Source organism: Symbiopectobacterium purcellii (genome assembly GCF_019797845.1).
GTDB classification, from domain to species: Bacteria; Pseudomonadota; Gammaproteobacteria; order Enterobacterales; family Enterobacteriaceae; genus Symbiopectobacterium; species Symbiopectobacterium purcellii.
The window spans coordinates 2,302,254-2,359,924 of record NZ_CP081864.1 but is presented as its reverse complement, the minus strand read 5'-3'; the positions used below and the strand labels follow the sequence as shown (position 1 = coordinate 2,359,924).

Here is a 57,671-nt window from a genome sequence, read left to right as displayed (position 1 = left end):
AATATTCTTCAACAAAACCTGAAGATGAGTATAGCTTACCAAATGTTTCTGGAACTTCGATAACACCAACAGTTATCGCTGTACCATCCATCATATCTGTGATAACCCCTGTAACTAGACTCCCTTTTTTTGAAACATCTAATTTGTATTGATGCCCAGTTTTCCATGGCACGATTATCTGGCATTGTACTCCTGAACCTTCATGGTTGAAGTAACCACAATTACCGGTTTTCCACCCTTTTGCATTCCAAATGGAGTCATTAAAAGCATGAGTTCCTTTGCCTCTATTTTGTAAGCCAATATACCCTGAATCTCCTCGCTTAAAATAAAACTGATTCGCCCAGTAGTAATTGGAATTTCTCCCTCCATCGGTGCTTATCTTCTGGAAGAAAGATAATTTATTAAATTCTGAATTTGTGGGCCATGTATGTTCAACTGCAACAATCCCTCCGGCGAGAACAGCATAACTGGACTGACTGATCAAAAAAAGAATGGGCGCTAATGACATTTTTCTAATGCTATACTGCATGTGGTTTACTCCTTAATTAACGTTGGTTTATTGCGGGGTTTAATTTATAAAAAACAATGATTTTAATACTTTCATTTTTCGGCTTTGTTAATTAAATCATATCATTGTGAATTATGATTGATGGGCTATTCATTCATATATAACTACAAGGGTTTCTGTGTGTTTTATATAATAACAAAACATTCAATGAATGAACCATTTCCTGTTAAATAAGAATTATCCGTAGTGATTACAACAATGCTAGAGGTATACAACTTTTAAACTAAAGGATTAACCAAATGACCATTGTCAGAGAATAACTTATCAAGATGAATACGTTGCGCTTTATGAGCATTGATGTTCTGAATATGCGGCGTGAGAAATGCATTATTTCAAAAGATCAGATCGTTAAAGTGTTTGATACTACACAGTAACGTATGTTCGCGCTGTAAAGGAACGGGAAAAATATGCTAGCCCACAATAGTTCTACACCGAATGTGATGGATGTTGGGCACACCAAATACGGTTGCAAACCGTCCAGCAGTATTTTCTGGGTTTTCAGTATGGGATTGATGTTACAGCGATTCATGTGTTCAATGAAAGATCGCATTGATGTTATCCCGGTGGATTATTGCGCTGAAGCCATCATTATGCTCCTTAACAGCGACCTGCCTAATGGAGAGATTGTTCATATATCCGCGGGGGAAGAACATTGTGTGCAGTTCAAAGAAATTGATAATGCAATCGCTGATGCTATGCAGCGGCAGCCAGTTGGCGATAAATACGCTAAGGTCAGTTATGATGTATTGTTAACAATGCGTCGAGACTTGAAGAAAATCTTTGGTCCCTGTAATGAACGGATTATGCTCAAAGCCATGTATCTATATGGCCAATTTGCCGAGTTAAATGTCCGCTTTGATAATCATAAATTATTAAGTTTAGGTATGCCAAAACCACCAAGGTTTACTGATTACATTGGCTTGTGTGTGAATAGCACTCGTCATTTATCTATACCGCAACAGATGATGGTTGATTTTAAATAAAAGAGAATAACGACCAGTCATGCAAGACATAAAAATACAGCGTTAATCAGCGCTACCAACATCCGTGCTATCCAAATCAGCCCAGCGGTCATCGCTGGGCTGATTTGGGTTTAAAAGCAGGGAACGCTGTTGTGGAGCAACGATAAGGACTTGCCCACAACGATAGCCACAACAATCATGATCATTGTGATTTTACTCATTGTACTTCTCCTTATTTCCTTGGCAGAGTCATTTATATACAGTGACTTTTCGCCTTGAGGCCGTGTTTTAAAACGCCGATGAACCCAAAGATACTGCTCAGGTGCACGCAATATTTCGCGCTCGATGACCTTGTTGATGTAGGTTGCTGCCGCAGACTCATCGTCTTTCGGGTAATCGACCAATTCTGGCTCGATAATTAGCGTATAGCCCGTAAGATCTGGTTTTCTGATCAGCGTGATGGTCAACATAGGCGCACCGGACAGACGGGAAAGGACGTAAGTTCCGTTGGTTGTTGCCACATCGCTGACGGCGAAGAAGGGCGCAAAGGTGCTGCCTTTCGGGCCGTAATCCTGATCGGGAGCAAACCAGACGGCTTCTCCCTGGCGCAAAGCGGCGACCATGGCCTTTAGATTTCGGCGATCGATCATCGCTTTGTTGGAGCGCATTCTGCCTTTAGTCTGCACCCACTCTAACAGGCGATTATTGTGTGGGCGATACATCGCCATCATCGGCTGGCACTGGCCCATGGCACGACCACCCAACTCCAACGACATAAAATGCACACCAACCACCATTACACCGCGTTTGTTCTCTTGAGCACGTTGGAGGTTTTGCAAACCCTGGACGTCAAATAATTTACGAATGCGCTCGTTGGGCCAAAACCAGGCAATCCCGGTTTCAACCAGTGCCATCCCCAGCGACGCGAAATTTCCGGCAATAAGCCTTTCTTGCTCTTGGTCGTTTAACGTAGGGAAGCAAAGTTTAAGATTCCTGCGCGCGATGGTTTCTCTTCGTTTAAGAAATGGCCGAGACAACCGACCAAAGAGGGCACCCAGACGAATCAGAACCGGGTAGGGCAGTTGGACCAAAAGGAAAAGTACCGTAACACCAAACCAGGTTAGCCAGTAGCGGGAGTGAAAAAAGGCAGGACAAAAACGAACGCTCGAACTCATGATTTTCCTATACGCACTACATAAAAAAAGGGGGATGTATCGCATAAAGAAACAGACTTTCTGTAAGCGGCACACTGGGACGAAAACCCTGATACCTGGGGGGATGTCCTCACTCCAGCAAGCTGCCTGACCTGAAGGATTCAGGAAACGGCGCACTCCTCATTCATACTCGCTCTATGATAGAGGTAAAGTATTCTGCTTATCCAGCGATTTCATTCATCAATTTGCCAATTTGCATGTTCTTTACGAATCTCTTCGATGGCGTTCTGATTTTATTGATGTTGTGCCCTACAAGGTCAGGTAGCGTAATCGGGCGATGGTGGGCAGTCGTGTGGCACAACGCGCTATAAAATTTGATCTCCATAGCTTTTTCACAAAATATCGTTGCTTCTAAAATGAAACAATGTTTCTTTTTTTTGGGGCGTGTGGTATTTTATGACTCTAGGACTGGATATGATTACGTTGTTCTAACGCAGTAGCCTCACAGTAAGCGCCGCGCTTCTGGTTGATCGGTATCAGATGACGGAAGTATGAAGGGGCGATTACAGAGATGCGATGATGTGAATCATATCGCTCTTAATCTCTTCGCTAAATCGATATGGGAATGGTTAAATGAGTAATTATCAGCAGCAGTTTTCTCTTGAAGGTAAAGTGGCTCTGGTCACAGGGGCCTCTTACGGTATTGGTTTTGCCATTGCCAGTGCATTGGGCGAAGCTGGGGCGACAATCGTTTTTAACGATATCAAACAAGATGCGATCGAAAAAGGCCTGGCTGCTTACAAAGACGCTGGTCTGAAAGCGCACGGTTATGTCTTTGACGTAACTGATGAAGCGGCGGTAAACGCAACGGTTAAGAAAATCGAAGAAGAAGTCTGTGTGATTGATATTCTGGTCAACAATGCCGGTATCATTCAACGCACTCCGATGCTTGAAATGGAAGTGTCTGATTTCCGTAAAGTGATTGATGTTGACTTGAACGCGCCTTTCATTGTTTCCAAGGCTGTTTTACCGTCGATGATCAAAAAAGGTCACGGCAAAATCATCAACATCTGTTCTATGATGAGCGAATTGGGTCGCGAAACTGTCGCTGGATATGCTGCGGCAAAAGGCGGCCTGAAAATGCTGACCAAAAATATCTGTTCTGAATTTGGTGAAGCCAACATTCAATGTAACGGCATTGGCCCTGGCTACATCGCTACCCCGCAAACTGCACCGCTGCGTGAAATTCAGGCTGATGGCTCTCGTCATCCGTTTGACCAGTTCATCATCGCAAAAACGCCAGCTGCTCGCTGGGGCACGACCGACGATCTGAAGGGGCCTGCTGTATTCCTGGCGTCCAACGCGTCTGATTTCGTGAATGGCCACATTCTGTACGTTGACGGCGGCATCCTGGCTTACATCGGTAAGCAGCCGTAATTGTTCGTTCACCAGGCTTTTGCTTGGTGAGCAACAGCGTTAACCAACAAACGGGAGCTAAGCTCCCGTTTGCCATTTTGTTACCCAGCCTGCCTGTCACTTAAAAAACGCCTATGGCCCGATTAGGCCAGTCGGCGGCATAAAAATTTTCCTTTTATCACCCCATCGAAAAAACGGCCTTTCGAAACCACTGCTTCGGAAATGTATTTTTTATAAATTCTTTCCGGAACATCTTGGTATTGATAAATCTCACCGTTATGAAAGGCGATTTCTAATATGCGTTTATCGGGATCGTAACCGATCGCGCGAATCCTGGAGGATGTGACTGAATGCCGCAACACCACGTATGTCCTCTATACCTGTCAGCAAAGACAAACTATACGGCATTTAGGAACGTGGCATCCAGCGTTACCTGCATATCACGTGATAGGAAAATTGACTGCTCACTTTGTGATCTGCTGCAATGTTTTTCTGTCTTGCTTACAACGTGTTTTGCACAGGGTGTTGTATATTTTTAATACAGCATGGTGCTGACCACAAGGGAGGATCTGTTGTTATGATTAATTTTGAAAAGATGATTCTCGAATACAGTGACAAGTATGCAGATTTTGCTGCATCGACAGTCGCCTTTATGGAAAGCCAGAAGCGCGAAATATGCGCAGATACAATCGCTCAGAAAATCCCACCGGAAAAAAGAGCCTATTTTGAAGCTCGGTTGAAGCATTACCGCAGTATCTATAAAGCGCAAACGCTGGTTGAGTGATGTGAGGATTGCAGCGGCACTCTGCTTTCCTTGATGCCTTACATCGCTCTCTTTACCAAGGAATCACCATTCATGGATGAAGCAGTTCGTGGTTTGTCAGCAAGTATCCCCCTCGCAATATAGGCATTATCATCCCCATCGGTATGTGATCGCTATCACCGTTGAATTGGGCGTTTAATAGTAGTTAATCGCAATGAGGGTCAGTAACGTTATCGCTCACTGAGCGGAGGAGTTATTTTATGAGTGTTAAAATTTTTTTTTGCAGCAAACAGCCAGAATATCATGCTAATAATCATCTGAATAGTACTGCAAAAACGGAGAGGCCGGTAATCTCCGATAACAGAAAGCTATGGGCGAATCACCTAAAATCAGCAGGGCAAATCAATGATAAGCCGACATTTCCCATCGCAGCGGGTAAGAAAAAAACGTTTATAGGCGCACTGGTACGGTTTATTAAATGTATGCTGCCAGCAACGTGTTCGAATGTTGAACGTCACCGTGACGTCGTGACATCCTCCCGTACAACAGAAACGCTGGATGCTTTAGAACGGCATTTTATCAGCGCTGCCACTAGCGCAATGTTGGCATTGGGGCGTGATCCTTCGTCATTGCTGGATCAAGCTCAGCAGAAACTGCACGTGGAAAACAGAGCCCTCACCAAGCAGGATTTACAGAGAGCGAAAACCATAAAGCCACTATTGATAGACGGGTTGACGAGAGAGTTTATCAATCTAGGATTTCCGAAAAAAGAAGCAAAAGCACAAGCCAAACAAGCTTTTGCGGCGGGTTTGCGCGAGGTGCTAAATACCCAGAAATGGGAAACTATCGATACGCGTTTTCAACATAACAATGTGGACTATCAGTGTACACTCACGCCTGCGGGGCAGATGAAGCAGGGGGAGAATTGTATTTTTCATACACGCTACAATGATGGGGGGATCGCTTCTTCTTCCTCGCAAGAAACCGCCCATTCTACGAATTTATGGCTATCAGAATTCAGTGCCCTCGGTGAAAAGGGAACGCCACAAAAACTGTTTACTGGGATCCGTCACGGCATCTTGTCTCCTTACGGTTTGGCGAAAAATTCAGATGCGCGCTTCTTCGGTGCTCAAACGCGCGCTATGGAAGTGGTTACTGCCGCGCTGTTCGCTCGCCCTGAATTGTTGCGCGATGCTGAGCAAGGAAAAACGGTGGCGCTGAATCTGGCATCAACATCATTGGTTACTGGCGGGGTCGGGGCTGAAAAAGAAATGATGGATGACCAGATGCAGGCATGGGCGCAACTGAGCCAGCAGCAACCGTTGCAGGTTCCGTTAAGGGATGCACAGGGCCATATTTATCACGCCTCGGTTGATCTCAACGTTGCGGCATTCAACTTCGGTGTTAACGAGTTTGCACTCATCGGACATATGGGGTGGAAACAGGCTGATGGTTACAACCAAGCGGGGTTAAAAACGCTGCTCGGCGATGATTTAAGCGTAGCTGCGCCACCAAAAGGATGGGTGGGTGACTATTTGTCTCAACATCCGACGGCAGAGAACGCACAAAAAGTCAGAACGCTAAGCCAGCAGTTAAAAGCCATTTGGGCCGACAAAACGCACCATAGCGATGGCGGTGAACCCTATAAAGCGGCTTTGCGCGTTGCCCTGCTCGCCAATGAAATTGGAGTAATGCCCTGCTGGAACTGCAAGAGCGGTAAAGACAGAACCGGTATGCTGGATGCGGAAATTAAACGTGAAACAGTGAGAATGCATCAGCATGATACGGGTGTGATGAAGCAAGCCCTAAATGTCAGCATACCGGGAAGTGCGCTAAACGGCGCGGAACAACAACTTTTACAGACCATTTTGCTGCACGGTGGTAATAAGGAAGTGCAACAGTATAACACCGGCGCGCCTGGGAATAAGGTGGCTAAATCGTTGCCAAAATTTCTGTCATTGTCCACAAGTCAAAGAATCGGCGACGAGCATGCCTTTAATAATACGCGAGGATTATCTGAGTTCGTTTAGCAATGCTGAAATGTTGCGTTAATATGGTTAAAATGCGGCAAATAAGAAGTAATAATATTGCCATTTATAAGGTGTTTTGTGTGAAATATTAATGGGTTCGGCAGACTGTAAAAACGTGAATAAATCTTGATCTAAATCACAATCGACGAACCCGCTTTTTGGTGTTATGAAAATCCCGTCGTCTGGGAAATGGCTCCATTAATATAAACTGATTCGAGCAAGGTATAACGTTACGTTATGCTGCGGAGGAAATATGTCGGTTATTCGCACATGCCTTAACCTGTTTGGTGGTGATACGGTAATTGTACGGTGTTCTAATACGTTTGATATTCATATGAGTGATTCTACACCGGAATTACATGCCATACCGGAGGTGGTGCAAAGCAACAGTATTAGCATTAGTGCTGAAGATGAGGTTTATTTCACCGTGCCTTATACTGGTGAGTGGAACTTAACCATTAATGCAAAAAATGATACGCCAGAGCATTCTATTAGTTATTTTCCCGCATAATAACGACGTTACTCAGGGATGAGATAAATAAAATAGCGAATATCTTCTTTCTATGGCGCAATATATCGGCTAACGCTGATAGTGACGTAGCGCCTAAGAATAGGCTAAGCGCATTTTTAATGTCAGCGTTTCTGTTTGGTGTTGATTGTTACATTACGGTGCTGGTTTTACCCCAACGCAGCTATCTCATTCTGCCTACCTTCACATCCGCATAGAGTCGCAAACGCATCTTCTCGATGCTGACAATAGCCTTGTCCCCTATACCAAGGTAAGACAATACCTTGAGCCACTGGTAGTGCTGTGATGCTAATCACGCCTCATGGTTATCACTGTTGCCAAGGGCATGCGATGTTTCTTAATTTTAAAGCCTCCTGCAACGAAGCAAACAAAACGCAGCCATACTCTTCACACTCGAACAGATTTTTACGCATTTCTGCTACGCTTGAAGACAAGGTTTTGACAACAAAAGTGTAGTGATGGGTTAGATAACCAGTGAGTAGAGTGTGGCTTGAATACTGGGCGGTACAGAATTACCCGTACCCGTGCGCATTGAACGTGCGCCATTCATCTGTCTCTGTTACTCAGGCACGGCGTCATTATCTTAACGTTATGAACATCAGTAGCGTAGAGGACATTGTATGAGCCAGGCACCAAGACTAAAAGATGAGGCAAAACGCTTGGCTGCCTTGAGCGAATATGGCATCGACCAGGAGCTGTGCGATCCTGGTTTGAATAATTTGCTCAATTTGGCGGCAAATGTATTTAATGTCCCCATCGTACTGGTGTCCCTGATTGAAGAACAGCGTCAGCTATTGGCTGCTGGCTTAGGTATCTCGGTTTGCGAAACGTCCCGTGAAGCCTCTTTCTGCGCGCATGCCATTTTGCGGCGCAAGATCATGGTTATTCCTGATGCCAGGCTCGATGCGCGCTTTAAAGACAATCCCATGGTCATCGGAACACCTCATATCCGTTTCTATGCGGGGATACCGTTACGCACGCTATCAGGTTATGCTATTGGGACATTGTGCATCATTGACCTTAAACCCCGGCGTACGCTGAGCGCCCGAGACGAACATAACATGCAGGATTTAGCCGCACTGGTAATGGACAGACTGGAAATGCGGCGACTTGAATTGGCGCGAAACGCCAGTCAGGTTCGCTTTGAGAATATTGCCAACACCTCACCAGACTCAATTATCTGTTTGAATTATAAGGGAATTATCACATTTTGGAATGCGTCAGCGGAGAAAATGCTCGAATATTCCCGGGCGCAAATTACTGGCAATAACATCGATACGATTGTTCCCAAGGCTTTTATCGAAAAATTCAACGCCGTGGTGAGTGATAAGGAAGCCCTCATCAAAGGTGTCACCGTCGAACTGAACGTTCAAAGCCGCAGTGGTGCTCTGATTCCGGTAGAGCTCTCTGTTTCCATGTGGGCAGATGACTTTACCGTGAGCTACGGTGCTATTCTGCGTGATATCACCGAGCGGCGACGCAACGAAGAGCGCTTGTTTTTGTTGGCGCACATGGACCCGCTGACAGGGTTGGCAAACCGAACGCTATTGACCTCCAGTCTTGAACAGGCACTGAAAGATGAACCGGCCATTTGTGTCATGATGGTCGATCTGGACGGATTCAAAGATGTGAACGACAGCCTTGGGCACGCTCGGGGTGATGAAATACTGGTCAGCGTCGCGAAAAAGATACAATCTAGCGTCCGCGCAGGGGATCTGGTGGCGCGGATGGGGGGCGACGAATTTGCGGTGTTGCTGCCCGGCGTAAGTGATTTCAAACTCGCCGCCGAGACGGCGGAGCGCATTATCCAGGAAATTTCGCAGGCGATGATCGTGGAAGAACACCAGATCAACATCAGCGCCAGCGTGGGCATAGTGCTTTATCCTATGCATGGCATTACGGCACAGGATTTGCTGACCAGCGCCGATTTGGCACTCTATCAGGCAAAAGCGGAGGGGCGCAATTGCCACCGTTTCTTCACGCGCGAAATGCGTGAGACCTTTCAAGCCAAGCATGCATTTCAATTGGAGTTTATTCGCGCCTACGAACAGAGTGAGTTTGAGGTTTTTTATCAACCTCAAGTCAACCTGATCACCAATGAGATTATCGGTGCCGAGGCATTATTACGCTGGCGGCATCCACAAAAAGGGTTGCTGGGACCCGGTGCATTTTTGGCGGCACTGGAACGTGGCCCATGGGCTGAACGTATCGGCGATTGGGTGGTTGAAACTGCCTGTCGTCAAGCGGCAGAGTGGTGTGGTGCAGGGGCCAAAAATTTCCGTATCAGTATTAACTTGTTCAGCGCCCAGTTTCGTTCTGGCACCCTGGCGCAAAAGATAGAGCAGGTGCTGGCGCGCACCGGGCTTGATGCGGGTTCGCTGGAGTTGGAAATTACAGAAAACATCATCTTGCTAACGTGCATCACCGTGTGCGATTGCTTTATGGCGATGGCCTGCACATCCGCAGATTGGAGCCGGGCACGGAAATTGTTTTTTATATTCCTCGCGTGGCCGACTCTGCGCGTATGGTGCCGGAAAATAATGTGATGGCCACGCTGGTCGCAGGAGATAAGCGGTGAAAGCCATTATTGTTGAAGATGAGTTCCTGGCACAGGAAGAACTCAATTATATGATTCGCCAGCACAGCGACATTGAGATCGTGGCGACGTTTGACGATGGCATGGATGTGCTGAAATACCTGCAACAAAACGATGTTGATGCCATTTTTCTTGATATCAACATTCCATCCCTCAATGGGGTCTTTCTCGCGCAAAATATCAGCAAGTTTGCACAAAAGCCGTACATCATCTTTATCACCGCGTATAAGGAACATGCGGTTGAAGCCTTTGAAGTGGATGCGTTTGACTATATTCTCAAACCGTATCATGAGGCGCGTATCGTCACCATGTTGCAAAAGCTGGAAAATGCCTGGCAGCTACGGCAATCCGTTCCGACGCCGGAAAACATCAGCGCCGCTAATGCGCCTCGCATTGGGCAACATACCATCAACTTGATGAAAGATGAGCGTATTATTGTCACCGATATCAATCAAATCTATTACGCAGCGGCACAGGAAAAAGTGACGTTGGTCTATACCCGGCGTGAAACCTTCATCATGCCAATGAACATTACAGAGTTTTGCAGCCGGTTACCGGAAGAGGTGTTCTTTCGCTGCCACCGTTCTTACTGCGTCAACCTGACGAAAATTCGCGAAATCGTTCCCTGGTTCAACAATACCTACATCCTGCGGTTGCACGAGTTGGAATTTGAGGTGCCCGTGAGTCGCAGTAAGGTAAAAACCTTCCGTGCATTGATGCGCCTGTAACGGCATTTCATTCCGCTCTGACGGCATCTCATTCCTGATTCGATCTTTTCACGTCACGCCGCTTGTAGACTGGCCGCAACACGTAAGCGGGTGGTCTAAGGTGCAGGTGCCATTGTCCATTTTGCTTACCTTCTTTGATGTTCCTTCAGGGAACCGTTTTACTAAGAGGTCGGCCTATGAATGCCAAACCAACACGTCGCGGCCAGATCGTACTCGGTACGATCATCGCGCAAATGGGGCTGGGGACTATTTATACCTGGAGCCTGTTTAACCAACCGCTGGTCGATATTTTCGGATGGTCGCTCAGCGCTGTGGCAACGACATTCTCCATCACCAGTTTCAGCCTGGCGTTTGCGACACTGTTTGCGGGCAAATTGCAGGAGCGCATTGGCATTCGGCGTTTAACGCTATGCGCTGGTATCGTGCTGGGCCTGGGATTAATGGCCAGTTCAGGAGTGACCTCCTTAATGGGGATGTACTTGCTGATGGGCGTTGTGGTTGGTTTTGCCGATGGCACGGCGTATATCACTACGCTGTCCAACCTGATCAAATGGTTCCCTGAACGCAAAGGGTTGATTGCCGGTATTTCCGTGGGGGCATTCGGTACCGGAAGCCTGGTATTTAAATACATCAACAGCTTTTTGATCTCAGAAGTGGGCGCATCCCATGCCTTTTTCTATTGGGGGCTGATGGCGATGGTTATGATCGGACTGGGTAGTACCTTGCTGAAAGAGCCGCCAACGCATGCCGCCAATGGAAAAACCGCAATTACGTACGGTACGCGGGATTTTACCCTCGGCGAAATGCTGGGGACCAAAGAGGCCTATCTGCTGTTCGTGATTTTCTTTACGGCGTGCATGAGTGGCTTGTACCTGATTGGCGTGGTAAAAGATATCGGCGTGGAAATGGCGGGAATGGACAGACAAATGGCGGCAAATGCCGTGTCAGCCATCGCTATTTTCAACACGGTAGGGCGTATTGTGCTGGGAGCCATGTCGGATAAAGTCGGTCGCCTGCGCGTTGTTAGCGGGACGCTTCTGGTGACTGCACTGGCAGTGACGGTTATGGCCTTCTTGCCATTGTCACCCGTGCTGTTTTTCATCTGTGTCAGCGCCATTGCCTTCTGTTTTGGCGGCAATATCACCGTGTTCCCGGCCATTGTCGGCGACTTCTTCGGTCTGAAACATCACAGTAAAAACTATGGCGTGATTTATCAGGGATTTGGTATCGGTGCGCTGTCCGGTTCTTTCATTGCGGCACGGCTGGGCGGTTTTCATGCTACCTTTATCGCGATCGCGATACTGTCAGCTCTGTCACTACTGATTGCGCTCTGGATAAAACCGCCGAAGCATACCCGCTCGCAACCTGATATGCCTGCGACAGTGGCGCATGCCCGCGGATAATACGCTGTACTAACGACATAAATCCCTTATTATGCAGAGCCCCTGGGTTTTTACCCGGGGGCTTTTTTATGGCGCGGTTTCACGGGTATGATTCCGGCGTGATGACAGGCTGAACGGTTGTACGGCGTGTCGCGACGGGGCAGGTTATTACAAAATGTAAAGTTATGTCGTTTTAGCGATAGGAAGATTAAGAATGCTTGAAAACGGCGTGATAACCCATACCATCGTGTTGTGAACGATGTTAATCCCTTTAAAGAGGAAATCAGACTGTTATGATGCGTATTGCGCTTTTCCTGATCACCAACCTGGCGGTGATGTTGGTCTTCGGGCTGGTTCTCAGCCTGACGGGAATTCGGTCCAGCAGTGTCCAGGGGCTTATGATCATGGCTGGCCTGTTTGGCTTTGGTGGTGCGTTCGTTTCGCTGCTGATGTCCAAATGGATGGCTCTACGCTCGGTGGGCGGTGAAGTGATCGAACAACCGCGTAATGAAACGGAGCGTTGGTTGCTTGACACCGTGCTGGTACAATCGCAGCAGGCTGGCATTGCGATGCCACAGGTTGCTATTTATCACGCACCTGATATCAACGCCTTCGCGACGGGTGCACGCCGTGATGCGTCGCTGGTGGCCGTCAGCACCGGTTTGCTGCAAAACATGAGCCGTGATGAAGCTGAGGCGGTTATTGCCCACGAAATCAGTCACGTGGCGAACGGTGATATGGTGACCATGACGCTGATTCAAGGCATAGTGAACACCTTTGTTATCTTCATCTCGCGCCTGATTGCACAGGTGGCATCCGGTTTCCTTTCAGGCAACCGCGACGAAGGTGAAAGCAGCAACGGTAACCCGCTGGTCTATTTTGCCGTGGCAACGGTACTGGAGCTGGTGTTTGGTATTCTTGCTAGCATCATTACCATGTGGTTCTCGCGCTACCGTGAGTTCCATGCGGATGCCGGGTCGGCGAAGTTAGTGGGCCGCGAGAAGATGATCGCCGCGTTGCAGCGTCTGAAAACCAGCTACGAACCGCAGGAAGAAGGTAGCATGATGGCGTTTTGTATCAACGGCAAATCAAAATCTTTCAGCGAGTTATTTATGTCACACCCGCCGTTGGATAAGCGCATCGAGGCGCTGCGTAGCGGTGCTTATCTGAAATAAAACTTCCGCAAAAACAAACCATTCCACAACAGGGAGCCCATTGCGGGCTCCCTGTCTGCTATAACGTGTTATCCTCTATATCTCTGTCTTGATAGCATGAATTCCTTTTTTGCCGGGAAAACAGGGGATGAAAATCAGGAGAATGTTTCATAAAATAAAACCGTGATCACTGAAAAATGAAACATTGTTTCTATAATGCTGGTATTACAGATCTATCGCATCAGGGTGGCTGTGAGTCGCAAGACTTGTGTCCTCTGCTGGTGATAGCCGTATTCTTTTCGATATGTTCTAAGGATTTACGATGGCCAAAGGCAAAAAGATTCCCCTCTCGTTTCATACCTATCAAGACGCAGCAACTGGCACCGAAGTGGTGCGTTTAACGCCTCCCGATGTTATTTGCCATCGAAACTATTTCTACCAGAAGTGCTTCTCCAATGACGGAAGCAAACTGTTGTTCGGCGGCGCATTTGATGGCCCCTGGAACTACTACCTGCTGGATCTGAACACCCAGGAAGCGACACAACTGACGGAAGGTAAAGGCGACAACACCTTTTGTGGTTTCATGTCTCCTGAAGATGATGCGCTGTACTATGTGAAGAACACCCGCAACCTGATGCGTGTCGATCTGAACACGTTGGAAGAAACCACGATTTATCAAGTACCGGATGAGTGGGTAGGTTACGGCACCTGGGTTGCCAACTCCGATTGCACCAAGATGGTGGGGATCGAGATCAAGAAAGAAGACTGGCAGCCACTGACCGACTGGAAGAAATTTCAAGAGTTCTATTTCACCAATCCGTGCTGTCGCCTGATCCGTATCGATCTGAAAACCGGCGAAGCGCAGACCATTCTGCAAGAAAAACGCTGGTTGGGTCACCCGATCTATCGTCCTGGCGACGACAACACCGTCGCGTTCTGCCATGAAGGTCCACATGACCTGGTTGATGCCCGTATGTGGTTCATCAATGAAGACGGCAGCAACATGCGTAAAGTCAAAGAGCATGCGGAAGGTGAAAGCTGCACGCACGAATTCTGGGTGCCGGATGGCTCTGCCATGATCTATGTGTCTTATCTGAAAGATGACACCAACCGTTATATCCGCAGCATCAACCCGGTTACGCTGGAAGATACGCAACTGCGCGTTATGCCGCCATGCTCTCACCTGATGAGTAACTATGACGGCACGCTCCTGGTTGGTGACGGCTCTGATGCGCCGGTTGATGTACAAGATGACGGCGGTTACAAAATCGAAAACGATCCGTTCCTGTATGTGTTTAACCTGCAAACCGGCAAAGAGCACCGTGTTGCGCAGCACAACACCTCATGGAAAGTGTTGGAAGGCGATCGTCAGGTAACGCACCCGCATCCGTCCTTTACGCCGGACAATAAACGCATCCTGTTTACCTCGGATGTGGATGGCAAACCAGCCCTTTATCTTGCCGCCGTACCTGATTCAGTTTGGAAGTAAACCCAGAACCCCATCCCGGCAACGGAATGGGGTTTTTTCTATTCGTCGCTGTGTTCTCGGTGACGAATAGAATAAGCCCTGAATATTTCACGTTGCAGTAAGATCGTTAGCAAGCGAGTGGCGTCCGATAAACTTATAAAGATAAGTGATTCGGGCAAGCGAGCGTCGCTAACGCCACCGTAGTGTGAAGTGTAACGGGTATAATAACTTTAATAATAAGCAAGTCCCTTGATTATCGTTATTGTTCCATTGCCATAATCAGTGTGTTCCCTTTATACTAAAACCATCGTTCTATTTTTTTTAAAACAAAAAAAACTGAGTAGGGTACCCAAAAAAATGGCTATTGCAGATTTAGATAAACAGCCCGATTCCGTGTCGTCCGTTTTGAAAGTTTTTGGTATTTTGCAGGCATTAGGTGAGGAAAGAGAGATCGGTATTACGGAACTCTCCCAGCGCGTCATGATGTCTAAAAGTACAGTCTACCGTTTTTTGCAGACGATGAAGTCCTTGGGATATGTCGCGCAGGAAGGCGAATCCGAGAAGTATTCGTTAACGCTTAAATTGTTCGAACTGGGCGCCAAGGCGTTGCAAAACGTAGATTTGATTCGTAGTGCTGATATTCAGATGCGCGAATTGTCTGCGCTGACGAAAGAAACCATCCACCTCGGTGCGTTGGATGAAGATGGTATCGTTTATATTCACAAGATCGATTCCATGTACAACCTGCGCATGTATTCTCGCATTGGTCGTCGCAACCCGCTGCACAGTACTGCCATTGGTAAAGTGTTGCTGGCATGGCGCGATCGTGACGAAGTGGTTGAAATCCTGAGTAAAGTGGAATTTACCCGCAGTACGCCGCATACGGTGGGTAGCGCGGAGGAGTTGTTACCTCTGCTGGATACCGTACGTGTGCAAGGGTATGGGGAAGATAAGGAAGAGCAGGAAGAAGGCTTGCGCTGTATCGCTGTGCCTGTCTTTGACCGTTTCGGCGTGGTGATTGCCGGATTGAGTATTTCATTCCCTACCATTCGCTTTGCAGAAGAGAGCATGCACGAATATGTTGCCATGTTGCATCACGCAGCAAAAAACATCTCCGAGCAGATGGGCTATCACGACTATCCGTTCTGAATCGTCTTTCGCTGAACAAACGATTGCTTCTCAAAAAGCCTGCCTGTCGGTGGGTTTTTTAACATCTGGGGATGGGAATAATGACTGAGCATGTGAACCTCTATGGACAACCTGTCGGCGAAGCGCTTCCTTTATGGTCGGCGCGGTCGTTTCCAGCGCGTATCACGCTCACCGGACATTATTGTCGGGTTGAACCATTGTGCGTGGCACGGCACGTCGATGCGCTTTATGCGGCATACGCCGCCGCACCGGATGGTCGCGATTGGACCTATATGTTTGTCGGCCCGTTTCGCGACAAGGAGGCATATCGTGCTTATCTGACCGCGACAGAACAGCAGCAAGATAGCCAGTGCTATGTGGTTATCGACACACGCACGGATAATGCGGTAGGCACGTTTTCATTGATGCGCGTTGATGTGAACAACGGCGTTATCGAAGTCGGTTCTGTTGCTTTTTCCCCTGCCTTAAAACGTACGCCACTTGCGACAGAAGCGCATTTTTTGCTGATGGGCTATGTTTTCGAACAACTGCACTATCGTCGCTATGAGTGGAAGTGCGATAGCCTGAATGCACCGTCGCGCCGTGCTGCTCTGCGTTTGGGGTTTACCTTTGAAGGCATTTTCCGTCAGGCTGTTGTTTATAAAGGACGTGCGCGTGACACAGCCTGGTTCTCCTTGTTGGATAATGAGTGGCCACAGTGCAAGCGGGATTTTCTCGATTGGCTGGCACAAGATAACTTCGATACTGAAGGAAAACAGGTCGAATCGCTGGCCGCTATCAGAGGGTCTCGTCTGAAAGGCAGTTCATGAGCAGGATGTAATAGGCGTGGGCGGCTACGAAGTGATAGTATGACCCGGATATGCTTGGGTTGAGAGTATGAGTTGGGGTTGTTGTGAATATTTTACAGATTGTTTTTATCATGTTGATGGTGCTGTTTGCTGCGCTGGTCTGGTTTTTTGTCAATCGCGCCAGTGTTCGTGCTAATGAAAAGATCCGCCTGCTGCAAGAAATTTTGGAACAGCAACGTATTCAAACCGCGTTGCTTCAATCGTTAGTGCCTGTCACCGCGGATAATACACCGCCTGAGCCTGAAACCCTGTTGCACCCGTCGGCCGCACCTGCGCCAGAATTTGATGCGTTCAACGTAATTCCCGAACGCTAAGGCAAATTGCAACGGTTCCACGCTCGTCTGCATTGCTTATACATAGCGCATGTACCAACGTGATGCCGTGCGTACAATAATCAAAAACCGCAAATGGAAAAGTGAATACAACATGGCAGTAGAGAGTGAACTGGTGTTAAAACGGGGATTGAAGAATCGCCATATTCAATTAATCGCCTTGGGCGGTGCGATAGGCACGGGGCTGTTTTTAGGGATCTCGCAGACCATTCAGATGGCGGGGCCTTCCGTGCTGTTGGGATACGGTGTCGCGGGCATTATTGCTTTCCTGATCATGCGCCAGTTGGGCGAAATGGTGGTTGAAGAGCCGGTTGCAGGGTCGTTTAGCCATTTTGCCTATAAGTATTGGGGCAACTTCGCCGGTTTCCTCGCCGGCTGGAACTACTGGGCAATGTTTATCCTGGTGGGTATGGCTGAACTCACCGCCGTCGGGATCTACATTCAGTATTGGTGGCCTGATGTGCCCACATGGGTATCGGCAGCAGTATTTTTTGTACTGATCAATGCCATCAACTTGGTGAACGTGAAAGTGTATGGTGAAACCGAATTCTGGTTTGCCATCATCAAATTCCTAGTGATCCTTGGCATGATTGGCTTTGGGGCCTGGTTGCTGCTAAGCGGGCAGGGCGGAGAGCAGGCTACGGTACGAAATCTGTGGCAGCATGGTGGCTTTTTCCCGCACGGCGTCAATAGCCTGGTGATGGCGATGGCGGTTATCATGTTCTCTTTCGGTGGATTGGAACTGGTCGGGATCACTGCTGCTGAAGCCGCCGATCCTAAGCGCTCCATCCCGCAAGCGACGAATCAGGTCGTCTACCGCATTCTGATCTTTTATATTGGTTCGCTCGGTATCTTACTGTCGCTCTACCCGTGGCAGAACGTCGTCAGCGGCGGCAGCCCATTTGTGATGATTTTCCATGCGCTGGACAGTAACGCTATCGCCAATGTGCTGAATCTGGTGGTGTTGACCGCTGCGTTATCGGTATACAACAGTGGGGTATACTGCAACAGCCGCATGCTATTCGGCCTCGCGACGCAGGGGAATGCGCCGCGCTGGTTGTCGCGCGTGAATAGTCGCGGTGTACCGGTGCGGTCCATTGCGCTTTCTGCGCTGGCGACCTCGATTGGTGTACTGATTAACTATGTGATGCCAGGTAAGGCCTTTGAGCTTCTGATGGCGCTGGTAGTCTCAACGCTGGTGATTAACTGGATCATGATTTGCGTGGCGCATCTGCGCTTCCGCCATGCGATGGACCAGCGCGGCGTAGTGACCCATTTCAAGGCAATTTTCTATCCTTATGGTAACTACCTGTGCTTACTTTTCCTGGCAGCCATTCTGGTCATTATGTTAATGACGCCAGGCATCCGGATTTCTGTGTTGTTAATCCCGGTTTGGGTGGGCGTTATCTGGTTGGGTTTTTACTGGTCTCAACGTCGTAAAGCGGCAGAAATGCTGGCACATGGTGTGAAAGAATAGCTGGATTACGCGGGATTTCGCCTCATTGCCGGTGTCATCATATCGACACCGGCAATGAAATGCAGTGAAGGATTATTCGACTTTCGCTACGTCGGTCTTGCCTGCTTTTGCATTGGCAACGGCCGCATTCGCCAGCACGATGAAATCTTCGCTGGAGTGCGTGGCACCGGTCACGCCGTCGACGCCTTCAGGGTTTTGCTTCTCGACCAACCCTTGAGCCAGTTTGACCGTATACTCGGTCGGATTGGTGCCGCTCGCTGCTTTCATCTTCTTATTATATTCCACATCCGTGGTTTTCAGATGACCATCTTTTTGGCTGTTGTAGTCAAATTTTACGGCAGCAATCTTCCCATCTTTGTAGGTCACTTCTACAAACGGTTTCCACCCTTTATCATCGAAATTAACGGTTTCAGCGCGGTATGTCCCGTCTTTGATGGCGCCATCGGCAGCGTGAACACCCACAGCGAAAAGGCTTGCCACAACAATGGGTATGAACTTCATTTTCATGGTTTCATCCTCGGTATTCTTATCAGTGTATTTGTGCGTAAATGTATAAAGGAATCTGTCTGTTGGGGCCAATTTCAGGCACCAATAGTGGATGAAGAGTACCGCTGACTTTAGTTAAATAAAGTGTTCTGCTTAACAAAATGAGGTCATGGCCCTGATAATTGTAGGGCAATTTGTGACCGGTAAGACAAACACGTCTCGATGCGTGGGAAACATATGGCTTTTTGGTGTGCCATCGGACGTTGTAAGTGGCTGGTTCATCCCTGCTAATGGTGGTAGCATGAAGTTTGTCACCAATCCCACGCTTCGTGGGATTTTGATTTTGTGCCAGGTGTACCAATTTAACGACGGTTGGTTAGATGGTTACACAATGTTTTGAAAACTAAATGAATTCATTTTCGTATGTGATCTTTCGTGTGGGTCACCACTGCGAATAAGGGAACTAGAATGCCTGTTATTACGCTTCCTGATGGAAGTCAGCGTCAATACGATCGTGCCGTTTCTCCTTTTGATGTTGCACTGGATATTGGTCCGGGTTTGGCGAAAGCCTGTATCGCGGGCCGCGTTAACGGTGAACTGGTCGATGCCAGAGATCTGATCGATTCTGATGCACAATTGGCGATTATTACCGCCAAGGATCAAGAGGGGCTGGAGATCCTGCGTCACTCTTGTGCGCATCTGTTGGGACACGCCATCAAGCAACTGTGGCCGGATACCAAAATGGCGATCGGTCCGGTCATCGATAATGGTTTTTACTATGACGTTGATTTAGATCTTACGCTGACGCAGGAAGATATCGATCTGCTTGAAAAGCGCATGCACGAACTGGCCGACAAAGATTACGACGTCATCAAGAAAAAGGTCAGTTGGCAGGAAGCGCGTGATGTTTTCGCCGCGCGTGGCGAGACCTATAAGGTCGCCATTCTGGATGAGAACATCAGCCACGACGATCGTCCTGGTCTGTATCATCATGAAGAATACATCGACATGTGTCGTGGTCCGCATGTACCCAATATGCGTTTCTGCCATCATTTCAAATTGCAGAAAACCTCGGGTGCCTATTGGCGTGGCGACAGCAAAAACAAAATGTTGCAGCGTATCTACGGTACGGCCTGGGCGGACAAAAAACAGTTGGGCGCTTATTTGCAGCGTCTGGAAGAAGCCTCCAAGCGCGATCACCGCAAAATCGGCAAGCAGCTCGACCTGTATCATATGCAGGAAGAAGCGCCAGGCATGGTGTTCTGGCACAACGATGGCTGGACGGTATTCCGCGAACTGGAAGCGTTTGTGCGCATGAAGCTCAAAGAGTACCAGTATCAGGAAGTGAAAGGGCCCTTTATGATGGACCGTGTGCTGTGGGAAAAAACCGGGCACTGGGAAAACTACAAAGAAGCCATGTTCACCACCTCATCAGAGAACCGTGAATATTGCATTAAGCCGATGAACTGCCCGGGGCATGTGCAAATTTTCAATCAGGGCTTGAAATCTTATCGCGATTTGCCGCTGCGTATGGCTGAATTCGGCAGTTGCCACCGCAACGAACCGTCAGGCTCCCTGCACGGGTTGATGCGTGTGCGCGGGTTTACTCAGGATGATGCCCATATCTTCTGTACCGAAGAGCAGGTTCGTGCGGAAGTGAATAGCTGTATCAAGATGGTGTACGACATGTACAGCACCTTCGGCTTTGAAAAAATCGTCGTTAAGCTTTCCACGCGCCCTGAAAAGCGCATCGGCAGCGATGAGATGTGGGATCGCGCTGAGCACGATTTGGCCGCTGCGCTGACAGAGAACGGGATTCCTTTTGATTATCAGCCGGGTGAAGGGGCGTTCTATGGTCCGAAAATTGAATTTACTTTGCACGATTGTTTGGATCGCGCTTGGCAATGTGGTACGGTGCAGCTCGACTTTTCACTGCCAGGCCGTTTAAACGCCTCTTATGTGGGCGAAAGCAACGAGCGCCAGGTGCCGGTGATGATTCACCGCGCCATATTGGGTTCCATGGAGCGCTTCATCGGTATTCTTACCGAGGAGTTCGCCGGATTCTTCCCAACCTGGTTGGCACCGGTGCAAGCTGTGGTGATGAATATCACCGATGGACAGTCCGAATATGTCAGTGAATTGACACGAAAACTGCAAGATGCAGGTATTCGTGTAAAAGCGGACTTGAGAAATGAGAAAATAGGCTTTAAAATCCGCGAGCACACTTTACGACGTGTTCCCTATATTCTTGTTTGCGGTGATAAAGAGGTGGAAGCGGGCAAAGTGGCCGTTCGCACCCGTCGCGGCAAAGATTTGGGAAGCATCGACGTTAACGAAGTGATCAAGCAGCTGCAACAAGAAATTCGCAGCCGTAGTCTTCATCAGTTGGAGGAATAAGGTATAAAAGGTGGAAAACGAGTTCAACCGGCGCGTCCTAATCGCATCAATAGAGAAATTCGCGCGCAAGAGGTACGTCTAACAGGCGTCGATGGCGAGCAGATTGGCATTGTCAGTCTGAATGAAGCGTTAGAGAAAGCCGAGGAAGCAGGTGTTGATTTAGTTGAAATCAGTCCTAACGCCGAGCCGCCGGTTTGCCGAATCATGGATTACGGCAAGTTCCTCTACGAGAAGAGTAAGGCCACCAAGGAACAGAAGAAGAAACAAAAAGTTATCCAGGTTAAGGAAATTAAATTCCGTCCTGGTACCGATGATGGCGACTATCAGGTCAAACTACGCAACCTGATTCGCTTTCTGGAAGACGGTGACAAGGCCAAAATCACCCTGCGTTTTCGCGGACGTGAAATGGCGCACCAACAGATTGGTATCGAAGTGCTTAACCGCGTTCGTGACGATCTGAGTGAACTGGCAGTGGTCGAATCCTTCCCTACGAAGATCGAAGGCCGCCAGATGATCATGGTGCTCGCACCGAAGAAGAAACAGTAAGGCATTCAAGTAATAGAACCCGTGCGGTGTTCGCACCGCGCGGGTTTTGTTCGCCTTAGCTGATTCGTTATATCAACAATGCGAAGTGGAAATTAACATGCCAAAAATCAAAACAGTACGTGGCGCCGCTAAACGCTTTAAAAAGACCGCCAAAGGTGGTTTTAAGCGTAAGCATGCTAACCTGCGTCATATTCTGACCAAAAAAGCGACTAAACGTAAACGTCATCTGCGTCCGAAAGGTATGGTCTCCAAAGGAGATCTGGGCCTTGTGATCGCATGTCTGCCGTACGCATAAGTAACCTTTTTGAATCAAGAATAAGACTTTAGGAGAGAGCATATGGCTCGCGTAAAACGTGGTGTGGTTGCTCGTGCACGTCACAAGAAAATTCTGAAACAAGCGAAAGGTTACTACGGTGCCCGTTCGCGCGTTTATCGTGTTGCCTTCCAGGCAGTAATCAAAGCTGGTCAGTACGCTTACCGCGACCGTCGTCAACGTAAACGTCAATTCCGCCAGCTGTGGATTGCACGTATCAATGCAGCAGCTCGCCAAAATGGCTTGTCTTACAGCAAATTCATCAATGGCCTGAAAAAAGCCTCTGTTGAAATCGACCGTAAGATCCTGGCTGATATCGCCGTATTCGACAAAGTGGCATTCACTGCACTGGTTGAAAAAGCGAAAGCAGCCCTGGCGTAAGCCAGTGGAAAGAGGGAGCTTTGCTCCCTCTTTTCGTTTAAGGAGCGGCCAATGTGTCCTTTATGTCACATTGAACGATATCCATAACGGTTGTGATTGACTTTTTATCTGCGCCGATTTCCAATAAGATCGCGCTGTTGGTAGTAACATTTTTACTGTAAACGTGTCCGCCGAGAGGTTCTTGGCGATAAACATCGACACTGGTGACGCGCAAGCGTATTGACATTAAGGTAACGCAAGTATGACTACTGCTATTTTCCGTTTCTTTTTTTACTTTAGCACCTGATCTCAGGAGGCTTTGCGCGTAAGAAAAGAAACGAAAAATAGCGCTTGAAGCCTCCCGCCGGGAGGCTTTTTTGTTTGCGTTTGGTTCTAATCATGATAACTGGCCATACAGGCAGAAGAAGAGGAATGCAATGCCACATCTCGCAGAGCTGGTAGCGAATGCCAGAACAGCCATAGACGCGGCTCAGGATATTGCGACGCTGGATAATGTGCGTGTCGAATACCTGGGCAAAAAAGGGCATTTAACCCTGCAAATGACAACGCTACGCGATTTGCCCGCAGACGAACGCCCTGCGGCAGGTGCGGTCATCAACCAGGCGAAGCAGGATGTGCAAGACGCGCTGAACGTCCGCAAACAAACACTGGAGTCGGCGGTGCTGAACGCCCGTCTGGCCGAAGAAACCCTCGATGTTTCCCTGCCGGGCCGCACCATGGAAAACGGCGGTTTGCATCCGGTCACGCGCACCATCGATCGTATCGAAACTTTCTTTGGTGAATTGGGTTTCTCGGTAGCCACCGGGCCGGAAATCGAAGATGCTTATTATAACTTTGATGCGTTGAATATCCCGGGGCACCATCCCGCGCGTGCCGACCATGACACCTTTTGGTTTGATGCGACGCGTTTACTGCGTACCCAAACCTCTGGGGTGCAAATTCGTACCATGGAAAAACAGCAGCCACCGATCCGCATTATCGCGCCAGGCCGCGTCTATCGTAACGATTACGACCAAACGCATACGCCGATGTTCCATCAAATGGAAGGGCTGATTGTGGATAAAAACATCAGCTTTACCAACCTGAAAGGCACGCTGCATGATTTCCTGCGTAACTTCTTCGAAGAGGATTTGCAGGTACGTTTCCGCCCGTCCTATTTCCCGTTTACTGAACCGTCCGCAGAAGTGGATGTGATGGGTAAAAACGGGAAATGGCTTGAAGTGCTGGGCTGCGGCATGGTGCACCCTAATGTATTGCGTAACGTGGGTATCGATCCGGAAATGTACTCCGGTTTCGCGTTTGGTATGGGGATGGAGCGTCTGACCATGTTGCGCTATGGCGTAACCGATTTGCGCGCATTCTTCGAAAACGATCTTCGCTTCCTCAAACAGTTTAAGTAAGGCGGGTACAGTATTATGAAATTCAGTGAACATTGGCTGCGCGAGTGGGTTAACCCGGCGATCAGCAGTGACGAACTGTCAGAACAGATTACCATGGCCGGCCTGGAAGTGGATGGCGTTGAGGCAGTTGCAGGGGCGTTTCATGGTGTGGTGGTAGGCGAAGTCGTTGAATGCGGTCAGCATCCTAATGCCGATAAGCTGCGCGTCACCAAAATTAACGTGGGCGGTGAACGTCTGCTGGATATCGTGTGTGGTGCTCCAAACTGCCGTCAAGGGCTGCGCGTGGCTGTTGCAACTATTGGTGCCGTGCTGCCGGGCGATTTCAAAATCAAGGCCGCCAAGCTGCGTGGTGAACCCTCGGAAGGGATGCTGTGCTCGTTCTCCGAACTGGGCATTTCTGAAGACCATAGCGGCATTATCGAATTGCCGCACGATGCGCCGATCGGTACTGACATCCGCGCTTACCTGGGGTTGGATGATAATGCCATCGAAATCAGCGTGACGCCTAACCGCGCCGACTGCTTGAGTATCATTGGCGTGGCCCGTGATGTTGCAGTGCTGAATCAACTGCCGTTGACGGCACCGGACATTACGCCGGTCGCCGCAACGGTGTCCGATACCTTTCCGATCCGTGTAGAAGCGTCCGACGCTTGCCCTCGCTATTTGGGACGCGTGGTGAAGGGCATTGATGTGAAGGCGGCAACGCCGCTGTGGATGCGCGAGAAGCTGCGTCGTTGCGGTATCCGCTCCATCGATGCCGTGGTGGATGTGACCAACTACGTGCTGCTGGAGTTGGGGCAGCCGATGCACGCTTTCGACCGAGATCGTCTGGATGGCGGTATCGTGGTGCGTTTGGCGCAGGAAGGCGAAACCCTGACGCTGCTGGATGGTAATGAAGCAACCTTGAATGCTGATACCCTGGTGATTGCCGATCACAGCAAAGCACTGGCAATGGGCGGTATTTTCGGCGGTGAACACTCTGGCGTTAACGGTGAAACCCGTAACGTGCTGCTTGAATGTGCCTATTTCCATCCGCTGGCGATCACCGGCCGAGCCCGCCGTCACGGTTTGCATACCGATGCCTCGCACCGTTATGAGCGCGGTGTCGATCCTGCGTTGCAGTACAAAGCGATGGAGCGTGCGACCCAACTGCTGCTAAGTATTTGCGGCGGTGATGCCGGGCCGGTGATTGATGTGACCTCTGAAACACATTTGCCCACCCGTGCTACGATTACGCTGCGCAGAGAAAAACTGGACCGGTTGATCGGGCATGTGGTTCCCGATGAACAGGTAAGCGATATCTTGACTCGCCTGGGTTGCAGCGTGGCACGCACGGATGCAGGCTGGACCGCCGTAGCACCGAGCTGGCGTTTTGACATGGAGATTGAAGAGGATTTGGTGGAAGAGGTTGCCCGTGTTTACGGCTACAACAATATTCCCAATATTCCAACCCATGCACCGCTGACCATGACATCGCACCGTGAATCGGCGCTTTCGCTTAAGCGCGTGAAAACGCTGCTGGTTGACCGCGGCTATCAGGAAGCGATTACTTACAGCTTTGTCGATCCTAAAGTGCAATCGCTGATTCACCCAGGTGAAGAAGCATTGATTCTGCCAAGCCCGATTTCCATTGAAATGTCAGCAATGCGCCTGTCACTGTGGAGCGGCTTGCTCGGTGCGGTGGTATATAACCAAAACCGCCAGCAGAGTCGCCTGCGCCTCTTTGAAAGCGGTTTAAGATTCGTTCCTGATAGTCAGGATAAACTCGGTATTCGTCAGGATCTTATGTTAGCTGGCGTGATTACTGGGAATCGCTATGATGAACATTGGGATCTGGCGCGTCAGACGGTTGACTTCTATGATCTCAAAGGCGATTTGGAAGCGCTGCTGTCACTGACAGGTAAACTTTCGGAAATTGAGTTCAAAGCAGAATCACACCCGGCGTTGCATCCGGGCCAGAGTGCAGCAATTTATCTGGTAGGGGAACCGGTTGGTTTCATTGGTGTAATCCATCCAGAGCTGGAACGTAAACTGGATCTGAATGGTCGCACTGTGGTGTTCGAATTGAGCTGGAACAAGGTCGCAGACCGCGTGGTTCCTGATGCGAGCGAAATTTCTCGCTACCCGTCGAACCGTCGTGACATCGCGGTTGTGGTAGCAGAAAACGTTTCGGCAGGCGAAGTTTTGTCAGAATGTAAGAAAGTTGGCGCAAATCAGTTAGTTGGCGTAAACTTGTTTGACGTGTACCGAGGCAAGGGCGTGGAAGAAGGGTATAAGAGCCTGGCGATCAGTCTGGTATTGCAAGATACCTCTCGTACACTGGCAGAAGAGGATATTGCCGCTACCGTATCACAATGCGTAGAGGCACTAAAACAGCGATTCCAAGCATCCTTGAGGGATTGAACCTATGGCGCTTACTAAAGCTGAAATGTCAGAATACCTGTTTGAAAAGCTTGGGCTGAGTAAACGGGATGCCAAAGAACTCGTCGAACTTTTTTTTGAAGAAGTTCGTCGCGCTCTGGAAAATGGTGAGCAGGTAAAGTTATCGGGGTTTGGTAATTTCTATCTGCGCGACAAGAACCAACGGCCGGGACGTAACCCTAAAACGGGTGAAGATATTCCGATTACGGCGCGCCGGGTGGTCACCTTCCGTCCAGGGCAAAAGCTCAAAAGCAGAGTCGAGAACGCCTCTCCCAAAGAGTAGTTCTTACATGCAATTCACAAAAAGGCCGCGTCAGCGGCCTTTTTTTATGCCGTGATGGGGGCTGGCGATCTGCGGTTGTCGTACCCGCGTCGCGGTTTCCTGCCGTGGCGTATGTGCCGGTACGGGGCGATGATCATCTATTAAATGACGTATCGCCAGAATAGGGTGGTGCAATAACATGCGTGGTCCCGACCAACGCATAATGGCGCGAATCTGTTCGCGTCTGGCGGGTTGATAGCAGTGAATCGGACAATGCTTGCAGGCTTGCTTTTCTTCGCCAAACTGACAGCGCTCAAGGCGATTGGTGGCATAGGCAGAAAGTTGTTGATAGCGTTCGCCGTCCCCCTCGTCTGCGGGATGGTGCTTTTCATACAGATCTATCATCAGCAGAATGGTGTGTAGTTCTCGCAGACGATATTTTCCCATCGGTTGTCGTGCCACAGTTGGTCTCTCATCCCGCCATCTTTATTCATGTATTTTAAATGCATTTTATTGGGTAGGACACCATGAATGTCAAAAAAGCGGGGAAAAAAAGGGAGTAGGTAGGAAAAAGGCGAGAGGCAACGCTCTCGCCTGAAGGTTACCGCATAGCGATGAGGCCGTTACGCCTGACCAAACTGGGCCTGATGCAAGCGGGCATAGCTGCCGCTGTTATCGAGCAGAGTCTGGTGGCTGCCTTGCTCAATAATCCGTCCTTCATCCACCACCACGATACGATCGGCGTTCTGAATGGTCGCCAGGCGGTGTGCTATCACAAGCGTAGTACGACCGCTTGATAGCTCGCTTAGTGACTGCTGAATAGCCTGTTCCGTTGCTGTGTCTAACGCAGAGGTGGCCTCGTCCAAAATCAGAATCGGTGGGTTTTTAAGGAAAATCCGCGCGATAGATAAACGCTGCTTCTGACCCCCAGAGAGTTTCACCCCACGCTCACCCACCACGGTATTCAATCCGTCAGGCAGGGTGGCGATCAGTTCATCGAGCTTGGCGCGCTGAGCGGCGTGCATCACTTCTTCATCGCTCGCGCCCAGTTTACCGTAAGCAATGTTCTCCCGGATGGTACCACCAAACAAAAAGACATCTTGCTGTACGATACCGATCTGGTGGCGCAATGATGCTTGCGTCATGTTTCGGATATCTATCCCATCAATGGTGATAGCACCCGCGTTTAAATCGTAAAAACGGGGTAGCAGAGAACACAACGTGGTTTTCCCTGCGCCAGATGGACCAACAAATGCCACGGTTTCACCCGCATGGATAGAGAGGGTGATGTCATGCAGCGTCGGTCTTTCTGGCGTGTAACCAAAACTCACGTGTTCGAAACGGATATCACCTTTCAGGTGCGTGACAGCGCGAGCGTCGCTGGCATCCTTGATATCAGGCACCGTATCGATCAACTGTGTGAAACGCTTAAACCCGGCAATCCCTTTCGGATAGCTCTCCAATACGGAGGTTATCTTGGCCACCGGACGGAAGAACACTTCAATCAGCAGCAGGAAACCAATAAAGCCACCGTAAGAGAGTTCTCCTTGAATCACATACCATATGCCCGCCAACATGATGATCAGTTGTATTAAGCGCGTGCTGAGGTAGCTCAGTGTCAGGCTAGCGGTCATGATGCGGTAGGCTTGCAGTTTGATGGTGCGATAGTTTTCGTTGTCCTGCGCGAACAGCGCCTTTTCATGAGACTCATTGGCAAACGCCTTAACCACGCGGATACCGCCAATGCTCTCTTCAATGCGTGCATTAAAGTTACTGACCTGACCGAACAGACGCCGCCAGGTGTCCGTCATCTGTGCACCGTAGCGACTGACCAGATAGGTCATGAACGGCACAATAACCACAGTAATCATCGCCAAAGGCAGGTGCACGGTGGCCATCAGGATAAAGGCACCAATAAAGGTCATAATGGCGAGGAAAAGGTCTTCCGGGCCGTGGTGGGCTACTTCGCCAACCTCCTCAAGATCTTTGGTCACATGGGTGATGATATGCCCGGTTTTCATATTATCGAAATAGCGGAACGGCAGGTTTTGCAGGTGCTCAAAAGCCTGACGACGCATATCAGTTTCGATACCGACGCCCAGCGCGTGTCCCCAGTAGTTCACGATGGCCATCAGCGCGGTATTGAGTAGGTAGACCAGCAGCAAGGCAACGGAGGCGAGTAAAATGAGTGACCAATCCTGAGCCGGTAATAGTTTGTCGATGAAGGCCTTGATGGCTATCGGGAAACCAAGCTCGAGCAAACCGGCGATGATGGCACAGCCAAAATCAAGAACAAATAGCCCCTTGTAGGGGGCATAGTACGCAAAAAAACGCTTTAACATACAATACGATGAAATGAGTTAAATAAATGTGAAACGCACTATAACAGGTATTGTCTGCTGAAGGGAGTGCGATAAAACCCTACTGTTTTTGTGTCTCGCGCGTTGCCCACCAACAGACCAATGAACCCAGCGTAATCATGGCGACACCCTGCCAAAAGGCCAAATCAGGCACGGTATGCAGCCAGAGGGCGGCCAGCAGCGTTGAGAACACCGGCGTAAAATAAGACGCCGTCGCGAGCAATGTCATGTTGCCACGCTGAATGCCGGTATTCCAGGCAGAGTAGGCGACCGCTGTCGATGCCCCCATAAACAGCAATTCCAGTCCGGTAGTGAGTGAAAACGTCATCGGTGGCCTGGCTGAGACGGCGAATTGAATCCACAGCACCACGCTGACCGCCAGGAAGAACAGGGTATTGCCACTTTTCCCCCGAGCAAGCCGCTTGGTGATATTGCAATAGAGTGCCCAGGAAATGGCCGCTGCAAAGGCCAGGCCGTAGGCCAACGGGTTAGTCAGAATGTTTTGCCACATTACTAATGGCGACCAGTGGCTTTCTCCCTTCATCATCCAGACGATACCGGCCAGCGCGAGCGCGACGCCAATCCATAGCCCAAGGCTGCTTTTTTGTTGATTGATAAAAACCGCAAACAAGAGCGTGAGGCTTGGCCAAAGGTAATTGATCATCCCCATTTCCATTGCCTGAACGCGATTCGCGGCAAAGCCGATGGAGAGTGACAGGAAGATTTCGTAACAGACGAAAAGCAATCCACCGCCAAACAAATAGCCTTTGGAAAAACCGCGCAGAGACGGGAAAATCCAGAGAACAGCACCAGACAGAGTGTACAGGTGCTGTATATCATCGCCGCCCCTCCGACAGGGCCGAGGGCTTCGGTTAAACTGCGTAACAGGCCGACAGAAGTACTCCAGAGCAGAATGGCTAACAGGCCTGCCAGCGTGGCGCGTTGTGGGGTCATATCCATGTTGATTATCATTGTTCCAAAAGCAAACGGATGCCGTTTCCGGCATCCGTGCAGCGTCTACTGCCTGCCTATCAGTGCCAGAAATCGTCAAATACAGTAACCGGAGGACGGCGTTTATGTTCGGTCTTTTTATACCAGTTTTCGATAATAGCGGCGCGATCGGCGTCGAGCGTTTTTCCTTCCAGGTAGTCATCAATTTCGTTATAGGTGACGCCAAGAGCGGTTTCATCAGGCAAAGAAGGGAGGTTCTCTTCCAGATCGGCTGTCGGGGCTTTGGTGTACAGGTGCTGCGGACAGCCAAGTACCTTCAGCAGCGCTTTTCCTTGCCGTTTATTTAAACGAAAAATAGGATTGATATCCGTGCCGCCGTCGCCGTATTTGGTAAAGAACCCCGTGACGGCTTCTGCCGCATGGTCGGTGCCGACCACCAGACCCGCGTTCATCCCCGCAATGCTGTATTGCGCTTTCATGCGCTCACGCGCCTTTTCATTGCCTTTGACAAAATCGGATAGCGTCACGCCGATGGCGGCCAGGGTGGCTTCACTGGCTTCGACGGCGGGCTTGATGTTCACTGTCAAAACGTTGTCCGGTTGGATGAAGGCGATGGCGTCCTGGCAATCGGCCTCATCCGCCTGAATGCCATACGGTAAGCGTACAGCGATAAACTGATAACGCGTATCGCCGGTTTCGCTGCGTAACTCATTGATGGCCGTCTGACACAGTTTACCGGTCAGTGTGGAATCTTGTCCGCCGCTGATCCCGAGTACTAACGAACGAATGAAGGGATTAGCCTTAAGATAATTCTTTAAAAAATCAACGCTGATGCGAATCTCGGCATCAGGATCGACAATAGGTTTAACACCCAGTGCCTGGATGATCTCTTGCTGCAATGACATGGTGGCCCCCTTCCTGAACCTGTTGATACTGCGAAATAATTAGCTTGATGGTTAGAGTGTAAAGCTAATCGTCGTGAAGAAAAAGGACAAGCAGTGCGCGCGTATTTTTCGTTTTATTGGCGCAAAAAGGGTTAGCGAGATGGTAAAATGTGGTCGAATACTGATTTGAAAAATTGCAGCGAGCCATCTAGCCTTGTCAGTGAACCATTAATGAATGAGGTAATAACATGAAAAATAATCAACTACTGTTATGTCTTGGTGCTGCGGGGGCTCTCCTTCTCTCTGGGTGTTCAGCCTACAATCGTGCAGAAAGTAGCTTTACCGAGCCGGTGGTTAAAGAGGTGAAGGCCGGACAGACCAAACAGCAAGTGCTGCAAATTGCCGGCACGCCTGCGTCAGAAGTACGGTTGAAAAACGCCAGAGGCACCTGCTTTAACTACCTGTTGAAAAACCGTGATGGTACGGCGCAGAACTATTTCGTGAGTTTCAACGACCGTGGACAGGTGTTGAACAAAGGTTTCCAAAGCTGCGAGGCCTATGACACTAATCCCCAACGGTAATTGTGTTATACGCGTATAACCGTCTGCATAAACAAAAACCGGCAGGGTAGTCCTGCCGGTTTTTTTATGACGCAATGCGTTCACCTGGCTATCAGGTGTGGGATGCGTTCAACACGGACTCATCGTCTGCCGCAAAACGCGCCTTGTCGGTTTGTTGTAGTAACTGGCTGGTTACCGTGCCTGCCGTCATTGAACCGCTCACATTGAGCGCGGTACGCCCCATATCAATCAACGGCTCGATAGAGATCAGCAGTGCGACCAACGTTACCGGCAATCCCATGGCGGGCAGAACGATCAGTGCAGCGAACGTCGCGCCGTCGCCTACGCCTGCAACGCCGGCAGAACTGATGGTCACAATACCCACTAGCGTGGCAATCCACACCGGGTCCAGCGGATTGATACCGACGGTAGGCGCGACCATGACGGCGAGCATAGCGGGATAGAGCCCGGCACAGCCGTTTTGCCCAATGGTGGTGCCAAAGGACGCGGCAAAGCTGGCGATAGATTCCGGCACGCCGATGCGGCGCGTTTGCGCCTCTATGCTGAGCGGAATGGTGGCTGCGCTCGAACGACTGGTAAAAGCAAAGCTCAGCACTGGGGCAATTTTGCGAAAGAAACGCAGTGGGTTGATACCCGTTGAGGCTAACAGCACACCATGAACCACAAACATGATGCCAAGGCCAAGGTAAGAGGCGACCACAAAGCTACCCAGCTTGATGATATCCTGCAAATTCGACGTTGCGACCATTTTGGTCATCAGCGCCAACACACCGTAGGGCGTCAGTTTCATCACCAGGCGAACCAACTTCATCACCCAGGATTGCAGCGTATCGATCGCCGCCAAGACGCGTTCACCCTTGGCCGCATCATCGCGATGCAGTTGCAGTGCTGCAATACCGAGCAGCGCGGCGAAAATTACCGTACTGATAATTGACGTGGGGTTAGCGCCGGTAAGCTCTGCGAACGGGTTTTTCGGGATAAAAGACAGGATCAATTGCGGCACACTGAGATCGGACACTTTGCCCGCGTAATTGCTCTCAATGGCGCTAAGACGCGCGGTTTCCTGCGCACCTTGCACCAGCCCTGAAGCTTTAAGGCCAAACAGCAGGGTAACTACTACGCCGATCAGCGCTGCGATCAGGGTGGTTAACAGCAGGGTACCCAGTGTTAGTACGCTGATTTTTCCTAATGATGATGCATTGTGCAGCTTGGCAACCGAATTCAAAATTGAAACGAAAACCAGCGGCATAACAATCATTTGTAACAGTTGAACGTAACCGTTACCCACGATGTTAAACCAGGCAACGGAAGCCTTGATGACCGGATTGTTGCCGCCATACACCAGATGCAGCGCCAAGCCGAACAGTACGCCGATAACCAGACCGAGCAGAACCTTTTTCGCCAGACTCCACGTCGGGTTACGGCTGGCATAAGCAAGCAGGGCGATCAACGCCAAAAAAACGATAATATTAGCCAATAGCGCAACGGACATACCGTCTCCTCCCTTAAAATGTAAACGGGCGCTAGGATAACAGCTCCTTATGGCTTGCGTTATACCAATCCGGCGTATCTTTTACTTAAATCGTATAGCGTTTTCGCTGGTCATGAGGAGCGCTAGCGGAGCAACTGGGTGAATTGACTGCGGGCGGAATCATACCAGCGACAGGCCTGCTCGTAGCCGTAACAGGCACCTGCGCGCGGTGTGTGGTACAGCGAAAACCCGATCAGTGCCAGACACAGTACTCGCTCGAGCTGGTTGCCTTTCTGGCTGTTGATCAGCGGCAAGCGAAAGCGCCAGCGGCACGGCCACAGTAAGGGAACGCCGGCTGAGGTCAACATATCGGCCATGATATGACTGAGATAGCCAATCAGCATGGCGTGGTAGGCATCAGTCGGGATGGGCCAATCGGCAGGCAATTGCAGACGGATAAAACAGATGACTGCCACAATGGCCAGCAAACTGTGGGTGAAACCTCGGTGTCCAAAAGCGCGGGCAACAGGCCCGGAAATCCAGCGTAAACGTTGCCCCAATACCGATTTGGGGTGGTCGATATCTGGCAGTAACGCCGTCAGCAGCGCCCCCGGAATGATATGCCACCAGTCTCCGTTCGCCAGCGCTGGCGTGAGTTCTGCGTTTTTGGCAAAAATAGCGCAGGCGACGGAGAATAGCAGATGTCCTTCCGCAGTCATGGGGTTTCTCAGTGAACTGTTATTTTATCCAGTATAGAGAAATATTCTCCGCTGCGGAAGTTGTGACGGCGTAACTATTTATGTCTTTCGGTTATTTCTTGCTGCTGGTGCTATCAACGGGCAATGCACTGAGCCAGGCATGGACCAATTGTGGCCAGACGGCGACCGGCAGCCCCGTGGTGCCGCGAATGCCAAAACCGTGTTTGCCCTTTTCAAACAGATGCATTTCCACCGGAATATGCTTCGCCTTCAGCGCAGAAAACATCACCACGCTGTTTTCGACGGAGACTGACGGATCATCGACAGCATGCACTAAAAAGGTCGGTGGCGTTTGCGCATTGACATGCTGATCCGGCGAAAAGCGCACAATACCCGCATCGTCAGGGTGCTGACCCAGTAATTGTTTGCGTGAGCCGGTATGGCCGATATCATCACGCATGGAAATCACCGGATACATCAGTACCATAAAGTCAGGACGCGCACTCAGCCGGTCGATATCATCCTGGGCTGTGGTTACCACTCGGTCAAATTGGGTGCCCAGGGTGGCAGCCACGTGTCCGCCAGCGGAGAACCCCATAACACCAATGCGCTGTGGATTGAGCTTCCAGTTGGCTGCCTGTGCCCGCAGCGTGCGCAACGCACGCTGTGCATCCGCCAGCGGGGCATCTGCGCCCTCTTTGTGGCCTTCCCCCGGCATACGGTAGGTCATCACGAACAAGGTATAACCCTGTGCGTTGAAATAGGGTGCCAAATCGCTGCCTTCTTTATCCAACACCACGCGTTGGTAAGAGCCGCCCGGGGTTACCAAAATCCCTACGCCATTGGGTTTTTCTGGCGCATAAACGGTAATTTCCGGGGCTCTGATTCCGGTAGCCGCACGATCGGGCATCGCCGGATCTTTACTGCGTTCAACCAGCTCGGGTTTGGCCGATGACGTTGCCGCCCCCGGCGCTTCCCCCTGTGGCCAGACAGGAAATGTGGTGTTGGCAAAACTGATTCCAGACATTGACACTAATAAGGCTCCAGCAATAAGGGAACGCGAAATCATAGTCTATTACTCGCAACAAAGTCATTAGGGAGAGGTAAGCTAGCATGGAGAGTTTGAGAGGAAAAAAAAAGGGTATTCATCACATCGGAGAGAAAATGAACACCCTAAAAACCACAAAAATATATATCAAGAAATAACGTTCATACACGAAGAGGGTAATTCAGACACAGAATACATAAACTAAAGCTGACTATCGCAATGCTAAAATTACTGCGGTACAGCTAACGGCTAAGACGTAAAAAAGGGATATTCCGGAACGCAATCACACTTTGTTAACCTGAATATCCCTGAACTGCTTTAGCCTGACTTTTAATCGTTAATGACGATTAGAAGCTATATTGGACACCTACACGGAAACGGGTCTGGCGGTGATCGTTAGTACCGCTATCAGCTACGTTACCAATCGCGGTATACGGCTTCCAGTTTTTATCCCATTTGTAGGACAGTTTTACATCGTGCTCCAATTTCCAGGTTTCTTTGTCAGATTGGAAATTCTGGTATTGGTTGGATTTTTTATAATCCATTTCGTAATCAACCTGCCAGTCCTTCAGGAACTTATAGGAAAGCACGCCGGTGATATTATAACCAGACTCGGAAGTTTGTTTTCCTTTTACGCCGATGTTGCCACTGTTACGTTTGTAGTAAGGACGATAGCGCAGTGAGTAAGACAGGTCGTTGGTAATGTTCACTTTACCGCGCAGGTAAGGGCGGTAGTTGTTGGAGTCAGAGCTTGAATCTAAAGAGAAACCAGGTTCGAGCGACCATGTTTTGTCGAAGTTGTGTACATAGCTGGCAACAACTTCAGTACCATTGCTGACAGGTTCGCTGAACGGACGGTTTGGTGTAGTGTCTTTACCACTTTGTTTCCATTTGGCTTCAACAGAAAGGCCAAAACCATTGGCAAAGCGATTGGATACTGACAAACGGTCTTTATGACCAGCACTTGGGGTATCCATCATTTCATGACGATAGTCGATTGTGACTGCCATTGCGTTGACGCTAACGAGCGAAGCCACGGCCAGAGCTAATAATTTTAATTTCATTTTATTATTTCCCATCGAGTAATAACATTTATGCTAAAAGACGCATTTGTGCTTATTGGAACAAGTTCTATTTTATTTATTCTCAAATTCTATTTTGTGATCCGGATCGGCTTGAGTAACAAAAAGTAAAATATGGTTTCAAAGTGTGAACTTGATCGGCGGGGAAATAAAAGATGTTTCAATTAAAATGAAAAAATCCCTGCCATGCAGGATGACAGGGATTTTAGGTGTATATTACATAAACACTATTACTTCATTGCACGTTTCAAAATACGTTCAGACTGACGCTGGAAGTATTTAGACGCTTCATCAACCGTTTTCTGGCCGTAGTCGATAGACTGAATGGTATCACCAAACAGCGCTACGATTTGCGGGTCATCAAAGTACGGAGAAACACCGATTTCGTGCGGTAATGTCAATGCCTGGTTCAAACCGGCAACGGCGTTGGAATCGTCTTTGATAACGCCATCGCTACGCAGTTGTGCTACAGCTGCCTTGCTCAACGGTACACCACGTTCCAGACCCAGCGCTTGAACACCTTCTTTGCTGTTCAGCAGGAAGTTGATCAGCATTGCCGCTTCTTTCGGGTGTTTAGACGATTTACCGATAGAGAGCATCTGAGCTGGTTTGAAGAACAGACCTGCGTCTTTAGCACCTGGCAGCATCGGGTAGTTACCCAGCGTCAGCTTGGCAGGCGGTTGCAGGTTATCCGAGTACTTGGTAATGGTGGAGTTCCACATGTAAGTACCGGCCCATTCGCCTGTGATCCACGGCTTCATTTCATACATGTTGCTCTTGCCGAAAGAAGCGTAGTACTTCAGGTCCGGCATAACGTGGCTATCAACCAGTTTTTTGTACATGCCGAAGAAGTCAGCCCACTGCGCGTCGGTGTACGCGAATTTCTGGGTTTTCACGTCGATGGCCGGGATGCCGTACTTCTGTACCATGTAAGAGTTCAGCAGCGCCAGCGTATCCTGGTGCTCCATGATGACAGGGTAGTACTGGCTGCCCAGTTTTTCTTTGAACACTTTACCGGCGTTCAGCAGCTCGTCCCAGGTTTTCGGGTATTCCAGGCCAGCTTTTGCCCAGGTATCGGTGTTGTAATAGAACACACGTGCAGTAACAGAAATCGGAATACCGTTCAGTTTGCCATCAACCGTGGTGTTGTTCAGTTCTTTTTGTTCGAACTGAGCCAGGTCGATAACGCCTTTCTGTTTGTTCAGATCGTAGAAACCGTCACCGTTTTTAGAGAAAATCGGCAGCCAGTTCCAGTTGGTCTGCATCACGTCAGGCTCGGTGTTACCGGCGATCTGTGTGGTCAAACGTGCCAGGTGGCCGTCCCAACCGGTGTATTCCGCTTTAACGGTGATGTTCGGATTTGCCTTTGGAAATCTTCAATCGCTTTCAGCGTCTGCTGGTGACGGCCGTTGCCGCCCCACCAGGACATACGCAGTTCAACGTTATCCGCGGCGAAAGATTGATGCGCCAGCAATGCCAGAGATGAGGCTATCAACGTGTGTAGGATCGCTTTTTTCATCGGTAACTACTCCTGTTAAAGAGAGATATTTTGTTCTGTTTTTGCATCAAAGATATGGCACTTATCCATATCAAACTTAAAGAACACCTGACGGTTCAGGCCATTCTTAATAATCAATCGCGCTTCCTCAGAAGGAATACGACTGGTTATCTCAAAGCCATCAACCTTTATGTACATAAAGAATTCATGACCCATGTTCTCTACGCGCACCAACTCGCCGACAGAGTGGTTGTCTTCAAACGCGGTATCGGAGACAGAGACATATTCAGGGCGAACGCCGAAGAAAATATCCTGTGTCAGGTGCGAGCGAACTTTATCCTGCTGTGCAGCATTCAGGGGCAGGGTGTAACCACCAACGTGCAGAGCAATCTGACCGTTAGTGTCAACCAGTTTAGCGGGCTTGATGTTCATTTCCGGCGCGCCGATAAAGCCTGCCACGAACATGTTTTTCGGATAGTGGTACAGGTTATCCGGTGTATCCACCTGCATGATGTGACCCAGTTTCATAACGCAGATACGGTCGCCCATGGTCATGGCTTCGGTCTGGTCGTGGGTTACGTAGACGCTGGTTGCCGGTTTGCCGCTTTTCTTTAACTGCTTGTGCAGGTCAGAAATACGGATACGCATGGAAGCACGCAGTTTGGCATCCAGGTTAGACAACGGTTCGTCGAACAGGAACACGTCCGGTTTTTTCACGATGGCACGGCCTACGGCCACACGCTGTGCTTGACCACCGGACAGCTGACGCGGCAGACGATCCATCAGGTCTTCCAGTTCCAAAATTTTGGCAGCTTCGTTAACCTGTTCTTCAATCTTCTCTTTCGACAATTTTGCCAGTTTCAGACCGAATGCCAGGTTCTCGCGCACTGTCATGTGCGGGTAGAGTGCATAGTTCTGGAACACCATCGCAATCCCGCGATCTTTTGGCACCAGATTGTTAACGATGCGCTCGCCGATGCGAACTTCACCGCCACTGATGGTTTCCAGACCCGCCAGCATACGCAGGGTAGTGGACTTGGCACAGCCAGACGGTCCAACGATAACCATGAACTCACCGTCTTTGATGGTCAGATCGATACCGTGAACTGCTTTGAAACCGTTGGAATATACTTTTTCCAGTTTGTTAAAAACTACTTCAGCCATGATAAATCCTCTATTAACCTTTAATTCCGCTGCTGGTCACGCCCTGAACAAAGTAGCGCTGTGCCAAGAAGAAAATGATGATGGATGGCAGGATCGAAATACTTGCCATTGCTAAGATTGCGTTCCAAGGTGCGCCTTCTGTTACGTCGATGGACATTTTCAGAGCCAACGCAATCGGGTATTTATCCACGCTGTAGACATAGATCAGCGGGCCGATAAAGTCGTTCATAGACCACATGAACTGGAACAGTGCGACAGAGATAATGGCCGGTTTCAGAATCGGCGTTACCACATACCACAGCACCTGCCAGGAGTTACAGCCGTCAATCTGCGCTGCTTCTTCCATATCACGCGGTACACCGCGCAGGAACTGAATCAACATGAAGACGAAGAACCCTTGGGTTGCAAATGCGCAAGGCAAATACAACGGCATGTAACTGTTCAGCATGCCCATTTCACGGAACATGATGTACTGAGGAATCAACAGTACGGTGCTGGGCAGCAGCATTGTAGCGATCAGGGTCGCAAACCAGAAGTTTTTCCAAGGAATCTCGAAGCGGGCAAAGCCGTAAGCCACTATAACCGAGGAGATAATGGTCAGGATCACTTTCGGGATTACAAATTTGAACGTGTTCAACATGTAATGACCGAAGTTGTATTCCGTACCGGTTTTCCAGCCGTTCACGAAACCGTCACTGGTCGGGTTATCAGGGAACAGTCCCAACGTGGTAAAGATTTCATGGTTCGGTTTGAACGATGCTGAGAACATCCACGCCAGTGGATAAAGCATCAACAAACCTACAAACAACAGAATGGTGTAGCGGATCGCCGCACTAAACTTCTCTTTACGTAAGGTACGACGAACTTCTGCTTCTGCGAGGGCTTGCTCCGATGACAGATTGGAATGGATATCAGCCATTTTTTCCTCCTTTATCGGCGGAGTAGAACACCCAGTATTTAGACGATTTAAACGATATTGATGCGAACACAGCGACAACCAGGAACAGTACCCATGCCAACGCTGCACCGTAACCCATATCGAAATACTTGAACGCCGTATCGTAGATATAGAGTGAGAACAAGTAGGTGTAGTGCGTCGGGCCACCGCCAGTAATGACGTACGGTGCGGTAAATTCCTGGAACGCTTGCGTGGTCTGCATGATGAAGTTGAAGAAGATAACCGGCGTAATCAACGGTACGGTTACTTTCAGGAACATCTGCCATTTAGACGCACCATCGATCATGGCGGCTTCGTACTGAGACTGCGGTACGTTCTGCAACGCGGCGAGGAAGATAACCATCGCGGAACCGAACTGCCATACGCGCAACAGCGTTACTGACATCAGTGCAAGTGAAGGCTCACCCAGCCAGTTGATAGCGTCAAAACCGAACACGGCCAGGAAGCTGTTCAACAGACCGTCGATGGCGAACAGGGCACGCCACAGTACGGCAATGGCTACGCTACTACCGAGAATAGACGGTACATAGTAAGCAGTACGGAAGAAACCGATACCACGCAATTTGAAATTGAGCACAAATGCAATCAGCAGTGCGAAAATCAATTTCAACGGAATGGTCAGGAATACATAGGCAAAGGTAACCCACAGGGATTTCCAGAAGAGGTCATCTTCCAGGAACATCCGATGATAGTTTTCCAAACCCGTAAACTCAGGTGGATTCATCAGGTCATATTCAGTAAAACTGAGCACGAACGATGAAATAAAGGGGAAAGCGGTAAAAACTATCAACCCTATTATATAAGGGGAGATATAGGCTAGCCCCAGCCTTTTGTTTTCATTCATAATGCTTACCTACTTAGTAATTGAGAACCATTAAAATAAAAATCAATGTGTTAATAACTCTGGATAAATTAATTCCACGTCATAAACAATTCTGTTTTCCCCATTAAAGCGAAAATCACCGTGGACGTATCCACCCTGCGTTAAAAGTGCCGGTACCGCGTCACGTTTACCGTGACAAGCAGCAACAAACGTCAGTAATGCCAGCGGAAGAGGATCATCCAAGCGTAAATAACGATGTTGTACCGAACGAACAAACAAACCATGATGAAAGTGCTGTTTGAATAAGGTTTCCGCTACGCGCCAGGCGCGTTCTGCCCATACTGGGGACTGCGTTTTTTCCGCCAGTTCCGTCAAGGCAACCAGCAGGAAAGGCGTCGCGCTGTTTTCCAGGCTATCTTGCTCGCCGCGCGTTGCCATTGTCTCGATCAGGGCGTATAGCTCGTCGTCACCGCTCAAGCTATAAGCACGTACCAGCGGCAGCAAATAATCACCTTCGAGTGCGAAGGGGGCTAATGTGGTGCCTTTCTTGCCGTAATAACCATCACGGGGGAACACAAAGCCCGTCATATCCTGGCCGTTGTTCCACATTGGTCGCAGCGTGTTGCTGGCCACGTCATAAGCGTACTGGTAGTAATTTTTTAAGCCTGAAATCACCCAGGCCAGGATGTCGCTATCGGGCTGCTGGCGAAGAATATCTAACATTGCCAACGGGTTATCAATCAATAAAGGACGCATGTCGCGGAACAGGACATTAGCCTCTTTGGCGATAACGCCAAATTCCGGACCAAACTGACGCTGTGCGCGGTCGCCAAACCAGGATTGCGTTTGGTTATCATCTTCTGGCACCGGTTGGCGTTGCAGCGGTGAACTGAACTGATACACCGGCATCCCGGTTTCGGGATTACGCGCCAACACATACTGGCGATATAAATGCTTACCCCACGCTGCCGCGGATGCATCGCCGGTGAAGTGCGCGTAAGCAAAGGCTGCATAAATCAGATCGGTACCCGCGTTGACGAAGGTCAATCCTTTGGTCAACGGCAGTGTTGGCCAGAGAGCAGGGTCAACCACATCGCGGCGCGCATGCTCAAAGACCTGCGGATCGCGCGTTTTGGCGTAATCACCGTGGCGGCCAAGGTCCAGTTGTTGCCAATCTTCAACATGGGCATTCCAGAAGCCCTGCAAATAGTTCAGTGTTTTTTCTGCGTCAACGTGGTGCAACAGCGCGTAATAGGGCAAATGGTGTTTTAATTCATGCACCATGGCTTTGGATTCCGGCCCTTCACTGCCCAACGTATCCAGATTGATAAAACGGTGTCCGCCCCAATAGAACAGGCCGCTGTTGTCATCGACATAATGTTTTAAGAAATAGTCGGTGTAACCAGTTGCCTGCTGTTCATAACGAGAGTCACCGCTAATCACGCTCATGGCGCTTAATGTTCTCAACCAGTTTTGTTGGCTGGCGAAATTCGCGATGGGCGCATCATGACCATCCGGGAATTTCCACACTACGGGTTCCTGCGTGGTGATATCGAAGCCATCCGCCCGCAGAGGCGAAGGATTTTTATGACTTTGGGCGGCCTGCGATACGCGAGCGATATGGCTATCCAAGGCGGCTAACCATTCGTTGAGTGTCGTTTCAGAGCTGGTGCGTAAAGTCGTAAAAATACTCATCGAGAACCTTCTTATCGAACTGCGTTGCAGTTCCTTATAAATAGAAACACTGTTTCGATTGATTATATTGCACTATTTGCCCACTCGTCATGCACGCAATCTCGAAAGTGTGAACAAAGTCGGAACGTTGTTTTGATTTTTTTTTAAGAAGGCGGTTTTGGCAAGGTTTACGCCACCTTGTTTTTAATAACCAATTGAAATATATATAGAAGAAAACGCATTGTTGGAACGTATCGCGTTATCTGTTAAAAAAATGTGTGAGCTTATCAGCGTGCTTTCGGCCAGAATTGCTACCGTATTGCTTTCATTGGTGAAACCAGAGAAGTGTAGTAAAGAACCGGAATGCTGCTAGCCAGGTCTGCATGCGGCTACCGGTTCTTGGTACGCTACCTTTGCGCTCGCTCACTGTCGGGAGAACGAAAGCGCCGGGCAAAACAGTTCAGGATGCGTGGCAGTGACAACCTGACTTGTTCCGGTGCGCGCCCGGCGCTTTCATGTTTGGAGAAGCGTGAAGCTGATGGTATAGCAATTCAATAAAAGTGAAATATTGTTTTATTTATTTCCTGAAGGCCGTCATGCTTTTACACCTTTTCAGTTTCGTTCGTAACGAATGTTACTAGAATGGCGCAATCCGTATGCTGTGCCTACCCACATCCCGTTGGGACTTAGGCCATAACAATGAATAGGAAGGAGTGACCATGAAACGCTACTTTATTGATGATGAAACCCCCTGGGAAGAACTGGGCGGCGGTATTAAACGCAAAATCATGACCTGGACTGACAACCTGATGATGGTGTTGGTGCATTTTGATAAAGGCGCTATCGGCACGCCGCATAAGCATGATATCCATGACCAGATCGCCTACGTTGCCGCCGGCAGCTTTGAAGTGGTGATTGAAGGAGAAAAACACATTCTGAAAACGGGCGATGCCTATCTGGCCGTTAAGAATGAAATGCACGGTGTGGTGTCATTGGAAGATGGCAGCATCTTGATTGATACCTTCAATCCGAAACGCGCTGATTTCCTCTAAGCGCCGCCGCTTTAACGCGTAGTAAACCGGCCAGACGCTTGGCCGGTTTATGTGCCCAGCCAGTTCCCGTCAGTTTCCTGTCAAATCTTCCCGCGTTAGCGCCAGCAGTGAATTCAACTTTTTGTCAGCCAGTACCCAACGTGGATCCTGTGCATGCGCATTGCTGGGTACCACGATTGAGCGCATACGCGCGGCTTTGGTGGCAATCATGCCGTTGACCGAATCTTCCAGTGTGACGCAGCGCAGCGGTGAAATATCCAGCGCCTGTGCCGCATTTAAATAGACCTGTGGGTGCGGTTTGCTGAAAGGCAGTGATTCTGCGGAGGCCAGCGTATCGAAGTAGGGTGTCAAACCGAAGGTATGCAACACGTGTTGCAGCATAAACAGTGGCGAGGCGGACGCCAGTCCGATGCGAAAGCCCTGTTCACGACACAACTGCAAAGCGTGCTCCACGCCGGGCAGGAGCGGACGGCGCTCATCCACCAGTTCAAGGGTGCGGGCGATAATACGCTTGACCACTTCACTGCGGCTGGGGGTTTTCCAGGGGGCATACTGATACCACAGGTCAACCACCAGATCGATACGCAAGCCTAGCAAATCGGGTAGGGTATCGCGCACAGAGGTATCCACGCCTAATGCCGCAATCACTTCTACCTCAGCCTGCTCCCATAAAGGTTCTGAATCGATCAGCAAGCCGTCCATATCAAACAAGGCGGCACGAGGCGTGTTGACTACAGACATCAACGTCTCCTGTCAGGTAAAAAGAGGTTATTTGGCTACGTTGGCCGCTACCTGCTCGTCCATCTCAGCCGTGTCACTCGCAGGCTACCACAGTTTTCTGTGTCATGGGATCATTGTGTCATGGTGCCTGCACTGCCTATCAACGATTATTATGGTTATAATGCAATGGGATATGTCAGCGGCTTCTGTTTCGGCGTTGCCTGCCCATTCTCCGGCGTTTATGGTGCCGGATGAAGGCTATTTTATCGCGTCATTTATAAGGGGAACTCATGACGTACCAACAGGCGGGTCTTATTGCGATTATAAAACGCATCGCAGGATGGATCCTTTTTATCCCGGCGCTGCTCTCAACCTGCATTTCGCTGGCGAACTATGTCTATCAATATACGCAAAAAAAGCAGGGTATTGATGCGGTACTTCTGGATTTCCTGCACCTGATGATTGACATGACGCGCTTTAACACGCCGTTTCTTAACCTTTTTTGGTACAACTCGCCGATGCCGGATTTCTCCCGGCCCTTCGCTGCGGCCAGTATCATGTTCTGGATTATCTATCTGCTGATTTTTGTCGGGTTGGCGCTGCAAGTTAGCGGTGCGCGCATGTCGCGGCAGGTGCGCACAGTGCGTGAGGGCATTGAAGATCAGGTGATCCTGGAGAAGATGAAGGGGAATGAGGGACGAACCCGTGAAGAGTTGGCGTCACGGGCAGAAGTGCCACACCACACCATTTTTCTGCAATATTTCCCGCTTTATATCATGCCCGTCATTACCGCCGTTGCCGGTTACCTGGTTTTGCGCCTGCTGAGCGTACCGGTGTGATAGCGGTAGCCCCCCTTGCGCCGTCATGCGCAAGGGGGACGTGACTCACGTGGTCAACTGCTGCTCAATAGCGTGTTGCGCTGCAATAATGTGTTGCCCACCAAACAGATTTGCCCGATTAAGCAGATAATAGATTTGGTATAGCGGCTGGCGTTCGATAAAGCCTTTATCCAGCGGCCAGACGTTTTGGTAACCGTCATAGATTTGCGGCGGCAGTGAGGGGGTGAGGGGTAACATCGCCAAATCACACTCTCTGTCGCCCCAATAGCTGGCGGGATCGAACAGAAAACTGCCGTCGTGATAACTGGCACAATTGTCGGGCCAAAGATCGCCGTGCAGCAGTGACGGTTGCGGTTGATGTCCGGCCAGACGTGATTCCACCTGTAAAATCAATGAATCGATATCACCGAAGTACATCCCTTTTTCAGCAGCCAGCTGTAACTGCCAGCCAATGCGCTGTTCGGCAAAGAAGGTCGCCCAACGTCGCTGCCAGCTATTAGGTTGTGGCGTGGTCGAGAGGTCATTGTCAAAATCCAAACCAAACTGGGGTTGGTCACTCCACTGATGCAGGTGCGCCAGCTGTTCTCCGAGGCACCAGGCACTGTGAGCATCCAGGGGTTTGGGGGGGAGATATTCCATCAGCAGAAAACTGTGGTCGCGTGAACTGCCTACGCCATACACGGCCGGGACGCGCACAGTACGACTGCGGGCCAGCAGCGCCAGTTGATCGGCTTCAGCGGTGAATTTGGGCAACATCTCACGGATATCGCTCTTTACGAAAACGTCATACTCCCCGTACTTGACCTGCCAGACGGTGTGCATTTCGCCAGCTTCACACGCCTGGTACTCGAAGATATCAGCGGTTCCAAGATGTTCATCCAATAGCTTGCCGATTGCTTGCCACATAGCGCCACCCCCGTTGATGATGTTACGTAGAGATTGTTACCTTAGCGTATTCCTTATCAGTAAACCTGAAGCTGTCGCACAGCATGGGCAATCGCCCACTGTGTTTGAAACCTAGAGCAGTATAGCCTGAATCGTCAGCAGCAGGCTAAAAAACGCGCTGTCGTGTTAAGACAGCGCAGCCTGTGCGGTACGCTGACGTCGGGTACGCACCTGATGCACGACCAAGGCCAGGGCGAAGAACAGAGCTTGTACCAATACGATACAAGGCCCGGTGGCACCATCCAGATAAAAACTGATCAGCGTACCGCTTACGCAGGAAAACACCGATACGCAGGTGGCGACAATCAGCATACCATCGAAGGTTTTACACACCATAAACGCGACGATACCGGGGGCGATAAGCATGGCGATAACCAAAATCACCCCAACGGCTTGCAGTGAGGCCACGATCGTCATGGCCAGCAGGCAAAGCAGACCGTAGTGGAGCCATTTGACCGGCATACCAATCACGCGGGCATGGTGTGGATCAAAGCAATACAACATCAGATCACGGCGCTTGAGCATGACAATCGCCAGCGTAACACCGGCAATCAGCAGGATTTGCGTCAATTCTTGTGTGGTGATCCCTAACACATTACCAAAAAGAATATGCGACAAGTGTTGGTCGGAATCGACCCGAGCAAACATGACCAGCCCGAGGGCGAACATGCCGGAGAAAACGATACCCATCACGGTATCTTCTTTGACTCGGCTATGTTCTTTCAGGTAACCGGTAGCAAGCGCGCACAGCACGCCAGAGGCAAATGCACCCACCGCAAAAGGAATACCGAGCAAAAATGCCACAACAATACCGGGCAGTACGGCATGGGAGATGGCATCCCCCATTAAGGACCAGCCTTTAAGCACCAGGTAGCAGGAGAGTACCGCACACACAACGCCTGTGACGACGGCAGCCAGCAGCGCGCGTTGCATGAACGGGTAGGCAAGCGGTTCCAGAATCCAATCCAACAGCAGACTCATGGCTGATCTCCTTCTGTGGCACGGTGGCGTGCGCGCCGCGTTGCCAGCAGGCCATGTTTTGGGGCAAAGAGAAACGCCAGCAGAAAAATCAGCGTTTGCAGCGTGACAATTACACCGCCGGTTGCGCCATCAAGATAAAAACTGAGATAGGCACCCAACGCGCTGCTGATGGCACCGAGTGCAATGGCAATGATAATCAGTCTGCCAAAGCGGTCGGTTAACAGATAGGCAGTGGCACCGGGTGTGATCACCATAGCAATCACCAAAATGGCACCTACCGTTTGCAGTGCGGCGACGGTGCAGGCGCTGAGCAGGGTAAAAAACAGGATTTTAAGCTTCAGTGGCGATAAACCAATGGAGCGAGCGTGGCTTTCGTCAAAAAACACCGCCAGCAGATCTTTCCACAGTACGCACATGATGATGAAGGTAATGCCGATGATAATCTCGACCTGGAGCACGTCTTCATCGGCAATGCCGAGGATGTTGCCAAAAATAATCGACTGCACGTTAACCGAGGTGGGGTTGAGGGAGATGATGAGCAGTCCGGCGGCAAAAAAAGTGGAAAAGATAAAGCCAATAATGGCATCTTCACGCAACCGCGTGATGTGACGGATAAGCGTCATTGCCAAGGCAGCCAGCATCCCGGTAAAGAAAGCGCCTGCTGCATAGGGCAACCCAAGGGCATAGGCTCCCGCGACGCCGGGCACGACAGAGTGGGAGAGCGCATCGCCCATCAACGACCAGCCCTTGAGCATCAGGTAAGCGGAAAGAAAGGCACAGACACCGCCCACGATGGCACTCACCCAAATTGCTTTCACCATGTAGTTGTAGTGGAACGGTTGCAACAAAAGTTCAAACATCTACGTTAGTTATCCTCTGGCCGGGAACGGAATGCCGGTGTATCGCTGGGGGTTGAACCGTAGAAGACGGCAGGGCGTTCATCGTCGGTCAAGACGGTGACAGTGCGGGCGTCGTCATCGTCGTGCAGGTGTTCGCCACCGAGGTTAATGTGGCGCAGTACGCCGCCAAAGGTTTTCTCCAGATTACTCTGGGTGAAGGTGGTCGCGGTAGGGCCGGCCGCCAGCACGGTGCGGTTAACCAGAATTACGTTGTCACAAAATTCAGGCACGCTCCCGAGGTTATGGGTCGCCACCAAAATCAGATGTCCCTCGTCGCGCAACGTACGCAACAGATCGATAATGGCGTTTTCAGTTTTCACATCAACGCCGGTAAAGGGTTCATCCAACAGCAGCACACACCCTTGTTGTGCCAGCGCGCGCGCCAGAAAAACGCGCTTTTTTTGACCGCCGGAGAGTTCACCTATTTGCCGTTGACTGAGCGCACTCATGCCGACGCGGGCCATGGCATCGTTTATCACATCACGATCTTGCTGGCGCGGGATGCGCAAGAAATTCATTTTGCCGTAACGCCCCATCATCACCACGTCGGAAACCAGCACGGGAAAATTCCAGTCAACCTCTTCCGTTTGAGGCACATAGGCGATGAGATTTTTTTTCAATGCCTCACTGATGGCTTCACCGTTGAGACGTACGTGGCCTGAAGAGGGCTTCACCAGCCCCATAATGCTCTTGAACAAGGTGGATTTACCGCTGCCGTTGACCCCGACCAGTGCGCAGATCGTGCCGCCGCCCAGTGAAAAGGACGCGTTTCGAATCGCCTGATGGCCGTTGCTGTAAGTCACAGAGACATCGTCGACGGTGAGGGCTAGTTCGGGTGTACGACTCATTGATTGAATCCTTCGGCGATGGTGTTCACCGTGGTTTGCAGCAGATCCAGATAGGTGGGAACCGGACCCTTTTCATTAGACAATGAGTCAACATACAACACACCGCCATATTTCGCGCCGGTTTCTTTACTGACCTGCTTGGCCGGCTTATCAGAAATGGTGCTTTCACTAAACACCACGGGGATGTGTTTTTCGCGCACGGTATCGATCACGCGGCGCACTTGCTGGGGGGAACCCTGCTCATCGGCGTTGATCGGCCACAGATAGACTTCGTTGAACTGATAATCGGTGGTGAGGTAGCTAAAGGCCCCTTCGCTGGTGACCAGCCACCGTTGAGCTTCCGGAATCCTCGCCAAACGCTCACGCAGGGGAGCATCCAGTGCGGTAATTTTTTCCGCATAAGCCTTTGCGTTACGGTTATAGATCTCCGCGTTATCCGGATCGTATTGCACCAGCCCCTTACGGATGTTCTCGACATAAATTAAGGCGTTGCTAGGGGACATCCAGGCATGTGGGTTTGGGTTGCCGTTATAGGCCCCTTCACGGATAGGCAATGGTGTTATCCCTTCCGTCACTGTAATGGCCGGAACATCTTTAATATTTTCAAAGAAGCGGCTAAACCAGCGCTCCAGGTTCAAACCGTTCCACAAGATAAGGTCTGCGGACTGCGCCTTAACGATATCCCGCGGTGTGGGCTGATAGTCATGGATCTCGGCGCCCGGCTTGGTGATCGATTCCACGATAGCCGCCTCTCCCGCGATGTTCTGCGCGATATCCTGAATGATGGTAAAGGTGGTGACCACCTTGAGTTTGTCTTTGGCATTCGCTGGTGAGGCGAGCGTGAATGCGGCAAAGAGCGCCAGAGGCAGAGTAAGATTTACAATTCGAGAAGGGGTGAAGGCCTGAAAGAAACGCATAGACATATCCTTACAAGTCGCGATGGTTAATTATTAGATGAAAATAATTCTCAATCGCATTTAAGTCAAGCGTCTCGTTCGATAACTGCGACGCTGATACCCTGTGTTTATCCACTGCCGTGTGCTTTTGCGCGATCCTTGCATGTCCTGAACGTTGCCTTGTTGTAAAATCGTGATTCTGGTTAACAAATCTTACTTAACGTAACGAATGAAGTCTAACTGTTGCTGCTGTGTTTATGATGTTTTTTCGTTAGATGCTAAATGCTGTCTGATGGCATAACATGAATAAAAAAAAAGGTTAATCGGCCGATATACCAAAAGGTGTGCAATGGAAGTATGCGATGTTGGGAGGGTATTCGCAATGGGAGCAAAATCAGAAAGGCGCTGGAAGATGGCCAGTATCATTCTTTTGGTCGTGCTGGCGTTATTAGTGGGCGTAATGGTTCAAGGGTATTAATGGATCCTAGTGGGAGGAACCTGTGTCACTGGATGCATTTTCCTCCCAGTAGCATAATAATAAGAAACCATTCCTTTTATTTTCTTATCGTAAATAAGTTCTAAATTTATAACATTTTGCTATGGCAAATGCGCCTTAACGGTAGCAGGGATTCTCAGGGAGTTACATTTTACGGATTAATAAATAAAACCATGTACATTCATTGGGTTATGTATTGCCTGTTTGTGATGGCAGTGGCGTGTTTAATGCTGTTGTTACAGGGGGTAAAGCCTTATTTTGTGCGGCGCGTCTGTGACTGAAGAAAAATGGCTTGCCATCGTTTTCAGAGTGTGTAATAACGCATCTGGGTGAAACGAGGTACAGTTCTGTATATGAGTGGCATTTTCAGTAAAGGAAGTTAATGATACAACCGTTAGCGTTGCGCACTACTTCTCTGCCGATCCTTATCTTGGTGCCTCAAAGCAGTAACGACTTTGGTTTGTCTGTATAATGCCTTTGGGCGGTTTAAACAATTAAAGGAAATGTGTAAAATGGCAAAGATTAAAGGTCAGGTTAAGTGGTTCAATGAGTCCAAAGGTTTTGGTTTCATTACGCCTGCTGACGGCAGCAAAGACGTGTTTGTTCACTTCTCTGCAATCCAAGGTACCGGTTTTAAAACGCTGGCTGAAGGCCAGAGCGTAGAGTTCGAAATTCAAGACGGCCAGAAAGGTCCTTCTGCTGTTAACGTAACCGCGCTGTAATTACCGTTTCCGGTGCAAAACCCGCCATGGTGCGGGTTTTTTGTTGTCTGCCTTTTCCCTTGCCGCCTATCCGCTCGTGTTGTTATCGCTCTGTAGGAAAATATGTCCATGTTCTATCAATGCCCGCACTGCCATCAGCCGCTACTGGCTAACGATCGTCAATGGTCATGCGGTATGCATCATTTCGATCGCGCCAGAGAAGGGTACGTCAATCTGCTACCGGTGCAGTTTAAGCGTTCCAAAATGCCCGGTGACAACGCAGAGATGATGCGTGCCCGTCGCCTTTTTCTTGATGCAGGCCATTATCAGCCATTACAGGCAGCGTTACTGCAACATATCCCTCGCGTGCTCGCCTCACAGGCGCAGGCGTTGCTGGATATTGGCTGTGGAGAAGGGTATTACACCGGGGCATTGGTGGACGCGTTACCGGCAGCGCAGATTTTTGGACTGGATATCTCTAAAGCTGCGATTCAGCGGGCCGCAAAGCGCTATACGGCGGTTGAATTTTGCGTTGCCTCAAGCCGACGTTTACCGTTCGGCGATGCGACGCTGGATGGAATACTGAAAATTTATGCGCCCTGTGACGGGGAAGAGCTGGCAAGAACCGTAAAAGCGCAGGGGGGGGTGATTACCGTGTCGCCCGGTCCGCGTCATTTGTATCAACTTAAGGCCCAGGTCTATGATTCTGTCATGCTACATCCGATAAAAGCAGAGGAGCTGCCTGGCTTTACGTTGCAAGCAGAGCACACGCTGGCGTACGAGATGTCATTAAGGGGGGATGAGGCAGCTGCATTGTTGCAAATGACGCCCTTTGCCTGGCGCGCGTCGCAAGCGGTTAAGCAGCAACTGTTGGATACCGAGCGCTTTATGTGTGAAACGGATTTCATTATCCGCTTTCATCAGCGAGAGGGTGAGTAACAGTAAAAAAGGGAGCGCAGGCTCCCTTTTTTAACGTGTGCTAATCAGGCAACGCTGAACAGGTGTTCGTAGAGAATATTGCTGCCGATGCCAATCAACACCACACCGCCAAAGATTTCCGCCTTTTTCCCCATTAGCGGACCGATATAGCGGCCAATCATCATACCCAGTGTCACCATGATCATGGTGGCACAGCCGATAACCATCGCGGTATGGAAGATATTGACCTGCAAGAAGGCCAAACCTACACCGATGGCCATGGCATCGAGACTGGTAGCGATGGCAGTACAAACCAGAGCAAACAGCGTGTGGCGTCGCACCGGTTCATCGTCCTCGTTATGTGCACTGCTGATGCCTTGCATAATCATGCGGCCACCCAGGATGACCAGCAGCGTGAACGCCACCCAATGATCCCACTCAATGATATATTGACTGGCAAAGAAACCCAGCGCCCAGCCGATAAGAGGGGTAATGGCTTCAATCAGCCCAAAGATTAAGCCAGTGCGAATCGCATCACGAAATCGGGGTTTATGCAGGACGGCACCTTTACCAATGGACGCTGCGAAAGCATCCATGGACATGCCAAAAGCAAGAATAAGCGTAGCAGAAAGATTCATAGCAATAGCCTCGGCTGGGCGGTTCTCCATATCCACATGTCGCCTTCCCAACCTAAATAGGGGACATGTGTCTATGGTCTCGCCTGCATCACTGCCGCCCGCACCACGTTTTTACTATACCTGCTGCCGTATATCCGCTTCTGCATGACGGAGGTACTGACACGCTTTCGGTATAAAACGAGTATGTTGATACGGGCATTTCTGAAATTGATATTCAGAAATTGGCTACTCCCCAAATGACGGCGCAACCTTACCATAATATTTACGCGTGAAACAACCGATAAAAAGCAGGGATTTCGCTATTATCGTTTCAAATGTAATTGATAATTATTTTCATTATCATGTGAGGTTCTGAATTCACAAAATAATAACAGTGTTAACAGGGTTAAATATAACCAGTTATCGTGTGGGAACTGACTGAATGATTTTGTTGTATCAAAAAATGATTTATATATATCATTGATTTTCAATTATAAATTTATATATTTTTTCGAGATCGTCTAATTGTTGCACGTTGATCAGTAAACGACGCTTTTCCAAGTCGACCACCAGTATGCCGTCTTCGGATAAATTCATGTTACGAATGCGGGTATAAGGAATAAAGATGTTGGTATAGATAAAACCGGTTGCCTTGAATAATAATTTTGGTCGGCGAATATAAAAGAGATATAGGGACATGGCCACCAGAGATATTAATAACGTGGTGGTTAATACCGTACCGTTATGAATGATATTCTGATAGATAAGAATGCCGATAAGGCCGACGAAAATCAGCGTATCCAGCCGATTGGTGCGACGTAATGGCACGCGCAAAAGAGTACCGCCTTGACGCAGTGGTTGGATAAATTCATCAAAAATGGCATACGCCAACATAAGCGCAATAACGACGATCAGCACAATATCCGTTGTTGACATAGTATGCTCCTGAGTCTTTGCGTTGAGCGAAACGCGTTGTAGGGCGAAAAATAAAGGACGCGGCGTGAGTCACGGCGCGTCCGGTAGTTTATCACAGGCTGGTTGACGATGAGTGGTGCACGCACTGCCCATCGCCGTTGCTGAGTGCTGTCAGTGTTAAACGCCCAGCAGCCCAATCCAGTAGCCAAAGATACCAATAGCAAAGAAGCCGATAATCAACCACAGTGCATTCACTTTGCGCCGTAACAACCACATACAGCCGAACGTCAGCAGCAGCGGCACTAACCCAGGCATCAACTGATCGAGGATCGATTGCACCGTGGTGACCGTGGTTTCACCGTTCTGGTTGGTGACGCGGGAAACCACCATGGGGATGTTGACATGGGTCCACTTGTTAACTAGCGCCCCCATAACAAACAGGCCGAGGATAGATGCCCCCTCGGTCATCTTTTGCAGGAAGCCGCCGCCCATATCACTGACGATATCGATGCCTTTACGGTAACCGTAGGCTACGCCGTAGTAGCGCACCAACAGACGTACCAGGTTAAACAGCACGAAGAATAAAATCGGGCCGAGCAGGCTGCCACTCATGGCGATACCTGCACCCAGCGCAGCAAACACCGGACGGGCCGTTCCCCAGAAAATCGGGTCGCCGACACCGGCCAACGGTCCCATCAGACCGACCTTCAGGCCGTTGATCGCACCATCATCGATCGGCGCGCCATTTGCACGCTGTTCTTCCATCGCCATGGTGACACCCAATACTGGCGCGGCCACGAAAGGTTGCGTATTAAAAAACTCGAGATGGCGTTTGATAGCCTGTTTGCGCTCTTCTGAGTTTTCCGGGTACAGACGACGAATGACCGGCACCATGGAAAAACAGAATCCCAGTGCCTGCATCCGTTCAAAGTTCCACGATCCCTGAAACAGGTTGGAGCGAATAAACACCGCACGAATATCGCTGGGCGTCAGTTTTTTCTCTTGCGTTGAATCAACCATTTCTCTCACCCCTGTTAGTCCAGTTCGTTATCAAGATCGTTGTTGCCCGATGCGGTGGCGGGTTGCCCCTGCGCCTTGTTGTATTTCGGGCTTAACTGGATGTACATGATCGCCATGACGATACCAATAACCCCCAGTGCAACCAGGTTGAACTGAGTGAAAGCGGCAGTTACGAAGCCAAGGTAGAAGAACGGCATCAGGTAGCCAGCACGCATCATGTTGATAACCATCGCATAACCGACCACTACGATCATACCACCTGCGATGTTCAACCCGTTAGTCACAACCTCAGGGATGGAGTTCAGCAGGGTGTGGACGGCTTCCGTACCGACGGACACGGCCACAATCAGCGCCGGGATCGCGATACGCATTGCCTGCAACAGCAGGGCGGAGATGTGGATCCAACTGATGGCGTTTAAATTACCGCGTTCTGCTGCACTGTCAGCCGCATGCTGAAAGGCAACGGTGATAGTACGAACGATAATGGTCAATACCTGGCCTGCGGCAGCAAGCGGGATAGCCAGTGCAATACCGGCCCCAACGCCCTGACCACCGGCGATAACCAGAATCGTAGAGATGATGGACGCGAGTGCAGCATCAGGTGCTACAGCAGCACCGATATTCATCCATCCCAGCGCGATCATTTCCAGGGTCCCGCCGATGATGATCCCAGTTTGTAAATCACCGAGCACGGCACCAATCAACGTACAGGCGACCAGAGGGCGGTGAAACTGGAATTCATCGAGAATAGACCCCATCCCCGAGACGCATGAGACGAGAAATATCAGCACAAGTTGAAGTGTTGTTATCTCCATTGTACTTCTCCTATGAGAAAACTGTCTGAGTAAATATGGTCAAAATAAACATAGTCGAGACACAGCATTAACATGCCATAGTGCAGCAATGCTGTTGTCGTTAGCTATTCACCTTGGCGATCAGATCCATCATTTTAAGTTTAGAATCGGTTGATACCTTTCTGACTTCCAGTTCAATGCCGCGCGCATCCAATGCCTTGAAGGCTTCGATATCTTTGGCATCAATGGAGACGGCGTTATTAACCTGGGTTTTACCCTGACGAAACGCCATGCCGCCGATGTTCACCGACGTGATTTCAACGCCGTTCTCAACCAGACGCTGTACGTCGGTAGGATTGGTGAACAACAGCATCACCCGGTCATTGGCGTATTTCGGGTTTTCATACACACGGATCGCTTTGGCAACGTCCACCACGTGGGCAGTGACACCGGGAGGGGCAACCTGTGTCAGCAGCGTTTTGCGCACGTTATCGGCGGCAACCTCATCACTAATGACGATAATGCGACTGACATTGGTCTCTTTGGTCCAGCGGGTTGCTACCTGACCGTGAATCAAGCGGTCATCAATACGCGCGAGACCAATCTTCATATGCCCACCGGGGCCAACCTGTGCGGGGGCGACGGCTTTGGCCACGGGTTTAGCGGCAGGCGCCGGTTCAACGGTTTTCAGCGCTTTCACGCCAGTGCGGCCTGCTTCCAGCGCGATGGCAATCAACTCCTCGAAGCTGGGGTTATCGTCGCGCGCCATAAACGTTTCTGCCAGCATTGGGATATTCACCCCGGCAATCACGTCATGGTTGGCTTTATCCGTGACCAGACGGCTGGCGGCATTGAACGGGCTGCCGCCCCAGGTATCAACAAGAAACAGCACGCCAAGCGACGAATCCAACGATTCGAGCTTGGCCTTATATTTTTCAATTAACGTTTCCGCATTTTCACCGGGAACGAAATCAATCCAGGCAACGTTGCTTTGTTCACCCAGAATCATTTCCGCTGTTTTCAGCAGCGGCCCGGCGGTGGATCCGTGAGTGCACAACATAATTGCAATACTCACTTGCTACCTCCTCATTCTATTTAAGGTACTCAATGCATCCGGTTAAGGGGAAAGGCGATTAACCGAAGTGATATCAGTATGAACGCAAGTTTTTACTCAAGAATCATAAAAGAATAAAAAGGCTGCGCTGTAGCGTTATATGCTATGAAACGATTCAGGCTCCCCATCATGGGTGTAAAGTTCGATTTATTTTACCCACTGAAAAAATAAATAGTGTGATGCTGCTTACGTATTTGCTGGTTAAAACGCCGTTTGTTATGTGATTGAGAACAATATCACGGGCATGTTAAGAATCGTTGCGAATGGGCGTTACTTGGTAGCAAAGAAATCTTTGTAAAAATTCGAAACAACCTGCTAGAGTAGCCCTCTGTTTAATTGCTTAGGAGCACAGGGTTTCGACCCACTCTATATGGACCGTCACCGACAATCCTTTCTTACCCAGCCGGCCTGTGCCGGTGCTGTTTCTGGGGCTGACCTGATGGGTCACCCACTTATCGATAGCCGCCAGGGCGGTATTTATTCTCTCGCTGTTTCCCCTATGCTGCGTCACATCACACCGCCAGTGTTGATGCTGTCTGCTTGCACCTTTTTTGGAGTCTGACATGGAATTTTTGCTGGATCCCTCAATCTGGGCGGGCCTGTTGACGCTGGTCGTATTGGAAATCGTTCTGGGCATCGATAACCTGGTGTTTATTGCCATTCTGGCGGATAAGTTACCGCCGAAGCAGCGCGACAAGGCCCGTGTCATTGGCCTCTCGCTAGCGCTTTTGATGCGCCTGGGGCTGCTGTCTCTGATTTCATGGATGGTGAAACTGACCAACCCACTGATCACTATCGCCGGTTACGGTTTCTCGGCGCGCGATATGATCTTGCTGGCGGGGGGGCTATTTTTGCTATTCAAAGCCACCACGGAGCTGCATGAACGGCTGGAAAATCGGCCGCATGAGCATAACGGACCCAAAGTTCACGCCAGTTTCTGGGCGGTTGTCGCACAGATGGTGGTGCTGGATGCCGTCTTCTCACTGGATGCAGTGATTACGGCTGTCGGTATGGTTAATCATATCGGCGTCATGATGACGGCGGTGGTAATTGCGATGGTGGTGATGTTGCTGGCCTCCAAGCCACTGATGAACTTCGTCAATGCGCATCCGACGGTGGTGGTGCTCTGCCTTAGTTTCTTACTGATGATCGGTTTGAGCTTGATGGCGGAAGGTTTCGGCTTCCATATCCCGAAAGGTTACTTGTATGCCGCGATCGGTTTCTCGATTCTGATCGAGCTGTTTAACCAGATCGCACGCCGCAATTTTATCAAGCACCAGTCGCGCCGCCCGATGCGTGAGCGGACTGCCGAAGCGATCCTGCGTTTGATGGGAGCGCGTAAAGCCACGGACGATGAAGAAGCCAAACCGGTATCTCCCGCCATGGAAACTTTCGCCGAAGAAGAGCGCTACATGATAAGCGGTGTATTGACGCTGGCATCGCGGTCGCTGCGCAGTGTGATGACGCCGCGTACCGAGATCTCCTGGGTGGACAGTGAACGCTCGATTGACGATATTCGCGTGCAACTGTTGGATACGCCGCACAGCCTGTTCCCGGTTTGCCGTGGTTCTCTGGATGAGTTGGTCGGTGTGGTACGTGCCAAAGAATTGCTGGTGGCGTTGGATAAAGGCGTGGATGTGGAGAGCTTTGCCGCAGCCACACCGCCGCTGGTGGTGCCGGATACGCTGGATGCCATCAACCTGCTGCCGGTACTGCGCCGCGCAAAAGGCAGTCTGGTTGTCGTCACAAACGAATTTGGTGTGGTGCAGGGCCTGGTGACACCGTTGGATATTCTGGAAGCGATTGCCGGTGAATTCCCGGATGAAGATGAAACACCGGATATTGTGGTCGAAGAGGGCGGCTGGTTAGTGAAAGGCGGCACCGATTTGCACACGTTGCAACAGGTGTTTGACAGTCATGAACTGGTCGATCCGAAAGAAGAGTATGCATCGTTGGCAGGGT

The 57,671-nt window shown here is 49.9% G+C and carries 52 protein-coding genes, 6 pseudogenes and 1 other annotated feature (2 of these 59 cut by a window edge); of the genes and pseudogenes, 30 read left to right on the top strand and 28 right to left on the bottom strand.

All coding sequences use genetic code 11. The annotated features are described in order from the left end of the window. Positions 1–529 carry the 5' portion of a DUF3472 domain-containing protein gene (locus K6K13_RS10935; RefSeq protein WP_222160798.1) on the bottom strand. 497 nt of this gene lie to the left of the window's left edge, so only the first 529 of its 1,026 coding nucleotides appear in the window; its start codon is at positions 527–529; its stop codon lies off the left edge, out of view. 485 nt (positions 530–1,014) lie between these two features. Here K6K13_RS10935 and K6K13_RS10930 point away from each other — a divergent pair. Then, positions 1,015–1,551 (top strand): annotated as a pseudogene (locus K6K13_RS10930) (NAD(P)H-binding protein); the annotation flags it as partial. A 233-nt stretch (positions 1,552–1,784) separates the two neighbouring features. Here the strand turns inward: K6K13_RS10930 and lpxP are convergent. Next, positions 1,785–2,705 (bottom strand): annotated as a pseudogene (lpxP, locus tag K6K13_RS10925) (kdo(2)-lipid IV(A) palmitoleoyltransferase); the annotation flags it as partial. Between the two features lie 612 nt (positions 2,706–3,317). Between lpxP and K6K13_RS10920 the strand changes: the two are divergent. Next, the gene (locus tag K6K13_RS10920; RefSeq protein ID WP_222160796.1) at positions 3,318–4,121 is read left to right on the top strand and encodes a gluconate 5-dehydrogenase; all 804 of its coding nucleotides are present in this window, start codon (positions 3,318–3,320) and stop codon (positions 4,119–4,121) included. A 122-nt stretch (positions 4,122–4,243) separates the two neighbouring features. On the opposite strand, the gene K6K13_RS10915 is transcribed toward K6K13_RS10920, so the two are convergent. Next, entirely contained in the window at positions 4,244–4,462 is a 219-nt protein-coding gene (locus K6K13_RS10915; protein ID WP_222160795.1) for a KTSC domain-containing protein, read from the bottom strand. Between the two features lie 215 nt (positions 4,463–4,677). Between K6K13_RS10915 and K6K13_RS10910 the strand changes: the two genes are divergently transcribed. The 13 genes and pseudogenes from K6K13_RS10910 (at position 4,678) to K6K13_RS10855 (ending at position 18,556) form a co-directional block, all read left to right on the top strand. Beyond that, the gene (locus K6K13_RS10910; protein ID WP_222160794.1) at positions 4,678–4,884 is read left to right on the top strand and encodes a DNA polymerase III subunit theta; all 207 of its coding nucleotides are present in this window, start codon (positions 4,678–4,680) and stop codon (positions 4,882–4,884) included. Positions 4,885–5,123: 239 nt separating this feature from the next. Further along, complete coding sequence (locus K6K13_RS10905; protein WP_222160793.1) at positions 5,124–6,893, top strand: inositol phosphate phosphatase SopB; 1,770 nt, start codon at positions 5,124–5,126, stop codon at positions 6,891–6,893. Between the two features lie 253 nt (positions 6,894–7,146). Next, positions 7,147–7,404 (top strand): hypothetical protein, encoded by a 258-nt coding sequence (locus tag K6K13_RS10900; RefSeq protein WP_222160792.1) that lies wholly within the window; start codon positions 7,147–7,149, stop codon positions 7,402–7,404. Between the two features lie 638 nt (positions 7,405–8,042). After that, positions 8,043–9,833 (top strand): annotated as a pseudogene (locus K6K13_RS10895) (putative bifunctional diguanylate cyclase/phosphodiesterase); the annotation flags it as partial. Beyond that, positions 9,830–10,000: pseudogene (locus tag K6K13_RS23205) on the top strand (hypothetical protein); the annotation flags it as partial. The pseudogenes K6K13_RS10895 and K6K13_RS23205, both read left to right, overlap by 4 nt. Beyond that, on the top strand, positions 9,997–10,746 hold the full coding sequence (locus K6K13_RS10890; protein ID WP_222160790.1) for a LytR/AlgR family response regulator transcription factor: 750 nt from the start codon (positions 9,997–9,999) through the stop codon (positions 10,744–10,746). The pseudogene K6K13_RS23205 and the gene K6K13_RS10890, both read left to right, overlap by 4 nt. Before the next feature lie 176 nt (positions 10,747–10,922). After that, positions 10,923–12,149, top strand: coding sequence for an L-lactate MFS transporter (locus K6K13_RS10885; protein WP_222160789.1), 1,227 nt, complete (start codon positions 10,923–10,925; stop codon positions 12,147–12,149). Between the two features lie 272 nt (positions 12,150–12,421). Then, the gene (gene htpX, locus K6K13_RS10880) at positions 12,422–13,303 is read left to right on the top strand and encodes a protease HtpX (RefSeq protein WP_222160788.1); all 882 of its coding nucleotides are present in this window, start codon (positions 12,422–12,424) and stop codon (positions 13,301–13,303) included. 301 nt (positions 13,304–13,604) lie between these two features. After that, entirely contained in the window at positions 13,605–14,771 is a 1,167-nt protein-coding gene (ogl, locus tag K6K13_RS10875; protein ID WP_222160787.1) for an oligogalacturonate lyase, read from the top strand. A 336-nt stretch (positions 14,772–15,107) separates the two neighbouring features. Next, positions 15,108–15,899 carry a DNA-binding transcriptional regulator KdgR gene (gene kdgR / locus K6K13_RS10870; protein ID WP_222160786.1) on the top strand — a complete coding sequence of 264 codons (792 nt, stop codon included), beginning with the start codon at positions 15,108–15,110 and terminating at the stop codon, positions 15,897–15,899. Between the two features lie 80 nt (positions 15,900–15,979). After that, complete coding sequence (locus K6K13_RS10865) at positions 15,980–16,708, top strand: GNAT family N-acetyltransferase (protein ID WP_222160785.1); 729 nt, start codon at positions 15,980–15,982, stop codon at positions 16,706–16,708. Between the two features lie 110 nt (positions 16,709–16,818). Next, positions 16,819–17,061, top strand: coding sequence for a YebO family protein (locus tag K6K13_RS10860; protein ID WP_222161057.1), 243 nt, complete (start codon positions 16,819–16,821; stop codon positions 17,059–17,061). 112 nt (positions 17,062–17,173) lie between these two features. Beyond that, a complete protein-coding gene (locus tag K6K13_RS10855) occupies positions 17,174–18,556 on the top strand; it encodes an amino acid permease (RefSeq protein WP_222160784.1) in 1,383 nt (460 codons plus the stop codon). A 72-nt stretch (positions 18,557–18,628) separates the two neighbouring features. On the opposite strand, the gene K6K13_RS10850 is transcribed toward K6K13_RS10855, so the two are convergent. Beyond that, the gene (locus K6K13_RS10850; RefSeq protein ID WP_222160783.1) at positions 18,629–19,063 is read right to left on the bottom strand and encodes an FMN-binding protein; all 435 of its coding nucleotides are present in this window, start codon (positions 19,061–19,063) and stop codon (positions 18,629–18,631) included. Between the two features lie 447 nt (positions 19,064–19,510). Here K6K13_RS10850 and thrS point away from each other — a divergent pair, with 447 nt between their 5' ends. From thrS to ihfA, 8 genes are all read left to right on the top strand, one after another. Beyond that, the gene (thrS, locus tag K6K13_RS10845) at positions 19,511–21,439 is read left to right on the top strand and encodes a threonine--tRNA ligase (RefSeq protein ID WP_222160782.1); all 1,929 of its coding nucleotides are present in this window, start codon (positions 19,511–19,513) and stop codon (positions 21,437–21,439) included. A 3-nt stretch (positions 21,440–21,442) separates the two neighbouring features. Then, positions 21,443–21,985, top strand: a complete 543-nt coding sequence (infC, locus tag K6K13_RS10840) for a translation initiation factor IF-3 (RefSeq protein ID WP_222161056.1) — start codon at positions 21,443–21,445, stop codon at positions 21,983–21,985. 97 nt (positions 21,986–22,082) lie between these two features. After that, positions 22,083–22,280, top strand: a complete 198-nt coding sequence (gene rpmI, locus K6K13_RS10835) for a 50S ribosomal protein L35 (protein WP_222160781.1) — start codon at positions 22,083–22,085, stop codon at positions 22,278–22,280. Positions 22,281–22,322: 42 nt separating this feature from the next. Then, on the top strand, positions 22,323–22,679 hold the full coding sequence (rplT, locus tag K6K13_RS10830; RefSeq protein ID WP_222160780.1) for a 50S ribosomal protein L20: 357 nt from the start codon (positions 22,323–22,325) through the stop codon (positions 22,677–22,679). Positions 22,680–22,915: 236 nt separating this feature from the next. Then, positions 22,916–23,040: a sequence feature (Phe leader region), on the top strand. After that, on the top strand, positions 22,921–22,965 hold the full coding sequence (pheM, locus tag K6K13_RS10825; protein ID WP_195313495.1) for a pheST operon leader peptide PheM: 45 nt from the start codon (positions 22,921–22,923) through the stop codon (positions 22,963–22,965). Its footprint overlaps the feature before it by 45 nt. Positions 23,041–23,095: 55 nt before the next feature. Continuing rightward, positions 23,096–24,079: a phenylalanine--tRNA ligase subunit alpha gene (pheS, locus tag K6K13_RS10820; protein WP_222160779.1), complete on the top strand. Its 984-nt coding sequence runs from the start codon at positions 23,096–23,098 to the stop codon at positions 24,077–24,079. A gap of 15 nt (positions 24,080–24,094) precedes the next feature. Beyond that, on the top strand, positions 24,095–26,482 hold the full coding sequence (gene pheT, locus K6K13_RS10815) for a phenylalanine--tRNA ligase subunit beta (protein WP_222160778.1): 2,388 nt from the start codon (positions 24,095–24,097) through the stop codon (positions 26,480–26,482). Between the two features lie 4 nt (positions 26,483–26,486). Then, positions 26,487–26,783, top strand: coding sequence for an integration host factor subunit alpha (ihfA, locus tag K6K13_RS10810; RefSeq protein WP_222160777.1), 297 nt, complete (start codon positions 26,487–26,489; stop codon positions 26,781–26,783). A gap of 30 nt (positions 26,784–26,813) precedes the next feature. On the opposite strand, the gene K6K13_RS10805 is transcribed toward ihfA, so the two are convergent. The 4 genes and pseudogenes from K6K13_RS10805 to nadE form a co-directional block, all read right to left on the bottom strand. Continuing rightward, the gene (locus K6K13_RS10805; protein ID WP_252120508.1) at positions 26,814–27,167 is read right to left on the bottom strand and encodes a nitrous oxide-stimulated promoter family protein; all 354 of its coding nucleotides are present in this window, start codon (positions 27,165–27,167) and stop codon (positions 26,814–26,816) included. A gap of 218 nt (positions 27,168–27,385) precedes the next feature. Further along, a complete protein-coding gene (locus tag K6K13_RS10800) occupies positions 27,386–29,104 on the bottom strand; it encodes an ABC transporter ATP-binding protein (RefSeq protein ID WP_222160776.1) in 1,719 nt (572 codons plus the stop codon). Positions 29,105–29,183: 79 nt separating this feature from the next. Further along, positions 29,184–30,076 (bottom strand): annotated as a pseudogene (yddG, locus tag K6K13_RS10795) (aromatic amino acid DMT transporter YddG). 77 nt (positions 30,077–30,153) lie between these two features. Beyond that, complete coding sequence (gene nadE / locus K6K13_RS10790; RefSeq protein WP_222160775.1) at positions 30,154–30,978, bottom strand: NAD(+) synthase; 825 nt, start codon at positions 30,976–30,978, stop codon at positions 30,154–30,156. A 227-nt stretch (positions 30,979–31,205) separates the two neighbouring features. On the opposite strand from nadE, the gene osmE reads away from it, so the two are divergent. Then, complete coding sequence (gene osmE, locus K6K13_RS10785; protein ID WP_222160774.1) at positions 31,206–31,538, top strand: osmotically-inducible lipoprotein OsmE; 333 nt, start codon at positions 31,206–31,208, stop codon at positions 31,536–31,538. Between the two features lie 91 nt (positions 31,539–31,629). Here osmE and K6K13_RS10780 read toward each other — a convergent pair whose 3' ends face one another. From K6K13_RS10780 to pelW, 9 genes and pseudogenes are all read right to left on the bottom strand, one after another. Next, positions 31,630–33,030 (bottom strand): L-cystine transporter, encoded by a 1,401-nt coding sequence (locus K6K13_RS10780; RefSeq protein ID WP_222160773.1) that lies wholly within the window; start codon positions 33,028–33,030, stop codon positions 31,630–31,632. Positions 33,031–33,152: 122 nt separating this feature from the next. Beyond that, a complete protein-coding gene (locus tag K6K13_RS10775; protein WP_222160772.1) occupies positions 33,153–33,728 on the bottom strand; it encodes a metal-dependent hydrolase in 576 nt (191 codons plus the stop codon). 91 nt (positions 33,729–33,819) lie between these two features. After that, positions 33,820–34,776, bottom strand: a complete 957-nt coding sequence (paeX, locus tag K6K13_RS10770) for a pectin acetylesterase PaeX (protein ID WP_222160771.1) — start codon at positions 34,774–34,776, stop codon at positions 33,820–33,822. A gap of 326 nt (positions 34,777–35,102) precedes the next feature. Further along, a complete protein-coding gene (locus tag K6K13_RS10765) occupies positions 35,103–35,819 on the bottom strand; it encodes an oligogalacturonate-specific porin KdgM family protein (protein WP_222160770.1) in 717 nt (238 codons plus the stop codon). Between the two features lie 248 nt (positions 35,820–36,067). Beyond that, positions 36,068–37,356 (bottom strand): annotated as a pseudogene (locus tag K6K13_RS10760) (ABC transporter substrate-binding protein). Positions 37,357–37,371: 15 nt separating this feature from the next. After that, positions 37,372–38,499 carry an ABC transporter ATP-binding protein gene (locus K6K13_RS10755; protein WP_222160769.1) on the bottom strand — a complete coding sequence of 376 codons (1,128 nt, stop codon included), beginning with the start codon at positions 38,497–38,499 and terminating at the stop codon, positions 37,372–37,374. Between the two features lie 13 nt (positions 38,500–38,512). Next, positions 38,513–39,418 carry a carbohydrate ABC transporter permease gene (locus K6K13_RS10750; protein WP_222160768.1) on the bottom strand — a complete coding sequence of 302 codons (906 nt, stop codon included), beginning with the start codon at positions 39,416–39,418 and terminating at the stop codon, positions 38,513–38,515. Beyond that, positions 39,411–40,301, bottom strand: a complete 891-nt coding sequence (locus K6K13_RS10745) for a carbohydrate ABC transporter permease (protein ID WP_195313325.1) — start codon at positions 40,299–40,301, stop codon at positions 39,411–39,413. Before K6K13_RS10745 ends, K6K13_RS10750 begins: the two co-directional genes overlap by 8 nt. A 42-nt stretch (positions 40,302–40,343) precedes the next feature. Continuing rightward, positions 40,344–41,975 carry a pectate disaccharide-lyase PelW gene (gene pelW / locus K6K13_RS10740; protein ID WP_222160767.1) on the bottom strand — a complete coding sequence of 544 codons (1,632 nt, stop codon included), beginning with the start codon at positions 41,973–41,975 and terminating at the stop codon, positions 40,344–40,346. A 698-nt stretch (positions 41,976–42,673) separates the two neighbouring features. Between pelW and K6K13_RS10735 the strand changes: the two genes are divergently transcribed. Next, complete coding sequence (locus K6K13_RS10735) at positions 42,674–43,006, top strand: cupin domain-containing protein (RefSeq protein ID WP_195313327.1); 333 nt, start codon at positions 42,674–42,676, stop codon at positions 43,004–43,006. Positions 43,007–43,075: 69 nt separating this feature from the next. Here K6K13_RS10735 and hxpB read toward each other — a convergent pair whose 3' ends face one another. Continuing rightward, a complete protein-coding gene (gene hxpB, locus K6K13_RS10730; protein WP_222160766.1) occupies positions 43,076–43,747 on the bottom strand; it encodes a hexitol phosphatase HxpB in 672 nt (223 codons plus the stop codon). A 269-nt stretch (positions 43,748–44,016) separates the two neighbouring features. Here hxpB and K6K13_RS10725 point away from each other — a divergent pair, with 269 nt between their 5' ends. Beyond that, positions 44,017–44,565 (top strand): YniB family protein, encoded by a 549-nt coding sequence (locus K6K13_RS10725; RefSeq protein ID WP_222160765.1) that lies wholly within the window; start codon positions 44,017–44,019, stop codon positions 44,563–44,565. A 45-nt stretch (positions 44,566–44,610) separates the two neighbouring features. On the opposite strand, the gene K6K13_RS10720 is transcribed toward K6K13_RS10725, so the two are convergent. The 5 genes from K6K13_RS10720 to K6K13_RS10700 all read right to left on the bottom strand — a co-directional run bounded on the left by K6K13_RS10720 (position 44,611) and on the right by K6K13_RS10700 (position 49,161). Beyond that, the gene (locus tag K6K13_RS10720; protein WP_222160764.1) at positions 44,611–45,471 is read right to left on the bottom strand and encodes a fructosamine kinase family protein; all 861 of its coding nucleotides are present in this window, start codon (positions 45,469–45,471) and stop codon (positions 44,611–44,613) included. 165 nt (positions 45,472–45,636) lie between these two features. Next, on the bottom strand, positions 45,637–46,491 hold the full coding sequence (locus K6K13_RS10715) for a metal ABC transporter permease (RefSeq protein ID WP_222160763.1): 855 nt from the start codon (positions 46,489–46,491) through the stop codon (positions 45,637–45,639). Then, positions 46,488–47,351: an iron/manganese ABC transporter permease subunit YfeC gene (gene yfeC, locus K6K13_RS10710; RefSeq protein WP_222160762.1), complete on the bottom strand. Its 864-nt coding sequence runs from the start codon at positions 47,349–47,351 to the stop codon at positions 46,488–46,490. Before yfeC ends, K6K13_RS10715 begins: the two co-directional genes overlap by 4 nt. Before the next feature lie 5 nt (positions 47,352–47,356). Further along, a complete protein-coding gene (locus tag K6K13_RS10705) occupies positions 47,357–48,238 on the bottom strand; it encodes a manganese/iron ABC transporter ATP-binding protein (protein WP_222160761.1) in 882 nt (293 codons plus the stop codon). After that, the gene (locus K6K13_RS10700) at positions 48,235–49,161 is read right to left on the bottom strand and encodes a metal ABC transporter substrate-binding protein (protein ID WP_434064601.1); all 927 of its coding nucleotides are present in this window, start codon (positions 49,159–49,161) and stop codon (positions 48,235–48,237) included. The genes K6K13_RS10705 and K6K13_RS10700 overlap by 4 nt, the downstream gene beginning before the upstream one ends. An 826-nt stretch (positions 49,162–49,987) precedes the next feature. Here K6K13_RS10700 and K6K13_RS23550 point away from each other — a divergent pair. The 3 genes from K6K13_RS23550 (at position 49,988) to rlmA (ending at position 51,270) form a co-directional block, all read left to right on the top strand. Continuing rightward, positions 49,988–50,080, top strand: coding sequence for a DUF2627 domain-containing protein (locus tag K6K13_RS23550; protein ID WP_222160759.1), 93 nt, complete (start codon positions 49,988–49,990; stop codon positions 50,078–50,080). Positions 50,081–50,142: 62 nt separating this feature from the next. Next, positions 50,143–50,352, top strand: a complete 210-nt coding sequence (cspE, locus tag K6K13_RS10690) for a transcription antiterminator/RNA stability regulator CspE (protein ID WP_196907015.1) — start codon at positions 50,143–50,145, stop codon at positions 50,350–50,352. A 108-nt stretch (positions 50,353–50,460) separates the two neighbouring features. Continuing rightward, positions 50,461–51,270 carry a 23S rRNA (guanine(745)-N(1))-methyltransferase gene (gene rlmA / locus K6K13_RS10685; RefSeq protein ID WP_222160758.1) on the top strand — a complete coding sequence of 270 codons (810 nt, stop codon included), beginning with the start codon at positions 50,461–50,463 and terminating at the stop codon, positions 51,268–51,270. Between the two features lie 44 nt (positions 51,271–51,314). Here rlmA and mntP read toward each other — a convergent pair whose 3' ends face one another. The 5 genes from mntP to manX form a co-directional block, all read right to left on the bottom strand. Beyond that, the gene (mntP, locus tag K6K13_RS10680) at positions 51,315–51,887 is read right to left on the bottom strand and encodes a manganese efflux pump MntP (protein WP_222161054.1); all 573 of its coding nucleotides are present in this window, start codon (positions 51,885–51,887) and stop codon (positions 51,315–51,317) included. Positions 51,888–52,343: 456 nt separating this feature from the next. Continuing rightward, positions 52,344–52,802 carry a DUF986 family protein gene (locus K6K13_RS10675; RefSeq protein WP_222160757.1) on the bottom strand — a complete coding sequence of 153 codons (459 nt, stop codon included), beginning with the start codon at positions 52,800–52,802 and terminating at the stop codon, positions 52,344–52,346. Between the two features lie 156 nt (positions 52,803–52,958). Next, entirely contained in the window at positions 52,959–53,801 is an 843-nt protein-coding gene (locus K6K13_RS10670; protein ID WP_195313340.1) for a PTS mannose transporter subunit IID, read from the bottom strand. Positions 53,802–53,815: 14 nt separating this feature from the next. Beyond that, positions 53,816–54,616 (bottom strand): PTS mannose/fructose/sorbose transporter subunit IIC, encoded by an 801-nt coding sequence (locus K6K13_RS10665; protein ID WP_222160756.1) that lies wholly within the window; start codon positions 54,614–54,616, stop codon positions 53,816–53,818. A gap of 100 nt (positions 54,617–54,716) precedes the next feature. Further along, a complete protein-coding gene (gene manX / locus K6K13_RS10660) occupies positions 54,717–55,670 on the bottom strand; it encodes a PTS mannose transporter subunit IIAB (RefSeq protein ID WP_222160755.1) in 954 nt (317 codons plus the stop codon). A 602-nt stretch (positions 55,671–56,272) separates the two neighbouring features. Between manX and K6K13_RS10655 the strand changes: the two genes are divergently transcribed. Continuing rightward, positions 56,273–57,671, top strand: the 5' portion of a protein-coding gene (locus tag K6K13_RS10655) for a TerC family protein (RefSeq protein WP_222160754.1). Its footprint extends 152 nt past the window's final position; 1,399 of the gene's 1,551 nt are visible here — the first part of the coding sequence; its start codon is at positions 56,273–56,275; its stop codon lies beyond the right edge, outside the window.

Bases quoted from the DNA above. Each gene is read 5' to 3' on its own strand.
- K6K13_RS10850 (WP_222160783.1), bottom strand. From the start codon at position 19,063: ATGAAAATGAAGTTCATACCCATTGTTGTGGCAAGCCTTTTCGCTGTG.
- mntP (WP_222161054.1), bottom strand. From the start codon at position 51,887: ATGAATCTTTCTGCTACGCTTATTCTTGCTTTTGGCATGTCCATGGAT.
- rplT (WP_222160780.1), top strand. From the start codon at position 22,323: ATGGCTCGCGTAAAACGTGGTGTGGTTGCTCGTGCACGTCACAAGAAA.
- K6K13_RS10755 (WP_222160769.1), bottom strand. From the start codon at position 38,499: ATGGCTGAAGTAGTTTTTAACAAACTGGAAAAAGTATATTCCAACGGT.
- K6K13_RS10745 (WP_195313325.1), bottom strand. From the start codon at position 40,301: ATGAATGAAAACAAAAGGCTGGGGCTAGCCTATATCTCCCCTTATATA.
- yfeC (WP_222160762.1), bottom strand. From the start codon at position 47,351: ATGTTTGAACTTTTGTTGCAACCGTTCCACTACAACTACATGGTGAAA.
- htpX (WP_222160788.1), top strand. From the start codon at position 12,422: ATGATGCGTATTGCGCTTTTCCTGATCACCAACCTGGCGGTGATGTTG.
- cspE (WP_196907015.1), top strand. From the start codon at position 50,143: ATGGCAAAGATTAAAGGTCAGGTTAAGTGGTTCAATGAGTCCAAAGGT.
- thrS (WP_222160782.1), top strand. From the start codon at position 19,511: ATGCCTGTTATTACGCTTCCTGATGGAAGTCAGCGTCAATACGATCGT.
- K6K13_RS10905 (WP_222160793.1), top strand. From the start codon at position 5,124: ATGAGTGTTAAAATTTTTTTTTGCAGCAAACAGCCAGAATATCATGCT.
- pheT (WP_222160778.1), top strand. From the start codon at position 24,095: ATGAAATTCAGTGAACATTGGCTGCGCGAGTGGGTTAACCCGGCGATC.
- K6K13_RS10705 (WP_222160761.1), bottom strand. From the start codon at position 48,238: ATGAGTCGTACACCCGAACTAGCCCTCACCGTCGACGATGTCTCTGTG.
- K6K13_RS10670 (WP_195313340.1), bottom strand. From the start codon at position 53,801: ATGGTTGATTCAACGCAAGAGAAAAAACTGACGCCCAGCGATATTCGT.
- K6K13_RS10885 (WP_222160789.1), top strand. From the start codon at position 10,923: ATGAATGCCAAACCAACACGTCGCGGCCAGATCGTACTCGGTACGATC.
- K6K13_RS10665 (WP_222160756.1), bottom strand. From the start codon at position 54,616: ATGGAGATAACAACACTTCAACTTGTGCTGATATTTCTCGTCTCATGC.
- K6K13_RS10860 (WP_222161057.1), top strand. From the start codon at position 16,819: ATGTTGATGGTGCTGTTTGCTGCGCTGGTCTGGTTTTTTGTCAATCGC.
- paeX (WP_222160771.1), bottom strand. From the start codon at position 34,776: ATGATTTCGCGTTCCCTTATTGCTGGAGCCTTATTAGTGTCAATGTCT.
- K6K13_RS10735 (WP_195313327.1), top strand. From the start codon at position 42,674: ATGAAACGCTACTTTATTGATGATGAAACCCCCTGGGAAGAACTGGGC.
- K6K13_RS10900 (WP_222160792.1), top strand. From the start codon at position 7,147: ATGTCGGTTATTCGCACATGCCTTAACCTGTTTGGTGGTGATACGGTA.
- K6K13_RS10675 (WP_222160757.1), bottom strand. From the start codon at position 52,802: ATGTCAACAACGGATATTGTGCTGATCGTCGTTATTGCGCTTATGTTG.
- K6K13_RS10855 (WP_222160784.1), top strand. From the start codon at position 17,174: ATGGCAGTAGAGAGTGAACTGGTGTTAAAACGGGGATTGAAGAATCGC.
- K6K13_RS10775 (WP_222160772.1), bottom strand. From the start codon at position 33,728: ATGACTGCGGAAGGACATCTGCTATTCTCCGTCGCCTGCGCTATTTTT.
- rlmA (WP_222160758.1), top strand. From the start codon at position 50,461: ATGTTCTATCAATGCCCGCACTGCCATCAGCCGCTACTGGCTAACGAT.
- pheS (WP_222160779.1), top strand. From the start codon at position 23,096: ATGCCACATCTCGCAGAGCTGGTAGCGAATGCCAGAACAGCCATAGAC.
- K6K13_RS10910 (WP_222160794.1), top strand. From the start codon at position 4,678: ATGATTAATTTTGAAAAGATGATTCTCGAATACAGTGACAAGTATGCA.
- K6K13_RS10720 (WP_222160764.1), bottom strand. From the start codon at position 45,471: ATGTGGCAAGCAATCGGCAAGCTATTGGATGAACATCTTGGAACCGCT.
- K6K13_RS10800 (WP_222160776.1), bottom strand. From the start codon at position 29,104: ATGTTAAAGCGTTTTTTTGCGTACTATGCCCCCTACAAGGGGCTATTT.
- ihfA (WP_222160777.1), top strand. From the start codon at position 26,487: ATGGCGCTTACTAAAGCTGAAATGTCAGAATACCTGTTTGAAAAGCTT.
- K6K13_RS10765 (WP_222160770.1), bottom strand. From the start codon at position 35,819: ATGAAATTAAAATTATTAGCTCTGGCCGTGGCTTCGCTCGTTAGCGTC.
- rpmI (WP_222160781.1), top strand. From the start codon at position 22,083: ATGCCAAAAATCAAAACAGTACGTGGCGCCGCTAAACGCTTTAAAAAG.
- hxpB (WP_222160766.1), bottom strand. From the start codon at position 43,747: ATGTCTGTAGTCAACACGCCTCGTGCCGCCTTGTTTGATATGGACGGC.
- ogl (WP_222160787.1), top strand. From the start codon at position 13,605: ATGGCCAAAGGCAAAAAGATTCCCCTCTCGTTTCATACCTATCAAGAC.
- osmE (WP_222160774.1), top strand. From the start codon at position 31,206: ATGAAAAATAATCAACTACTGTTATGTCTTGGTGCTGCGGGGGCTCTC.
- K6K13_RS10865 (WP_222160785.1), top strand. From the start codon at position 15,980: ATGACTGAGCATGTGAACCTCTATGGACAACCTGTCGGCGAAGCGCTT.
- K6K13_RS10920 (WP_222160796.1), top strand. From the start codon at position 3,318: ATGAGTAATTATCAGCAGCAGTTTTCTCTTGAAGGTAAAGTGGCTCTG.
- K6K13_RS10725 (WP_222160765.1), top strand. From the start codon at position 44,017: ATGACGTACCAACAGGCGGGTCTTATTGCGATTATAAAACGCATCGCA.
- K6K13_RS10715 (WP_222160763.1), bottom strand. From the start codon at position 46,491: ATGAGTCTGCTGTTGGATTGGATTCTGGAACCGCTTGCCTACCCGTTC.
- nadE (WP_222160775.1), bottom strand. From the start codon at position 30,978: ATGTCATTGCAGCAAGAGATCATCCAGGCACTGGGTGTTAAACCTATT.
- K6K13_RS10750 (WP_222160768.1), bottom strand. From the start codon at position 39,418: ATGGCTGATATCCATTCCAATCTGTCATCGGAGCAAGCCCTCGCAGAA.
- kdgR (WP_222160786.1), top strand. From the start codon at position 15,108: ATGGCTATTGCAGATTTAGATAAACAGCCCGATTCCGTGTCGTCCGTT.
- K6K13_RS10805 (WP_252120508.1), bottom strand. From the start codon at position 27,167: ATGATAGATCTGTATGAAAAGCACCATCCCGCAGACGAGGGGGACGGC.
- K6K13_RS10700 (WP_434064601.1), bottom strand. From the start codon at position 49,161: ATGTCTATGCGTTTCTTTCAGGCCTTCACCCCTTCTCGAATTGTAAAT.
- pelW (WP_222160767.1), bottom strand. From the start codon at position 41,975: ATGAGTATTTTTACGACTTTACGCACCAGCTCTGAAACGACACTCAAC.
- K6K13_RS10780 (WP_222160773.1), bottom strand. From the start codon at position 33,030: ATGTCCGTTGCGCTATTGGCTAATATTATCGTTTTTTTGGCGTTGATC.